Genomic DNA, 57,671 nt, shown 5'->3' with positions numbered 1-57,671 from the left:
AAAGTGCACGATGAAATTTTATGGGATGAAGAAAAAGGATACACGAGAAATACGAATAATGCCGGCGGTTTAGAAGGCGGTATGACAACAGGTATGCCAATTGTCGTAAGAGGCGTAATGAAGCCAATTCCTACATTATATAAACCGTTAGCAAGCGTAGATATTGATACGAAAGAAGCGTTCCAAGCGAGTATTGAAAGATCTGATAGCTGTGCAGTACCAGCAGCAGGTGTTGTAGCTGAAGCTGTCGTTGCATGGGAACTTGCCGGTGCACTAGTCGAGCAATTCGGAAAAGATCGCATGGAATTACTAAAACAAAATATTTCGCAACATAACAAATACGCAAAAGAATTTTAATGAAAAGGTGGATTTAACATGCGAGTAAAAGATCAACTATCATCATTACAACCGTATAAACCAGGTAAATCACCAGAGCAAATGAAAGAAGTATACGGGAATCATTCATTTGTTAAGTTAGCATCAAATGAAAATCCATTTGGCTGTTCACCTCGTGTTTTAGGAGAATTACAAAAATCGTGGGAGGAACATGCTTTATATCCTGACGGAGGTGCTGAAGTACTCCGTCAAACTATCGCAGAGAAATTACAAGTTCAAATGGAACAAGTGCTTTGTGGTAGTGGTCTTGATGAAGTAATTCAAATTATCAGCCGTGCAGTACTATGTAAAGGAGATAATATTGTTACGGCTGGTGCAACATTCCCACAGTACCGTCATCATGCAATTATTGAAGGCTGTGAAGTGAAAGAAATTGCTTTAAAGAACGGTGTATATGATCTAGATGAAATTTCTTCAGCAGTTGATGAACATACAAAAATCGTATGGATTTGTAATCCGAACAACCCGACAGGCACATATGTGAATGAGCGAAAATTGACTCAATTCATTGAAAGCATTAGTGAAAATACGTTAATTGTCATTGATGAAGCGTACTATGAATACGTAACAGCAAAAGATTTCCCTGAGACATTACCGCTTTTAGAAAAACATAACAACATTCTTGTACTTAGAACGTTTTCTAAAGCGTACGGATTAGCTTCTTTCCGCGTTGGTTATGCGATTGGACAGGAAGAGTTAATCGAGAAATTAAATGTCGTACGTTTGCCATTTAACGTATCTTCATTAGCGCAAAAAGCAGCGACGATTGCTTTTAACGATGCAGCATTTATTGAAGAAATTGTACGTGTTAATACAGAGGGATTACAACAATACGAGAGTTTTTGTACGGAAAATGAAATTCCATTTTATCCGTCGCAAACAAACTTCATCTTCTTACCAGTAGATAATGGGGGAGAGATTTATGAAGCTTGTGCACACTCAGGATTTATTATTCGTCCGTTCCCAAATGGTGTCCGTATTACAATCGGAACTAGGGAACAAAATGAAGGAGTGATTTCAGTGTTAAAACAACACTTTGAAAATAAAAAAGGTAAGTCTCGAGATGAGGCAAATGTGTAAAAAGGTATTATTAATCGGTACTGGATTAATAGGAGGCTCTCTTGCATTAGCGATTAAAAAAGAGCACGATGTAACGATTATCGGTTATGACATATTTAAAGAGCAAGTAGAGCACGCAAAAGAATTACATGTAGTTGATGAAGTAGCAGTAGATTTGCAGCGTGCATGTGAGGAGGCAAATTTAATTGTATTTGCCTCTCCAGTTGAAGAAACGAAAAAGTTGTTACACAAACTTGCATCATTTCATTTACGAGAAGATGTTATAGTGACCGATGTTGGTAGTACAAAAGGAACGATTATGAACGAAGCGGAAGCTTTATTTTCAAAGGAAGTTTCTTTTATTGGTGGACATCCAATGGCAGGTTCTCATAAAACTGGAGTTGAAAGTGCAAAAGCACACCTTTTTGAAAACGCATTTTACATTTTAACGCCAATGAATCACGTACAGGCGGATCAAGTAGACGAGCTAAAAGAATGGTTAAAAGGAACAGGCTCTCATTTTCTTGTATTAAATACAAAAGAACATGATTATATAACAGGAATAGTTAGTCATTTTCCGCACCTAATTGCAGCAGGATTAGTAAAACAAGTTGAGAAACATGCTGGTGATAATCCGCTTATTCATCAACTAGCGGCAGGCGGATTTAAAGATATAACACGTATTGCATCAAGTAGTCCGAAAATGTGGAGTGATATCGTAAAGCAAAATCGCGGGCATTTATTGGAACTATTAGAAGAATGGATTTCAGAAATGGAAGAGCTATATAAGACGGTTTCTAAAGGAGATGCAGGAGAAATACAAAGTTATTTTGCAGATGCGAAAGAATATCGTGACTCTTTACCAGTTCGAAAAAGAGGGGCGATTCCTGCCTATCACGACTTATACGTCGACGTTTTAGATAAAGTAGGGGCATTAGCCCATATCACGAGCATTCTAGCAGAAGAAGAAATTAGTATTACGAACTTGCAAATATTAGAAGCGCGAGAAGGATTGCTCGGAGTTTTACGAATTAGTTTCCAAAGAGAAGAGGATCGAACGCAGGCAAAAATTGCGCTCGGAAAAGAAGAATACCAAACGTATGAAACAATTTAATGAGGAGGGTGACAACGTGAAAGAAAAAAGAGTACAAACTGTAAATAACGGATTGAATGGCACAATTACAATCCCTGGAGATAAATCAATTTCCCATCGCGCTGTCATGTTTGGCGCAATCGCGGAAGGTAAAACAACAATTAAAGGATTTCTTCCTGGTGCGGATTGTTTAAGTACTATTTCTTGTTTTAAAGAAATGGGAGTAGAGATAATGCAAAATGGAGAAGAAGTTACGGTAATTGGAAAAGGATTAGAAGGTTTGCAAGAGCCAAAAGCTGTATTAGATGTTGGTAATTCTGGTACAACGATCCGATTAATGTCAGGGATTTTGGCTAACACACCATTTTTCTCTTGCGTACAAGGTGATGCGTCTATCGCAAAAAGACCGATGAAACGTGTTACAAATCCATTAAAACAAATGGGCGCAAAAATTGATGGCCGAAAAGAAGGAACATTTACGCCGCTCACAATACGTGGCGGAGATTTAAAAGCAATTGAGTACACTTCACCTGTAGCAAGCGCACAGGTAAAGTCAGCTATTTTACTTGCAGGACTTCGTGCAGAAGGTGTAACAACTGTTACAGAACCACATATTTCCCGCGACCATACGGAAAGAATGCTTGAAGCGTTCGGTGTAAAGGTAACTCGCGTGGGGAAAACTGTAAAACTAGCGGGTGGACAGAAGTTAACAGCAACAGACGTTCATGTGCCAGGTGACGTATCATCAGCGGCATTTTTCTTAGTAGCGGGTGCAATTATCCCAAATAGTAAACTACTATTACAAAATGTGGGAATGAATCCGACTCGTACAGGTATTATTGATGTTCTTGAGAAAATGGGCGCTACGTTTACTGTAGAGCAGATTAACGAAGGAGCATCAGAACCTGCTGCAAATATTACAATTGAAACATCCCCGCTGAAAGGAATCGAAATCGGTGGTGATATCATTCCACGACTGATTGATGAAATCCCAATTATCGCTTTAGCAGCAACACAAGCAGATGGAATTACAGTCATTAAAGATGCACACGAATTAAAAGTAAAAGAAACGAACCGTATTGATACAGTCGTTGCTGAACTAACGAAACTAGGAGCTCGTATTGAAGCGACCGATGACGGAATGATTATTTACGGTAAATGTAAGCTAAAAGGAACTACAGTACATAGTCATGGTGATCACCGCATTGGAATGATGCTTGCGATTGCCGGCTGTATTGCTGAGGGAGAAACAACAATTGAAGATGCAGAAGCAGTAGGTGTATCATATCCTACATTTTTTGAAGAACTACAAACGTTAGCTAAATAAAGTGATGAGAAGCAGATATGCAATGTATCTGCTTTTTTATGTTGGCTTTTTTCGTAAATAATGTTGCTTTATTGTGTAAGAATTTTATCTTTATTGATTTTATGAGATTTTTACGCATAATTGTAACTAAGGGAGAGGATTCCAAGTTGAGTAAACAGAATATCAGCACAACAGTTTCAGGGGATTTAATTGTTACCCATCTAATTGGCAAGATTAATACAGCTGATGTTTATGAATGGTTTAATGGCTTCGAGCAGGTTTGTCAGCAATTCATTTCCGAGGGTCGGAAATACAAATTGTTGGTGGATAGAAAAGGATACACGCCAGATCATTTTTCTGTTCAAAAAGCATGGAAAGATAAGTTCTTCAATGAAAACATTTTGAATCACAGTAAGGCAATTGCGTTTCTCCTTGAAGAAGGGGAGATAATGAATTATTTACAACAATCCAATACAAAAAAATCCGTAAAATTTTTCGATGATTATGAACAAGCGTTAATTTGGTTGAATGAATATCCAATATAAAACCTTTATTGAACCAGTTTCTCTCAATCAACTGGTTTTTTTTATGCCCGTAATGTTGCCGTTGTCATAAGTTTCATCACTTTCAATGGTACCTCTTAGCTTCGCAAACCCAAGAGAACGCAAGGTGTTTAATATTCTTATGCCGCCAATAGAAAGCAGTTGAAAAGAGCTTTTATGTTAGAGTGTTTCTAAATCGATACCTTTTGTTGAAACATCCTCGTAATTTCACTTACCGAACTATAATAGTTTGAATTATGATATAATTCAAACGAGGAATGGAGGAGAAATATATGAACGTTATACAATTAAAAGAAGATAAGTTTAGAGAAGCATTACGTTTATCAGAATATGCTTTTCAATATAAAGCAGATGAAGAACGAGTAGAGCAGCAAATTACACGAATGAAGGAAAGCCATCAAATATACGGTATTATGGAAGGAGAAGAGTTAGCTGCAAAGTTGCACTTAATTCCTTTTCATATTTACATAGGAAAAGAAAAGTTTAAAATGGGCGGCGTTGCGGGGGTAGCGACGTATCCGGAATATAGAAGAAGTGGATATGTAAAAGAGTTACTTCAGCATTCACTACAAACTATGAAAAGAGATGGATATAGTGTATCGATGTTACATCCATTTGCCGTTTCATTTTATCGTAAATATGGCTGGGAACTTTGTGCGAATCGAATCGTATGTCAGATGACAAAGAGCGATTTAATAATAAAAAAACAAGTGAATGGTACAGTGAAACGTTTTAGTAAAGATAATCATCCAGAAGAAGTAGAGAATCTATATGAAACATTTGCAGAACGATTTTCTGGTATGTTAGTTCGCGGACGTAAATGGTGGCTACAAGCGGTGTATCATGATTTAACATTGGCAGTTTACTATGATGAAAATAAAACGGCGGCTGGTTACATTTTATACAAAATAGAGAATTCTAAAATGAAAGTAGAAGAATTTGTCCCATTACATAATGAAGCAAGAATTGGTCTTTGGAACTTCATCTGCCAACATGATTCTATGATTAAAAATCTAGAAATGATACTAAGTGAGACAGAACCACTTCTTTACACATTACAAGAACCACGAGTAAAAGCAGAAGTAACTCCATATTTCATGGGAAGAATTGTAGATGTAGAACAGTTTTTCAAACAATATGAATGGAACTGGAACAACGAAGAGCAAGAAGTAATTTTACATATTACAGATTCATTTGCACCGTGGAATAACGTAACGGTTCAACTTAAAAATAATGAAATAACAATCGTTAAAGAAGAAACAGCAAAAGAAAATGGAATTCAAATCGATATTAATGCGTTATCTACTATTATGTTTGGTTACAAGCGACCGCTAGAATTAAATGAAATAGACTTAATAAGCGGTAGCGAAGAGGAGATACGTGCATTTGAGAATGTAGTGCCGGTGCGTAAGCCGTTTATTTATGATTTCTTTTAATTAATGTCATGTGCTATGTATGAGTAACAAAGTACTATAATGATAAACTTTTTATTATAGTACTTTTCTATTTAATAGAGTGAAATCATTGTTTTAGGAGGAAAAGTAAAATGATTAGGCAAGCCGTAGGTGCGGTCGTATTCCAACACAGTGAATTTTTATTGGTACATAAGGTGAAAATTAGCGACATAGATGGAGAATATGCTATGTCAAAGGGGGAATGGGATTTTCCTAAAGGTGGAGTGAAACATACAGATAATGATTTAGAGAGTGCTATTTTGAGAGAGCTGGAAGAAGAAACTGGATCTACAAAGTTTAAAGTTATAAAACAATTTGAAGATAAAATTTGCTTTGGCTTTCCTGAAGAGCTCAAAATGAAAATTGGATATGAAGAGCAAGAAACTACTATGTTTTATGTAGAATATATAGGTGACAGAATAGATTTACATCCAAAAGATAATGAAATAAGTCAAGTTCAATTTTTTAAGATACAAGATGTATTGAGGGTTTTAAGTCATGATGATACAAAGAAATTTTTTGATGGGATAACGCAAAAAATGTATTAATATCTTAATTGAGTGTGTTATTTGATAAATGCTTCAATAGCGTATTTACACACTTGACTTTTAATCCTTGTAATTTATAATTATAAACGGAATGAATTTTCATTCCTGAAAATTGAGGTGAGAAAAATGGCTAAAAATAAGCAAGAGGATATTTTTGATGCTGCTATAAAACTTTTCGCAGAGCGTGGTTACGATGGTACGACAATTCCGATGATCGCTGAAAAAGCAAATGTCGGCGCGGGTACTATTTATCGCTATTTTGAAAATAAAGAGGCACTCGTTAACTCATTATTTTCAAAAAGCATGCTACAGCTATCTGAAACAATAAAAACTGATTTTCCTGTTGAAGCAAATATTCGAGAACAGTTTAGTCATACGTATAACCGTTTATTTGAATTTGCGAGAAACAATGTGGATGCTTTTCTTTTTACAAATTCTCACTGTGATAGTTATTTTCTTGATGAACAGAGTAAGAAAATATTTGACGATTTTATAGGCTTCTTTATGAATATTATTGAAGATGGAATCGAAAAAGGTTTTCTTCGTCCATTGCCTATAATTGCTTTAATTATTATTGTATATCAACCGCTTGAAAAATTAATAAAAGTAATGGCGACAGGGCAATTAGAATACTCAAAAGAATTAGTAAAAGAATTGGAAGAGAGCTCTTGGAATGCTATTAGAATCATTTGATTCTATAGCTTTATAAGGACAGGAATGAACATTCATTCCTAAATAAATATAAAAAACGATTACAGGAGATGATATATCTGTACAATTAAAGGAATGAATATTCATTCCGCAGGGAGTGATTCAATAGAATTGAAAAATAATTTAATAGGATAATAGGAATGAACGTTCATTCCTAAGTGATATTTTCAAAAATAGGGAATGAATATTCATTCCCTATGCACCATGAAACTCTAATAACAGGAGATGATTCAAATGAGCAAGCTAAAAAGTTGGAGAAGTTTATCTTTTCTATTATGGATAGTTATTACTATTGCAATGGTCGTAACGATGCCTAATATGGATCAGTTAGTGAAGGAAAAAGGGCAAATCACGATTCCAAAAACAGAACAAAGCAGTATTGCTGACAAGATGATAAAAGAAATGGATAAAGAAGGGGCTGAAAAGTATGAAATTATAGCCGTCTTTAATAGTGGAGATAAAAACGCATTAACGAATGAACAGAAAGAGGAAATAACAAAAACGATCAACGCGCTGCAAAATGAAAAAGAGCAATTAGGAATTAAGGAAGTCGTTTCACATTTAGATAATAAAGAACTGGAGAAACAATTAGTTTCTAAAGATAATACGACTATTTTAACGCAAATATCGGTAGATAAAAAACATGGTAAAATATCAAAAATTGCAAATAATCTTCATAAAAAAGTACAAACGAAAGGAGTTACAACGTACTTAACAGGAAGTGATTTAATAGCGGGTGATTTTCTTACATCCTCTCAAGAGGGCGTGAAAAAGACAGAAGTTATTTCGATCATTTTCATTCTTGTAGTATTAATCATTGTATTCCGTTCACCAGTTGTTCCGATTATTTCTCTTCTTACAGTTGGTGTTTCGTATTTAATTTCAATGGGGATTATTGCCCATCTTGTAGATCAATTTAATTTTCCGTTTTCAAACTTTACGCAAGTGTTTGTAGTAGTCGTCCTGTTTGGAGTGGGAACAGACTATAACATTTTATTATATACAAGATTTAAAGAAGAATTAAGTAAACAAGAAAATGCATTTTTGGCTACGAAAGAAACGTTTAAATCGGCAGGTAAAACCGTTTTATATAGCGGGATAGCAGTACTAATTGGCTTTGCATCTCTTGCTTTAGCGAGTTTTAAATTATATCAATCTACTTCAGCAGTAGCAATTGGTGTTGCAGTATTACTACTCGTATTAACTACTTTAAATCCATTTTTCATGGTGCTATTAGGAAAAGGTATGTTTTATCCAGTTAAAACATTTAAAGGACATGAGGATAGTCGTTTATGGGGATTCTTTGCGAAAAATTCAGTAGCAAGACCATTTATCGCTTTAATTATCGTATTCGTGATATCGATTCCATTCGTATTAAAATATTCTAACACGCTTAATTACAATGATTTATTTGAAGTGGATAATAAATATGAATCAAAAATGGGGATTAACGTAATAGAAGAGCATTTTCCGCCCGGTTTTTCTTCACCAAGTACGTTAGTTATTCAATCGGATAAAAAGTTAGATGAGGCGACTTCTTTACAAACTTTAGATGAACTTACTGATAAAATCTCGAAAGTTAAAGGAGTCTCAGAAGTATATTCACCGACGCGTCCAACTGGAGATAAGATTAAAGAATTATATATAAATAAACAAGCCGGAGAATTGAATACAGGCTTAGGAGATGCAAATGGTGGCATAAAAGAAATTAATGAAGGATTAACTGATGCGAAAGATAAAATGGGTAGTAATGACTCAAATAGTCTTGCAAATGTTCAAAAGTTAATTGATGGAACAAATGAAGCGAAAAATGGTGTATCAGCATTAGGGACAGCTTTAAATCAATTATCGAATGGAATAAACAATGGAGCACAAGGAGCGAAGCAAATAGAGGATGAGCTAGCATCATTAAACGGAAATATCAATGCCCTGTCAAATGCAACTTCACAGCTTCATGCTGGTTATGAACAGTTAGAAAAAGGTTTAAGTTCTTACGATCAATATTTCGGAAGCATTTCTCAAGCAATTGATGGTGCGAAAAAAGGATATGAACAAATTGAAGTGTTAATGAACAATTTCATTCAAACGAAACCAGAATTAGCAAATGACCCTAACGTGCAGCAAACATTAGGAATTGCTAAAGAAGCTCAAAAACAATTAACTGGACTTTCAAAAGAATTAAATCAATTGGCGGTGCAGCATAAAGCAGCGATGAATTCGTTTAAAGAAGCGAATCAATCGTTACTGAAAGTAGATAACGGTTTAAAAGAAATGAACAATGGAGTTACCAAGTTACAAAAAGGAGCTGCTGAGCTGAACAAAGGATTGAGCGAAGGGGCTACAGGTTCAAAACAAATTGCGAATAAATCAACTGAGTTACAATCCGGATTAACGAAAATAAACGATGGGCAAGGGAAACTTTTAACAGGGCTTAAAGATTTGCAAGAAAAGATGGGGCAATTGCAATCAGGTTTATCTAAAAGTACAGAGGGTTTAGGAAAAGTAAGTAACGGTCTAGGTGACGCTCAAAAATATTTAGGAGAGCTAAATGAGTCGAAAAGCTCTGAGAAATTTTATATTCCGAAAGAAGTTTTAGAAGGAGAAGATTTCCAAAAAGCATTGAATACGTACATGTCACATGATAGAAAGACTGCTAAAATGACAATTATTTTAGACGTAAACCCGTATTCAAAAGAAGCGATGCCTATCATTCAAGAAATTAATAAAACGATAGATGGTACGTTAAAGGGAACAGAACTAAATGATGCGAAAAAAGCAATTGGCGGGACAACAGCTAGAAACGTTGATTTAAAAGAAGTAACCGGGCAAGATTTCTTACGTACTGCTACGATTATGTTATTAGGGATTTCGCTTGTATTAATCGTGATTACACGCTCATTCTTAAATTCAATCTTTATTATTGGATCATTAATATTAGCTTACTTTGCTTCACTTGGTATAAGTGAACAAATTAGTTCACACTTATTAAACGTAGAGTCATTAAGCTGGAATGTTCCATTCTTTAGCTTTATAATGATTGTCGCTCTAGGTGTGGATTATAGCATTTTCGTAATGATGCGATACAATGAGCTAGAAGGGGATTCAGTAACGAAAATTGTAAATGCATCTCGTCACATAGGGGGAGTTGTATTATCAGCGGCACTTATTTTAGGCGGAACATTTGCTGCATTAATCCCTTCAGGAGTATTGACGCTAATACAAGTGGCATTAGTTGTTGGCATTGCCCTTATACTATTAGCTTTAATTGTAATGCCGATATTGTTACCAGCTTTAATAGGATTGGCGAGTAAATTGAAGAGTTATAAAGAGAAAATAATAAATACGAAATAAGAAAAACCTGTAGGGAATGTTTTCTCTACAGGTTTTTTGTATATAAAATATGAAATGAAAAAATGATCTAATGTATTACAGAATGAGAAGCGGATGGGGATATTAGAAAGAGGTCGATGATATACAAAAAATAACTAGGGGAATGGATAAAAACTATTCGATTTCATTGTAGAAAGCTAATCAACCGTTGCTATTCATCCAGCTTCTACTATATAATAGCTATAGTCTACAATAATTGAGTCGTAATATGCGATTTTTTAAGACAATCGGTGAGAAAACGCTGAAATAAGCGGTATTAGTAGGAGGACACAAATGATTACAGTAAGTAACGTTAGTTTGCGTTTCGCAGATCGCAAATTATTTGAAGATGTTAACATAAAATTCACGCCAGGTAATTGCTATGGTTTAATTGGAGCAAACGGTGCTGGTAAATCAACATTTCTAAAGATTTTATCTGGAGAAATTGACCAATCAACAGGTGACATACATATTACGCCAGGTGAGCGTCTAGCAGTATTAAAACAGAATCACTTCGAATATGAAGAGTTCCCTGCACTAGAAACAGTAATGATGGGTCACACACGTCTTTATAAAGTAATGCAAGAGAAAAATGCAATTTACATGAAAGAAGACTTTAGTGATGAAGATGGCATGCGTGCTGCAGAACTTGAAGGTGAGTTCGCTGAGCTAAACGGTTGGGAAGCTGAGTCAGAAGCTGCAATCCTTCTAAAAGGATTAGGCATCGGCGAAGATATTCATGATAAAAAGATGTCTGAATTAACAGGGGCAGAGAAAGTAAAAGTATTACTTGCTCAAGCTTTATTCGGTCAACCTGACATTCTATTACTAGATGAGCCTACCAACCATTTGGACTTAAAAGCGATTCAATGGTTAGAAAACTTCTTAATGAACTTTGATAATACAGTTATCGTTGTATCCCATGACCGTCACTTCTTAAATAAAGTATGTACGCACATGGCTGATCTTGATTTCGGTAAAATTCAATTATACGTTGGTAACTATGACTTCTGGTATGAGTCAAGCCAATTAGCATTAAAACTAACGCAAGATTCTAACAAGAAAAAAGAAGAGAAAGTAAAAGAGTTACAAAACTTTATTGCGCGCTTTAGCTCAAACGCATCTAAAGCGAAGCAAGCAACTTCTCGTAAAAAATTATTAGATAAAATTACATTAGATGATATTAGACCGTCATCACGTCGTTATCCGTTCGTTGGTTTCACACCAGAGCGTGAAGTAGGAAATGACTTATTAACGGTTGAAGGTATTTCTAAAACAATCGACGGAGAAAAAGTATTAGATAATGTGAACTTCACTTTAAATAAAGGTGATAAAGTTGCATTTATCGGCCGTAACGATATTGCAATGACAACATTATTTAAAATTCTTATGGGTGAAATGGAGCCAGATAGCGGTTCATTCAAATGGGGTGTAACAACATCTCAAGCTCATTTCCCAAGAGATAACTCTGAGTACTTCGAGAACAGTGATTACACTTTAATTGATTGGTTACGTCAGTTCTCTCCACAAGATGAATCAGAAAGTTTCTTACGTGGTTTCTTAGGCCGTATGCTATTCTCTGGTGAAGAAGTAAAGAAAAACGTTTCTGTTTTATCTGGAGGAGAAAAAGTTCGTTGTATGTTATCTAAAATGATGTTAAGCGGTGCAAACGTATTAACATTAGATGATCCAACGAACCATTTAGACCTTGAGTCTATTACAGCATTAAACAACGGTTTAATCACATTTAAAGGAACATTACTATTCACTTCTCATGACCATCAGTTCGTACAAACAATTGCAAACCGTATTATCGAAGTAACGCCAAACGGTGTAGTTGATAAGGTAGCGACGTATGATGAGTTCTTAGAAAATGAAGAACTTCAAAAACAAGTTGATGCAATGTACAAAGGTCAATAATGAATGATTAAAACCCCCGCTCTCTTTTATGAGAGCGGGGGTTTTTTAAGTAAACAAATATTCGTTTTAATATAAAGTGGGGGAAGGATTAAAATGAATAATTATTCAAAAATAACATTAGCGAAGGTAAGAAATTTTTGAAGCGTGGATAAACCCTGAAATGATCAAGAAATGGTTTTTTACATTGGAAGGGACGGATAAAGTAACGGGAAATACTCCTGAAGTAGGAGGGAGTTGGGAAATTATTGATCATCGTGGCGGAAAAGATTATCGAGCAATTGGGGAATATATCGAAATGAATCGTCCTAAAAAAAATTAGTATTTATATTAAAAACGCCGCAGTTTAGTGAATTATTAGATAAAAACACAGTTGAAATAAAAGAGAAACAACAAGGATTTAAAATGATATTTTCACAAAATATAATCGTTGCTCATGAAGAAGATTGGACAAAATATGATGTTGAAAAAGCTTTAAAGGGGTGTCATGATGGCTCTGAACATGGTTGGAATGTAATGTTCATGGGACTTAAAGAGTTGTTTAAAAGAAGAGGGAATAGCTACAAAGGATGATAAACGGTAGTCGAAAAAGTGTAGTTTGAGCAAATTGCCCAAACTACACTTTTTATTTTATGAAATTGGGTAGTTTACATGAATGTACCAAAATTGGAGATAGATTAGTTTGCAAATGAGGAAATAAAGGATTATAGTTTGTGGAGTCATAATTAGTGGATGAGCCCCTGGGAGAAAACAGGAAATGTTACAAATGTATTTTGTAAAATAGAAACCAAAGTCAAAATGTTTAAAAAGAAATAGTTGAATAAATAAAAGCTACAAATTATAATTACTAATATTCTTCATATAGTTAAACAAATAAAATCTATTTGAAGAAGAAAAATTAAATAGAGAGACAGACTTATATAAAATAAGCCTTGGATGATCAAAAGAGGTGGAGAGATGCAACAATTTTTATTAAAGAGTAAACGAGTATTAAGTAATCATTTTGGATTTTTCGTATTTGCCGTTATTTTACTTTGGTTAAAAACATATGCAGCATATGTGACAGAATTTAATTTAGGGATATCGAACACAATCCAAAAGTTCTTACTGTTTTTCAACCCGTTAAGCTCAGCAGTTCTATTTTTAGGGCTCGCACTATTCGCGAAAGGGAAACGAGCTTACATTTGGTTAATTATTATTAATTTGCTAATGTCTATACTTTTATATGCCAACGTAGTATATTATCGCTTTTTCAGCGACTTTATTACGTTCCCGACATTAACACAAACGAATAACTTTGGAGATTTAGGTGGTAGTATTTTTGCATTGCTACACTTATATGACCCACTATATTTCTTAGATACAATCATTTTAATTGTTTTAGTCGCAACGAAATTTGTAAATCCTAAACCAATCCGTGTTGCGAAGCATAAATTATCGCTAGTATTTGTAGCAGGTATTTTATTCTTTAGCGTTAACTTAGGTCTGGCAGAATCTGACCGTCCTGAATTGTTAACAAGAACATTTGACCGCAATTATATCGTGAAATATTTAGGGGCGTACAACTTTACGATTTATGATGGTATTCAAAGTGCGAAAGCATCAACAGAACGAGCATTAGCGGATGGAGATAATATGACAGAAGTTAGAAACTATCTTACATCAACTTATGCAAGTCCAAATCCTGAGTATTTCGGTAAAGGAAAAGGAATGAACGTAATTTATATTCATTTAGAGTCATTCCAAAACTTTTTACTAAACTACAAGCTAAATGGTCAAGAGGTTACACCATTCTTAAACTCATTTACAAAAGATGCGAATACGTTATACTTTGATAACTTCTTCCATCAAACAGGACAAGGTAAAACATCTGATGCGGAGTTCATGTTAGAGAACTCAATGTTTGGATTACCGCAAGGATCTGTTTTTACAAATAAAGCTAATAACACGTATCAATCAGCACCAGCTATTTTAGGTCAACAAGGATACACATCAGCAGTGTTCCACGGTAACTACAAAACGTTCTGGAACCGTGATGAAATTTATAAATCGTTTGGTTTTAATAAATTCTTTGATGCGTCATACTATGATATGAACGAAAAAGATGTAGTAAACTATGGGTTAAAAGATAAACCGTTCTTTAATGAATCCATTCCATTATTACAAACGTTAAAACAACCGTTCTATTCAAAATTTATTACGTTATCGAACCATTTCCCTTATCCAATTGATAAAGCGGAAGCGACAATTGAACCAGCGAAAACAGGTGATTCATCTGTAGATACGTATTTCCAAACAGCACGTTATTTAGATGAATCTGTAAAAGGCTTCATGGATTACTTGAAACAATCTGGTTTATACGATAACTCAATTATCGTTATGTACGGTGACCATTACGGTATTTCAGATAATCATGGCGCAGCAATGTCTCAAATAATGGGTAAAGAAATGAACTCATTTGAAAATGCTCAATTACAACGTGTACCATTAATCATTCGCGTACCAGGAATGAAAGGCGGCATACAACATCAATATGGCGGAGAAATTGACGTTCTTCCAACTTTATTACACTTACTAGGTACAGATACAAAGAATTATGTCCAATTCGGATCAGATTTATTATCGCCAGATCATAAACAAGTCGTTCCTTTCCGTAACGGTAACTATGTAAGTCCAACAGTGACTGCACTGAACGGCAAATACTATGATACAGCGACTGGAAATCCAGTAGAATTTACAGACGAAATAAAACAAAATGAACAAATGGTTCAAAAATCACTAAAATACTCTGACCAAGTTGTTAACGGCGACTTATTACGATTCTACACACCAGAAGGCTTCACTCCAGTAGAGCGTTCTAAGTACAACTATAACCATCGTGATAAAAATAAAACGAAGGTGAAGACGACTGAAGACGGGGAAACAAAATAAATAATAAAAAATCCTACTCGTATAGAAAACGAGTAGGATTTTTTGTTTTAAGATTTACTTTCGGATTTTTGGAGTGCTACTTTTTTAGGCATGAAACATGCGATAATCAAAGCTACAAAAGATAAGACTAACATAAATACGTAGGCATCACTTGAGCTGAAGATAGAAGATAATTTCTTTACTTGCATAACTGAAATGTTTCCATTTTCACTAGATAACTGCGAAGCATGTGAAGTTGATTGAATTGTGTATACCGTGATAATAACTGCTGTTCCAATAGCACCTGCTAATTGACGTACGGTATTATTCACTGCAGAACCATGTGAACCCAGTTCTCTTGGTAAAGCGTTTAAACCTGCTGTATTTAAAGGCATCGAAATGAAACTTAGTCCAATGCGTAGAATAATGGTACGAACCATTAAATACATATAAGTGGTGGATTCGGTCAAATCAATTACACCCCACATAGATATAATGATACATATTAAACCTGTAATAAAGAGTGGTTTCGCCCCATATTTATCAAACATTTTACCTGTGATAGGTGATAAGAAGGCATTAATCACAGCTCCAGGTAATAGAAGTAAGCCTGATTCAAAAGCAGTAAAACCTCGTCCATTTTGCAAGTAAATCGGTAAAAGAATTAAATCAGCATACATAATCATCGTAATGAGTACGTTAATGACTGATGTAAGAGTGAAAATTTTATATTTAAATACGGATAAATTTAATAGTGGATCGCTAGACTTTATTTGACGTAAACAGAATAGGGTTGTAACAATTATTCCGATGATAATTGTAGTAATAACAACTGGATGATCCCATCCTTTACTTCCTGCACTACTAAATCCGAATATAATACAACCAAAGCCAATCGTTGATAAAATGACACTTACGATATCTAATTTTGCTTTTGTTGTCTCAGCAACATTCATTAAATATTTTAGCGCGAGAATAATAACGATTAATACAAATGGAGCTAATCCAATAAATAACCATCTCCATGATACATATTCAATAATAAAGCCAGATAATGTTGGAGCGATGGCTGGCGCGAAAATTATGGCGAAACCGATGGTTCCCATAATACTTCCACGCTTTTCACTAGGGTATAAATATAAAATAACTGTCATCATTAGTGGCATAATAATTCCTGCCCCAACTGCTTGAATCATTCTTCCTGTTAACAAAATGCCAAAATTCATGGCGCATGCGCAGAGAACAGTCCCAATAAACAAAGAGAGCATCGAGCTAATAAATAGCTGCCTTGTTGTAAATCGCTTCATTAAAAATGCCGTAATTGGCACGAGAACACCATTTATGAGCATAAAGCCTGTTGATAGCCATTGAACTGTAGCGGCCGTAACATCAAATACTTCCATTAAATTACTCATCGCTACATTTAATAGCGTCTGATTTAATGTTGATAAAAAACAACCGGAAATGAGCACAATTAATATAATTTTTTTATTTCTTTCTGATATTTCCTTTTGCATTGGTAAACTCCTTCATTGTTGTCTTGATTTATCGACATTGTGTCGATAAAATTAATGGTAACAAAATAAATTTTCTTTGACCATGAACAGTTTTGTTGAAAATGTTCACTACTCGACATAGAAGGTATGCACTGTCGAGTAAGTAAAGAGAAAATCTATAAAGGAGTTTCAAAATGTCTACACCTAAAAAAGAAGATCCTCGTACAGTTCGTTCAAGAGAAATGTTTAAAAATGCTGTTTTTTCTCTCCTATGTGAGAATCCTAGTATTTCAAGCTTAACGGTTCAGAAAGTCGCAACAAAAGCAGGATTAAACCGAACAACCTTTTACTTACATTATCAAGATATTCAAGATTTACTAGACCAAATCACGAATGAGATTTCAAATGAACTTTCAAATAAAATAACCGATTTAATACATGCAAAAGATTTATCAGAAAAACAAAAGCTAACACAATTACTTGATTATTTATATATCCACCGAAATTATTTATTTATATTATTTAAAATGAATCAATTTGAGGAGCAACTATTTTTATTTTTAAAAGAGTTAATAGAAACGAGAAGAGAGAATACGAAAAAGGATCTGCCTGATGATTATGTTGCGGTTGATATTAAAACAGCCTCTTTGGTAGGTATCATCATGTGGTGGATAAGGAATGGACTTCACTTTAGTTCAGATTATATTGCAAATCAAATTTATTTTATGTACAAAGGATAATAAATTTAAACAATTCATCAGTATTAAAAAACGATTAGAATAACCTAGTATAATTTAAAGTATCGGGATTAATAAAAATTAATAAAACAAAAGCTTCAGAGATAGAAGGGGATATGCATGAATTTTCAAAATGAAAAAATATCATTACATTTAGAGGTTGTAAATTACCAATATAAAGATGCAAAAGACGAGTGTGATAGAAATTGGTTAAGAGTAAAAGCGAAACTATCAGAAGAAAATAAAGTTTTTGAAACGATGGATCCTTTTTTACAAACATACGATTTACAGTACATGATAAAATGGTTTGAATCTTTACCAAACCCTACATATAACGAACTAGATTTCATAGAACCAAATTTAGCGTTTGAATTTATGGGAGAAAAAGAAGAGGAGTTTCACCTTGTTATTCGCTTATCGCTGGAACTTAAACCCGAATGGTGTAAGGAAGAGGAGTACGAATTTTCTATCAGTATAACTCAAGAGGATAGAGAGAATATGATTCGTTCTATTGAAGAGCAACAAAGGAAATTCCCAAAACGATAAAAAAAGACTTGATAACCTACAAGAGGAAATCAAGTCTTTTTATTACATACGATTATCATGCCAGAAGTTTAATGGGAAGTGTTCGTTCTCATTATAGGCTTCTAATTCATATCCTCTTTCTTTCAGCCCTTTAATAATTCCAGGTACTGCTTTAACTGATTGTGGATGAATATCGTGCATTAGAATAACTTCTGTTGGGTTTGTAGCACCATGTAGAACGTTTTCTACGATTTTAGCAGATGCAGCGTCTACTGGCATTTTGTTGTATTTCCAGTCTAATGAATCAATTGTCCAGTCCCAAACTTTTAAACCATTTTCTACAACTTTGTTGCGAAGGGCTTCATTTAATCCTGGCATTGAGCCGTAAGCTGGACGAGTTAATACTGGTGATTTTCCTAGAACGCCAGCGATTAAGCCTTGGTCTTCTTTCATTTCATCAACGTAATGACCTTCTGTGTAAAGCTTCTTGTAGTTATGAGTCATACTGTGCATCCCAACGTAGTGGCCTTCAGTATTTTCACGTTTTACAAGATCAGGGAAAGCTTTCACGTTTGAACCAATTAGGAAAAATGTTGCTTTTGCATTTTCACTTTTTAACATATCTAAAAGCTCAGCTGTGTATTTTCCAGGACCATCGTCAAATGTTAAGTAAGCGACTTTTCTAACTTGCCCGTTATAGTGCTTTGGAGCTTCTTTCGGAGCAAGGGACGTTTGAATTTCACTTACAAGTTGAACAGATTTCGCTTCATCCTCTGTACTTGCTAGAGCGATATGTGTTGATCCGTAAGCAGCTTCGTATGTAAATAATACCCCAGCGCAAATCAACAGAGCCCTTTTCACTAAAGTTGTCATCCGAATTCCATTGTGCATAATTTTCCTACTCTCTATAAAAGTTCTACTCTACTATATTAGCAATTTTAGAGGGGGAAATGCAAAAAAACTTTTTTACAAGCGCAAAAAAGTTTGTTAAAAAGTATGTAAGATTTCACTGTTTTGCAGGTTTGAAAAAATGAAACAAGAATTAAGTGAATGGAACTGCATGTAAAATGGTTCATTCACGTTTTTTGTTTTAGAAAGGGTGGATAAGTATGAAAAAATTAGCTTGTTTACATGCTCATCATTCAAATATTGAATACATTGACCGAGCATTGCAATCTTTTGGAATCGAAATACTCCATTTTGTAGATCCAATCTTATCACACAGACTAAAAATAGAACGAGAACAAGCACGAAATAATTTAAAAGATATTATAAAGTATATAGCTGAAAGTGATGTGGATACACTTTTAATAACTTGTACAGATTATATCACGTTATTAGATGAGAATTTCAAAATAGACATACCTATATTGAAAATTGATGAGCCATTCTTTGAAATGATTTGTCATGTTGAAGAGCCACAGACAATACTTTTTACAAATAATCGTACGGTTTCAGGAACGATGGAACGTTTAAAACAATACGCTCGGCAGAATAATAAATCCATACAAGTAAAAGTAGAAGTGATAGAAGGGATATTTGAGTTAATTATGCAAGGTCGTAAAGAAGAGCATGATGTTAAATTAGAAAAGTATTTATATGAAATTATGAAAGATAGAAACGAAATGCTTTCAGTTGCACAATTATCGATGGTAGACGCTGCTACAAGGGTAGAAAATATAATAGGAGGAACATAATAAATCCGTTGAATGCGCTTGTGGAGTATTGTATACAGAGTGTGAATGAACAACCGTGTGAAAAATAAGGAAGAGGATGTTTTTTGTTTTAAAGAACATCAATAAAATTTCACATACCGTATTTAAAAAATAAATATAGGAAAACCAAAAAATAATGTAGAATATATCGTACATACATATGTGAAGGCAACAAAATATATAAAAGAGGTGGACCTATGTTACTTGAAGAAGTAATGCAGCAACTAGAAGAATATGGAACAGAACAAAACCGTAAAATCTTTAAAAATCATGGGGCAAAAGAACCGTTATTTGGAGTTAGTTTTGCAAATTTAAAATTGTTGAAAAAGAAGATAAAAAAGGATCATGATTTAGCAATCTCATTATGGGAAACGAAAAATATGGATGCAATGACTTTAGCAACGATGATTTTAGATCCGAAGAAACTAACGTCAGAACAACTAAATAGATGGGTTCAGGATGTTGATTATTATTGTTTAATGGACGTTCTGATGACAGCTATATGTACGTCGCCAATCGTGATAGAAAGAATGGAAGAATGGACGAAGTCTGATGATGAATGGATTGGAAGAGCTGGTTGGTCATTATTAGCGAATATCGCAATAAAAAATAAAACGTTAGACGATGACTTTTTCTTACCGTATTTAGAAGAGATTAAAGTTCATATACATAATGAAAAAAATCGTAAAAGAGAAGCGATGAATAGAGCTTTAATTGCGGTAGGGGTTCGAAATGAAAGTTTGGAACAACAAGCAATTAAAATCTCACGTGAAATTGGAAAAGTAGAAGTTGATCACGGTGAAACGTCATGCAAAACACCAAATGCAGAATCCTATATTAAAAAGACACGAGAAAGAGCTGAAAAGAAGAAAGTAAAATAAGAAGGGATAAGATTATGAAACCAATTGAAGCGGCACAAAGTATTATTACATCACAATTTTCGAATTGTGATGTTGCTTTACTAGGGGGAAGTGTTGCTAGAGGAGAGGCTACAAAAACATCTGACCTTGATATTGTAATATTCGACCAAAGTTTGTCATCTTGTTATAGAGAATCTTTCTATAGTAATGGCTGGCCTGTTGAAGTATTCGTACATAATTTTGAAACGTATAAAACCTTTTTTAAAAGTGATTGTGAGCGCGGGAGACCTTCATTACCTCAATTAGTTTCAGAAGGGATTGTGCTAAAAGGAAAAGATGAAATTGTAGAGATACTTAAAAGAGAAGCGAATGATTTATTAAATAAAGGACCAAAAAAATGGACAGAAGAAACGATGAAGCAGAAGCGTTATTTTATTACGGATACTTTGGATGACTTCATTGGTGCAACAAAGAGAGAAGAAGAATTGTTCATCGCCAATTTATTAGCTGATTTAGTACATGAATATGTTTTAAGAGTAAATGGTCAATGGCTTGGAAATTCAAAATGGTTTATTAGGGTGTTAAGAAGGTATGACGAGCAATATGCAGAACATTTTGTAGCGGCTTTTGATCATTTTTATAAAACAGAGGAGAAAAATGAATTAATTACTTTTGTAGAAAACACGCTAAATCAATACGGAGGAAGAATGTTCGAAGGATTTTCTATAGGGAAATGAGAAGGGGTTCAAAAAATGGATGTACCAACTATTCAATTAAGAGAACTAACACTCGATGATGTAGAAGATCGGCACAGGTGGTCATTAGATACAGAAGTAACAAAGTATTTAGTTGTACCAGATCAATATCCACCGTTCACTCATGAAGATACGAGAAGATGGATTGAAGCATGCATAAGTCGAAAGAATGGTTATGAACAACGAGCTATCGTTACAAAGGAAGGTATACACATTGGATGGATAGACCTAAAAAACTTTGATCAAACAAATAAAAATGCTGAACTAGGGATTGCCATTGGAAATAAAGAATATTGGGGTAAAGGATATGGAATGGCAGCACTATACAGTATGTTACAAAGTGGCTTTTCTGTATTCGAATTAGAAAAAATTTGGCTACGAGTAGACGAAGATAATTTACAAGCTAGAAAGAGTTATGAAAAAGCAGGATTTGTTTGTGAAGGAATAATGAGAAATGATCGGTTACGTAAAGGGAAGTTCATTCATTGTTATCGCTATAGTATGTTAAGAGAAGAATACCAATCTTTAAATAGTAGCTTATAAAAATATTATGTTAACTTAAAGGGGCAGGATAAATATGATTCGATTACTTACGAAAGAAGATGCGGAAAAATATTGGGACTTACGTTTACAAGCTTTACAAGTAAATCCAGAGGCATTTGTAACAACTTATGAAGAGGCGATTCGCCAGGAAAATCCTATTAAGCGAGTGGAAAGTAATTTAACAGCTACTACTAGTTGTACATTTGGTGCATTTAATGAAGAAAATCATTTAGTTGGAGTTGTCACTTTACTAACAGAAGAGAGAGCGGCGTATAAACATAAAGGTCATATCGTTGCGATGTATGTAGATGCACAAAACAGGCGGAACGGATTGGCGCGTGAGTTAATTACAAATGCAATTCAAAGAGCGAGGGAAATAAAACTTGAGCAGTTGAACTTAGGTGTTGTATCTACAAACGAACCAGCAAAAAAATTATATGAATCAATGGGTTTTAAAACGTATGGAATTGAAAAGAGAGCTACAAAGATGAATGGTGTATATAGTGATTTCGAATATATGGTGTTGTTTCTTTAAAGGAAGGATATTATCATGAAAGATCTCCATTTAGAAAAAGATATGAACCCCAACGTGGCAATTTTGTATGCGACTGTTCGGGATACATTTGAAAGATTGCAAAGGTTAGTCGAAGGTATTGAAAAGAACGAACTATCCTATAAAGGGTCTGAAAATAATGAAAATAACATTTGACAGCTAATTCAGCATTTAGCAGTAGTCGATTTACACTGGGTGTACCGTTTAAAAGGAGAGGGAGTTCCGCCTGAACTTGAAAATAAATATGGACCAATGTTGAATGAAATGGGAGAATTGCCTAGTTTAAGAAAGTACAAATTACAAGAATTAATGCTAGATTATGAAGCTGTGCAACATATGTTTTATGAGGAATGTATGAAACTAGCAGAAAATGATTTAACACGAGAAGTTTTTTATGAAAAGGGAGAAAATGCGACTATAAGGTGGGGAATATGGCATATAGCCGATCATAATCGGTACCATCAAGCTCATATTAGTCGATTACGAAAGTTATATAGAAGTAGACCGCATGTATGATTAAATTTTTGAATATTAATTATATTCATTTTGTTATATAGTAGAAAAAGAAACTATATAAGGGGTTTTATAATGAAAGCTATTGCAGTAGGGATATTGGCATCGTTTTTCTTTGCCTTTACCTTTGTGTTAAACCGGTCGATGGACTTAGGGGGCGGGAGTTGGATTTGGAGTGCATCACTACGGTATTACTTTATGGTTCCAATGCTTTTACTTATTGTCATGTATAGAGGGAATTTAAAACAACTCTTGCAATATATGAAAAACAATCCGAAAGAGTGGTTGTTATGGAGTATCGTTGGATTTGGTCTCTTTTATGCACCACTTAGTTTCGCGGGTGCGTTTGGACCGGGGTGGCTTGTCGCTTCAACTTGGCAAATTACAATAGTTGCAGGGATTTTGTTAACACCATTTTTTGCGGTAGACCCATTACATAAAAAACTTCCAATGAAGGAATTAGTAATGTCATGTATTATTTTATTCGGTGTTGTTCTTATGCAAGTAGAACACGCGTCTTCTTTAGGGATTCGTGAAACCATTTTATGTGTGGTTCCTGTACTCATTGCTGCGCTTGCATATCCACTTGGAAATAGAAAAATGATGCAAGTATGTAAGGGCGAATTAGATGTCTTCCAACGAGTTCTCGGTATGACATTAGCAAGTTTACCATTTTGGTTTTTACTATCTGGTTATGAAGTATCAACAGGCGGACTACCGTCAAGTAGTCAAGTTTTCCAATGTTTTATTGTAGCAGTTAGTTCAGGGTTAATCGCAACGGTATTATTCTTCTTTGCGACAGATCTTGTAAAAGATGATCCGCAAAAATTAGCAACAGTCGAGGCGACACAGTCTGGTGAAGTTTTATTTGCATTAGTAGGAGAGCTGATCTGGTTATCGGCTCCAATTCCGTCTTCTTTATCGTGGGTTGGAATGAGTCTTGTAATTGTCGGAATGATACTTCATAGTTATGTAGCTGTAGTTGTGAAAAAAGAAGAGAAAATAACGGCGTAATGAGATTAGCTCTTTTTCAATAAAGAGCTAATCTTTTTTCATGAGAAAGGATGGAGATAGGATGTTACAACGTGTTGAGTATTTAGAAATAGATCCCATTAAAAAAGTATTAAAGCATGCGACCGGTCCGAGTGAAGCAAGCTTATTTAAAGCAGTTTCAATGTATAAAAATGATCAGGCAGTGCTATATAAATATGGGAATAAGGGTTGCATAGGTATAGCGCTAATTCATACAAATAGAGCGAGAATGTGTCACATAGCTGTTGATGAAAAATATCGCAATCAAGGAATTGCACTTCAAATGATTAAAGAAATAATTAGGGAATATGAGTTAACATATATTGAGGCTGAGACAGATACAGAGGCAATCGGATTTTACAAGAAAAGTAACTTTAAGATTGAAAGTCTAGGAGAAAAACATCCAGGGGTGGAAAGATTTCATTGCTATCTCGAGAATGAACAGTTTAAAAGTATGTGAAATATGTAATTTTACATATTTAGTTTAGTTTGAAAAAAATGATATTTACAGTATATAATAAAGATAATTGGAAAAATATAGATAAATAGAAATTAGGTGTATAACCCATGAGAATGGATAAAAGTAAATTTGTGAAAATTGCAGCTTCAATAGGAGTGTCATCTTTTTTATTAACAGGATGTGCTGATAATGATGAAGAGAGTGCACAAAAAGAAAGTAGTGCGGTAAAAACAGATGGTACGAAGCAAGAAAGCGAACAAGAAAAATTAAATTGTGATGATAAAGCGCCAACGACGGGAAATATAGAAAAAGAAGAATTATGTAGAGATAATAATTCACCCGCTTCATTTAATAATGAGAGTTCCCATTTGCCAATACTTCCGTTCGTTGCTGGATATTTATTAGCAAGTAAGACGTCGAATATGTATAATACTGCGAAACCAAATCTTACAAAGGGACCATATGCAAATAATATTATCCCATACCGTGAAAAGGATGAGCGAAGAAGTGGTGGCAGCGGTGGTGGTGGGTATTACGGTGGCACTAGTAGTAATAATGATTCTTCAAAGAAAGTGGATTTGAATAAGCAACAGCCGAACAGTTCAACTAAAGTGACGCCAGATTCAAATACGTCAAAATCATCTACTACACAAACGCCAAAAGTGAATTCTGGTTCAAATGGAATTGGAAACGCAAAAGCACCAGCTGGATCCTAATTTGAAAGGATAATGGAGAAATGTATACAGAAAAAGAACAGGAAGAGTATATGAAAATCTGGTTTTCTCTTGCGGAAGAGGCTGGTAGAAATGGATTTACATGGCCGAGTTTGTTAGAGAGTGAAGAATGGAATCAATATATGGCAACTAGTATGTATCGTATGCCAGTACGTACATATACTGCAATTTCTAAAGCGACAGAAGAAATTATGTATGTGTTATATAAAACATATCAATACATTACAAATACACCAGCACAATTTCAAAAACTTGGTTTTCCACCAGAGACGTGGGAAATTGCAAGAATGAAACATACTGGTTTATTTTCATATTTTACAAGGCTTGATTTCATCGTAAATCATGATGATATTAAATTAATTGAAGTAAATTGCGATACTCCGACAGGTTATTTAGAACCATCTGTCGCTAATGAAGTATTGTGTCGATATCACGATGTGAATCATCCGAATCATATTGAAGAACACGTCGTTCAAGCTTGGGAACAAATTAAACATGATTACAAAATAAGTCCTAACGAAACGATTTATTTTACAAGCTACGATTGGCATGATGAAGATCATCAAACCGTTCAGTTTTTAAGAAGTTATTGTTTACAGCAACAAACCGATTATGTAGGAATACAAGATATCGTTGTTGCAGATGATGGAATATACACCCCGGCAGGCGATAAAATTAAATACTTATATCGTTTATATCCAATTGAATATTTAGTTTCAGATACTGATAAAAATGGTAAAAGAATCGGTCTGCAATTTTTAAATCATATCGCACAAGGAAAGGTGCAAATTATTAACCCGCCGGCTGCTTTTGTTATGCAAAATAAAGGTATGCTCGCATTAATTTGGCAACTTTATGAAGATGAAGTTTTCTTTGAAAAAGAAGAGCGAGAGATCATTAAGAAATACTTCCTTCCAACGTATTTCACAAATAAACGATTCTTAGAAAGAAAAGAATCATATGTTTCAAAACCGTTATTTGGTCGCGAAGGCGGCGGAGTATCTATTTATGACAATGATGAACTATTAGCTGAAGATCAAACAGAGTATTATTTTGAACAACGAAAAATATATCAGCAATATGTAGACATGCCTGACTATACAATTGATACGTGGGATGGACCGTATACTGGTAAACTACTTATCGGTTCTCATTGTATTAGCGGAAGAGCCGCTGGACTGTTTTTACGAGTAGGTGAAAGAATAACAGGGAATTTATCGATGTTTACTGGAGTTACGATTGAAGGGTAGCAACATTTGAATTAAAAGGTAATTAACAAAGAGCGCATCATTTGTGATGGGCTCTTTCATATGAGTATAAAGCTTGAATTAAGAGTGCTAGAGTGATCATTGCTTTGATATAACGCTTTCATTTTGTTCCATTTCTAAAATTTTCATACCATCTTCATCTACAATGTTAATAGAATCTCTAAGTTTAGGCACACCGATATACATAACAGGGTTTTTTATCTTTTCCTTTGTTTTTTTCAATACGTAAGACGATAACTGATGTATCTTTTTCGTCTGTAACTTCTTTTACTGTAATTTTATCGTTTTTATACTTTTCTCCAAATGCTAAATATACCATCCTTTTTCCTTCACTAATGCTATCGTTTGAGTAATGAATCATAGTTGGATCTTCCTGTGCCTTTTCATATAAGTTTGAAGGGCCATATCCACCTTCGTTATATCTAGATTTTTCTAACACCCAAAAATCTTCATATTCATTATTAGAAAAAGTACAGCCACTTAAGCTAATAATCCATAATATGAAAAGGGGTAATATAATTTTCTTCATTGTGTGCACCTTCCTTTATTAATTTTAAATAAATACACCATAATTTAACTGTTTCCGATATGATAAAAACGACAGAGGTATAGTAATTGAAATGATTAAGTTAAAAATTAAGAAAAATATGATAATATATGTATGTATTAGTTTAAAGCAAAATGGGGGAACAATCGTGAAAATGAATGACATAGTGGCGAATACACAATTTCCAAATACAATCGAAACAATTACAAATGATTTAAAAGCATTAGGGATAGAAAAGGGAATGACAGTTATTGTACATTCTTCATTAAGTTCAATCGGTTGGATATCAGGCGGTGCAGTTGCTGTAGTAGAAGCGTTAATGAAAGTTGTTACAGAAGAAGGAACGATAATTATGCCGACGCAATCTTCGGATTTATCCGATCCAAAACATTGGTCAAGACCACCTGTACCAGAAGAATGGTGGCAAATTATTCGGGATAACGTCCCAGCATTTGATCCACGTATAACACCAACAAGGGCAATGGGAGAAGTAGTTGAATGTTTTCGTACATATCCGAATGTATTGCGCAGTAATCATCCACTCAGTAGTTTTGCAGCATGGGGGCAACACGCAGAAGAAATTACAGCGAATCATTCACTTTCCATAAGTTTTGGTGAAGAATCGCCATTACGAAAAATATACGATTTAGATGGATACATATTATTACTTGGTGTCGGTTATGACTCTAATACGTCTATACATTTATCTGAGGTACGTACAGGTGCACGCGAGTTAATAAAGGTAGGAGCACCTATTATAGAAGAAGGTGTAAGAGTATGGAAAGAATTCGTTGAAATGGATTACGATTCTGATACGTTTGTAGAAATCGGAGTTGAATATGAGCTTAAAGGAACAGTTACGCGTGGGAAGATAGGGAATGCGACGTGCCGTTTTATGAGGCAGCGTGATGCAGTTGACTTTGGAACAGAGTGGTTTCGTGCGAAAAATCAGTAAGGGATGGTTATTATGCAGGGGAAAAAAGTATTAATTACGAGCGGCGGTTGTCTAGAAAAATGGGATCAAGTACGTGGACATACAAATTTAGCAAAAGGTACGATTGGAAGAATTATTGCAGAAGAGCTAATGAAAAAAGGAGCAAATGTTATATATTTGCATGGCTATTTTGCTGAGAAGCCAATGGATGTAAATAACCAATTAGAATTGCACCCATTTGAGGGAATTATTGATTTACAAGATAAGATGAAAAGTATTATTACACATGAAAAAGTAGATGCAGTTATTATGGCTGCTGCTGGATCAGATTGGGTTGTCGAAAAGATTTGTGATCAAGATGGAAATGTTCTTAATATGAACGGAAAGATTTCAAGTGACATCGCTCCAATTATTCATTTTCAAAAAGCGCCAAAAGTATTAAAACAAATAAAGAGTTGGGATCCAGAAACGATACTCGTTGGCTTTAAGCTTGAAAGTGACGTAAATGAAGCAGAACTTATTGAAAGAGCAAGTAAAAGAATGGAAGATGCCAAAGCAAGTGTAATGGTAGCAAACTCACCGCATTCTTTATATTCTCGCGGCGCTGTGCATCACGTTATTGGACAAGACGGTAATGTGAAGTTATGTAATGGGAAAGATGAAACTGCAAAAGAAATTGTCAATATGTTAGAGCATTTATGTAATCGTATCACTACTATGCAAATTTAAGCTTTTAGAAAGAGATGCAGTCGCATAGTATATAATGGAGTTAATATTAAATTAGTGGGGGAACGTATCCCTCACTAATTATTAAATTGAATCAAATCAATGAAATAGGCCATTAGCTGCTCGTAAATGTGTAATACATGTTATATGCATAATGAACATTTTGTGAGGAGTGGATTGTATGGAACATTTATTGAAGCAAGCTATTAAACTTAGAAATGAAAAGAAATATGCACAGTCTAGAGAGATACTTATAGGATTAACAAATTTTACGAGGGATGCAGAAGTACTATATCAATGCGCTTGGATACATGATGTAATGGGTCTTGAAACGGAGGCGGTTCCGTATTATGAACAGGCAATTGCGAACGGACTTGATGGTGAATCTCTTTGCGGTGCGTATATCGGTCTTGGCAGTACGTATCGTTGTATAGGGGAATATGATAAAGCGATTACTGTATTAGAAGCAGGGATAAAGAAGTTCCCGGAAAATGACGTGATGAAAGTATTTTTATCATTAGCAAAATATAACGTAAACGAACATGAAGAAGCGATGAAATTACTGTTAGAGACAGTCGTGAAAGCAGATGAGGTAAAAGAATTTGAACGTGCTATTTCATTTTATAAAGACCATTTAAATGAGGTTTTTGAATAGAGGAGAGAAGGAATGAATCCATCAATTTCACGAAGGAAAAAAGGCATTTGGATTGGACTCATATCTTTAATTATGTTATCAAACTATTTATTGTATGCCCTTCCAATAGTGCCAGATGCCCCGAAAGAAGTAGTCCTCGGTTCATTATTAGATTTTATGTTTGTAATTCCAGTCATCACATATTTCTTTATTATACGGAAAAGATATTCTTTAACGTATATGTTTCCTATAGTTATAGCTGGATATGTATTCGCAAGATTTATAATTCCTAGTGATTATTTACAAGCTTTTTCATTTGTTTCGTATGTAATAGTTGCTGGAGAAATTGTGTTCGTATGTTTTGAACTGTTTCTTATATATAAAATTATAAGAGTACTTCCTAAAATAATAAAACGATATAAAGAATATAGAAGTGAGTATTCTTCATTTTCTTATGCGATTGATGCAGCGTTTGATGCTAATATGAAGAGAAGTAAGACAGTAAATATCATTCTAACAGAGTGTAAATTACTATATTATGCTTTTTTATCGTGGCGTGAAAAAGTATTAGAAAGTGAATCCACATACTCATATCATAAAAAGACCGGTGCAATAGGTGTTTATATCATGATTATTCATGCAACATTAATTGAAAGTATCGGTTTTCATTATTTACTTCATCAATGGAATCCAGTAATAGCTTGGGTTTTACTCATCTTAAACATATATGTGATGTTTTATTTTTTAGCTGAAATACAAGCGATGCGTAAAAATCCAATTATCGTTGCGGAAGAAAAAGTAATTATTCAAATTGGATTAGGAAAGAAAATCGTTATACCATTTACACAAATTCATAACATTGCGTTTTATAAAGGTGGACCTTTAAAGAAAGAAGAAGAGAAAGAGGTTCTTGACGCAACTGTTATGGAATTTATAAAGGAACCTCCAACTTTTGAAATAACGTTAAAAGAGCCAATTAAAGCGCAGTTGCTATATGGATTTTCTAAAACAGTAAGTCGTGTTCACTTGAATGTAGATGATGAACGGAATTTTTATGATGTAGTTAAGACAAAGTTAAAACATGAGTAAAGCTCCTAAATATCATCGTGCGTTTGGTGTATACGGCATTTGTATCGAAAATAATAGCATATTAGTAATCGATAAAATTAAAGGGCCATACAAAAACCGATATGATTTACCTGGTGGTAGTTTAGAAGATGGGGAATCATTATTATCCGGACTTCATAGAGAAATTGAAGAAGAGACTGGGCTGAAAGTGAAAGTAGTAAAACAAATAGGTACAATTGACTTTCAATTTCCATCAAAATTTAAGGAGTACACACATGTACATCATATCGCAGTTTTATACGGCGTTGAAAAATGCGATGGTGAATTCATTGTACCTAAACAATTTGAAGGACAGGATTCATTAGGAGCGAGTTGGGTTCCTATAGTAAATATTTCAGAAGAAAACTCATCTCCACTTGTGTGTAGAGCTGTGGAGTGGTTAAAAACGAATGAGCTTCCGTTAGAAGTTAAAAAATATGAATCATGGTTAGTGAAAAGCTCCTTCTAGATAAGAAGGAGCTTTTTTATGAATGGAAATTATATTGTTGTTTTGACAAACTTAACAAAATAAGCAACATAATAATTTTTAATTACTTATAATAAGGGGATGCAATTAAAAGTAGAACTGAATCATACAAGGGGAAACAGAGAACATGAATAGATTACGAACATTAGGAATTTAGATTATAGAAAAGGAAATCTGATATGCTTCTACAACAGTTGCTCACACTTGTTCATTACTAGAAAAGCAAGCGCGAAATATAGTTTTATTTCATAAAGTACAGTATCCTTTTACAATGACTGTGAACGATGTAAAACTAACAATCTTTAGAGGAAGTTATACAGTTGCGTGTTATAGGGAAGATCGTCCGTATAATTTCTAAAATGCATAAAATATATAAAATTTCATAGAAATAATTTAAGAATAATTGAATTTATCCGCAGAATCTAATTTTATGTGTTCCACACTGACCTTTGACCACATTCATACTTTTGTAATGTTTGTCGTTGGCCTCACCAAGCCCCTATTCACGGTCATTACATCTGTCAACGCTATTTTTATCAACATGCTCAGAGTGGGATATAAAAAACTTTCTTTGAACTAAAGTATAAGGGAGCAGACATTGACGGAATCATCATACATTTAACGAGAAGCTAAAACTATGATTAGCTTTCGTTCCTTAGACCCACTAACTATGATTCTTACACTGTTTTAAATTGAGAAGATAGCTTGCATGCACCTTCCTGGATTTTGTAGTTTATCTTCTCCAAAAGTAAATTATACAACTATTTAGGTGGCCCGGTAGTTTTCTTTCATTTCTATTTGTGCTGGCAAGGCTGGAATGGAGGTTTATATGAAAGTAGTAATTCTCGCGGGGGGTTTTGGTACTCGCATAAGTGAAGAATCGCATTTACGACCTAAGCCGATGATAGAGATTGGCGATGCACCGATTTTATGGCATATTATGAAGATTTACTCTCATTATGGCTTCAATGAATTCATAATTTGTTGCGGTTACAAGGGACATATGATTAAAGAATACTTTGCCAACTATTACATACACCACAGCGATATGACATTTGACTTTACAGCCGAGAACAAGATGATTGTACATGCAAACGTTGCGGAGCCGTGGAAAGTTACCGTTGTTGATACGGGGTTACACACACAGACTGGTGGACGTATTAAGCGCATCGCGCCCTATATCGGCAATGAGCGATTTATGATGACTTACGGCGACGGAGTCAGTGACATTAATTTGACAAAACTCGTGCAGACGCACGAAAATTCAGGAAAGATTGTCACATTATCCGCGATTCAACCAAGTGGACGGTTTGGCATTCTTAACATCAACGACCGTGACGGGACAATAACTGGGTTTCATGAAAAGGCGCAAGAAGACGGTGTTTGGATAAACGCAGGGTTCATGGTGATGGAACCTGAAGTCTTTGATTATATAGATGGAGATTCAACGATTTTTGAGCGTAGCCCACTTGAGCGCTTGAGCGCGGATGGCAAGCTTGGTGTATATAAGCATAACAAATTCTGGTCCTGCATGGATACGGCTCGGGATAAAGGGGTACTTGAAGCGGATTGGGCGAGTGGCAAGGCAAAGTGGAAAGTGTGGGTGGATTAAAGCATCAATCTTTTCGGTGATAGTGCGGAGATAGTATAAAGTACCGTATATGTAATTATGAACTGGTGGCTGTCCGTCCCCAAAAAATGTCACACTGGTGCCAAAGGGACTGCGGAATCGTCACTTATATACAGCGTAACTAGTATAGAGGAATATAGCGTTTCAATATTTCACTTGACTATTATTTTGAAGACAAGGAATACCGAGAATTGCTGAAGACAATGCTCGGTATTCAGAATGATTATATATTTGTGTGCTGTGAACATGGGAATAGCTATTATGACACCATATTGTATGTGGGATAGGAGGAGGAGAAAATGCGTATTGCCGTATTTGGACTTGGATTTGTCGGGCTGACCACTGCGCTGGGTTTTGCAGACAAAGGTTTTTCTGTGTACGGATATGACATTGACAAAGAGCACTGTGCAGAGATATCCCGCGGAAAAATCCCGTTTTTCGAGCCGGGATTGGATTCCGCGCTCGCGCGGAATCTTGGAAAAACATTCAACTTAGTGAACAGTGCAATAGATGCAGTGTATAAGAGCGACATCTGTTTTTTCTGCGTTGGAACGCCGAGTCTAGCTGACGGTAGTGCGGATTTGGAACATTTGCTCTTTGCAATTGACAGAGTTCTTGAAACAGTTTCCCAAGCCTGTGTGCTTGTCGTAAAATCCACGATTCCACCGGGAACGCTTAGCGAACGAGTTACGCCGTATGTCCGTGCGAAGGGGGCAAACAATCCAGTTGTGGTAAACCCGGAGTTTTTGCGTGAGGGTAGGTGTTGGGATGATTTTATGAACGCTGACAGAATTGTCTGTGGTGTGACAGACGATATGGCAAAGAATGTGCTCACAGAGCTCTATATGCCGTTTGGCGCACCGCTTCATTTTGTAGAGCCTAACACGGCAGAGTTTATTAAATATTTATCAAACTCCTTACTTGCAACGCTAATCAGTTACTCGAATGAGATGGCTCTACTCGCAGATGCAGTTGGCGGTATCGAAACGGCAAGGGCGTTTCGCATTCTGTATGAGGACAGCCGGTTTGCTGGTGCAGAAATCAGTACCTACATATATCCAGGCTGTGGTTACGGTGGGTATTGCCTTCCAAAAGACACAGCTGCCCTTGACGCTGTAGCATTAAGCCGGGGATTCACGCCGCGAATACTGGAAGGTGTAATTTCTCTTAATAATGAAATGCCGAACTTGACTGCTCGGAAAATTGCCCGTACGGCAGGCAAGAAAACTGAGAAAATCGGTATACTCGGTCTGTCGTTTAAACCAGGAACTGATGACGTTCGTGATAGCCCAGCGGTGAAGATCATCAGAGCGTTGATACGCGACGGTTATGTTAATATCTATACCTATGATCCACTTGCCATGCGGGAATTTCAAAACACGTACAGACTTTCCATTACTTATTGCAAGTCGGCGCACGAGGTGTGCCAATCTTGCGGCACGGTCGCGCTTGTAACTGCTTGGGAAGAATTTAAAGGAATTGATAAGACCTTTTCGGATACACGCTTCGTCGATTGCAGATATTTCTTAGAAAATTGAGTGTTAATTGGACTGGAGTGGCAAAACATTTGGTATAGATAAGGAATGGTGAACAATATGCCGGATAACAGAATTCTACTAGATGATTTACGGCGTATCATGGATGGATTAACAGAGTACGAGCGCAGCGCTTTGAAAGGAAGGAAAATATTAATAACAGGCTTTGCTGGCTCTCTTGGATTTATGCTGGTACAGTTTTTTGCCCAATATGGGCAAAGCCTTGGTGTGAAACGCATATACGTGCTTGATAATTATATTTTCAGAAAGCCCAATTGGATTCATGCAATAGAAAGCTACCCCCTGTTTACGGTGCACGAGGGCGACGTCACTCGAGAGGATTTTTCGTTTGCCGGCGACGCGGACCTTATTTTTCATATGGCGTCGCTGGCATCTCCCGTATACTACAGATTGCATCCAATCGAAACGATGGATGCCGATGTTGTCGGGCTTCGGCGCCTGCTTGACTTTTATAGTGGCAGAGGCATTTTCAATTTATTGTTTTACTCCACTAGCGAGATTTATGGCGATCCTGAACCTAAAATGGTGCCAACGCCAGAAAGCTATTGGGGCAACGTTAACAGCTCCGGCCCGCGCTCCTGCTATGATGAATCAAAGCGGTACGCCGAAACGCTCTGTTATAATTTTCATTATCAGAAAGGCTTCCCAGTGACGGTGTTACGCCCGTTCAATAGCTTCGGCCCCGGACTGCGTACAAATGATAAACGTGCCCCAGCGGATTTTGCGATGAATATTTTGCAAAATAAACCGATTGTCTTGTACAGCGACGGTAAAGCGACTCGTACCTTCTGTTATGCTTCGGATACCACACTCGCGTCACTGAAATGTGCGTTGTATGCGCGATACGATATCTTCAATATCGGTAACGACACGGAAGAAATGACAATTCTGGAATTAGCGGAGATATATCGTTCCGTTGGGAATTGTATCTTTGGATATAACGGGAGAATCATATTTAGTGAGCATACAGACAAACATTACAATACCGACAGCCCACAGCGCCGCTGTCCGGATTTGAGCAAAATAAAAACAGTACTGGATTACACGCCATCAGTGGATACCCGTACGGGGGTAGAACGGTATTTGAGGTATTTAGAGATGAACGGAAATAATGAAAAAGGTATCATAAAAGAGGTGTAAATATGCGGATATCTGGGCAGAGGCCGCTTGTAAGTTTTATCGTAAGTGTATACAATTTAGAGCGTTATATTGGCGCGTGTTTGGACAGCATCATTATTCAGCCCTTTGATGATTATGAAATCGTTTTGGTCAATAACAACTCTACTGACAGGAGCGATGCTATTTGCAGAGAGTACGCAGTACATAATAAACAGATACGATATTACGCGCTAACTGGTGAGCCGCTTTTTGGCAAGGCGGTTATATACGGAACAAAGAAAGCACGGGGGCAATACATACATTATGTAGATGGCGACGATATGTTGGCCCCGGGCGCATATGAGGAAATCGTAAAAATTTTACGAAACAGTGCTCCAGATGTGCTTTTCGGACGATTCAGTACGGTTTTAGAGGATAATGTCATCAATTTTACTGATACAATTTATCAAACTAATCGTATTAACGGTCAAAGTAAAGATCAAGTTCTTAAATACTTAACTGAAGCTCAGCCGTTTAATGTAGCAACGTGGCGACTGATTTTTTCACGAAAATTACGGGAGCATTATAATGTGCCCATAAAACGTTTAAAGACGCCATCAAATATTTATCATGATGTCTATATATCTGTCCGTACTTTGCTATCGGCACAATCGGTACACTACGTTGACACGTTGGTTTACTTGTACCGTGTGCATTCATCATCAATTACAAGGATAACTCCATCCAAGGCTATTTCGGAGTGCTTCAAGCTTTTGCTCTCCTTGTCGTTGTTGATGCGCCGTGTGGCAAAAACGGAACAAGAGCGCGGTTTTGTCCACGTCTATATGGAACAATTTCGCTACCAACTCATTGCTGCGTTATGCACCATGAGTAATGAACAAATAAGCGAAAGCGCTGCCGAGATAGATAAATACTTGAACCGAAAAGATTTGAAAGATACGATCACACCCTCAGAAAGGAACGGTTGTTCTGAAATTAGTACTCTGTTATCAGAGGAGGCTACGGTGGGTCTTGCCCGTTTGCAGGTACAATACCGTAGCATAATCGAGCAAATAGCCAGGAAAGTTTTAGCTAAGGGGGGCAATATATATATTGCTCCAACCGGCCATATTGGTTTATATTTAAAAACTGCTTTTGAGGCAAGTGGCCTTTCTTTTTCTGGTTTTTTTGATAACGATGTACAAAAAAATGGAATGTTAGCTGATGGAGTTCCTGTTTGCCTCCCTACCGCTGTAACGAAGATAGTTGACGATAAGCCAATAACAATCTTGATTGTATCTGGATACCAAAATGTGAGGGAAGAACTTCGGAGACAGTTTATAGGGCTTGGTATTGACGAAAGCGATTTGCTTTTCGTTGAATTTTAACATCTGGAGAGGTGTCTATGCCATTTATTAGCGTTATATTGCTTACATACAACCGTGAGCAGTATCTGCCAGTCATGCTGGAATCCTTGCAGAATCAGACATTCAGTGATTATGAGCTGATTCTAGTCAACAATGGTTCAACCGATGGTACAGCGGAACTCTGTACTGGTTACGCGGAAGTGGATGCGCGGGTGAAATTATTAACAATTTCGAAAAACATCGGAGCATCGTATGGACGTAACAGCGTTCTTGCTGCCGCTACGGGCGAATATGTTGTATTTGTGGATGACGACGACCGATGCGAGCCATCGATGCTCTCGTTTCTCGCCGACCTTGTACGTGAAGAAAATGCCGATATTGCGATGTGCGGTAGCTATAATGATTTCGGGGATAGGCTAGAGCCATACTTTGTTTGCAATGGGAGGTTCGTTTTTGACCGATTGCAGGGATTACGAGAGCTATTAAAACGTCAGCTTTACAACGCCGCGCCGCCGACCAAGATTTTTCGGCGCGGTTTGTGGATGGGACTTTCATTTCCGGATAATGTACTGGTGGATGACATTCACGTTATCTACAAAGTATTTGAGCGGGCGGGGCGAATAGCTGTATGGAATATCGCGATGTATTATTTCAGGAAGCACTCGTCCAACATGACGGCGTTTATACACAACAAGCAGATGACTCCAGAGTTACTCGATGAGTATTTGGTGATGTATCAAACGAGGGCTAAATACCTATCAAAACGCGCACCGGAAATTGCTGAAGATATTGAAAAATCTTTGTTCGCTTTTATGCAAAGTATGTGTGAGAACATCACATCAAACCGCTTTAAGGGCTTTGAAAGGCAACTAGAATATATGACGAATTACCTAGCTCATAAGAGGCAGTAATATAATGAGGTCGCCAGAAGATATGCGAATCATCCGAATTAATATAGCCAGCGCCTGCACGCTGGCCGCTTTAAATTGCACACGCTTTTTCGGGAACTACAAGAAGTCCTTCTTTATGGACAAAGAAACATTCTGTATAAATGCACATAATCTATAATAACTGGGAAAAACCCCCATGAATTCATGAAAAATATTTTTATATGATTAGGGGATGATGTTGCTTGAAAAAATGTATTTTCTACACATATGCATATAATGCGGAAAAAACGATGGCGCGTGCGATTGAAAGTGTTATTGCCCAAACTGAGCAGAATTGGGTGTGGTATTTATTGGATAATGCTGCGACAGATGGAACAGGAGAAATCATAAAACAATATGCTTCCAAAGATTCGCGTATTATTGCGCTTAGAAACAAGCAGAATCATGTTCATGAAAGAGAGCACAGCTGGACAGAAATTATTGAGAATTACGATGGAAGTGATTATTTCTGTTTTCTCGATGCAGACGATGAATATAAACCGAACTTCTTGAAGAGCATGGTGCAATTTATATCGAATTACGATCTCGATGTTGCCGCTTGTGGACATGATTTTATCGATGAAACAAGCAAGGATCTAATTGCTATTCGCAGATTGGGTCAAAACCTCATATTAGATACACCAGAAATGTTTAACACATATTTTTCGGATTATCATCAGTTTATGAGGACAGTATGGTGCAAACTTTACAAAGTATCGGTTTTACGAAAATTTGATTTTTCACGTATGCCAGATATGCACTACGGTGCAGATACACTGTTTGCAATTGAAAACTTTCGTAATGCCAGACGTGTAGGTATCCTAGCAGACTCGTTACATAAATACTATATGAATCTACAATCTTCTTCGCATCAGTTGGATGCTACTCGTATTACTTGCGACCGTATACTTGACGATACAGCACGTGCATTTCTGATTGATAAGTGCGGATTCATCAGCCCACAGAACAACCAATTTATTCATGCTGTCTACTATAACGGAATAAACGACACGATAACCGTTATACTTCAAGAAACCTTGACGAGCTATGCAAAACTACAAAGTCTGTATGATGTATTAACCCACAAAAAAACGAAAGAATTATTCCAACAAATCGATATTTCTGATGAAGAGCTGGATTTAAAGCTGCGTACGCCAGTTATAAACTGGCTTCTTGCACAAAAAAAATATCGAGCCTACAAAAGCGCTGAAATGACTGTTGAAATACTTGTGACCATATATCCACACTTATCTCAATTTATTAAAAAAGAAACGCTGAAGTATTTACTATTGAAAATTCCTGATATAATCCCATATGTTCTACGAAAAGATTACAATAGCATTATTGAGCGTTTTCAGTCTTGGTATAAAACTTGTAATGTAGACGATCCTTCGTTAACTGAAATGGAAATTATTGCTTATCAAGCCGTAAATAAGCCGGATGACCAGCTACTTTTGCTTTTTTTAGATATCAAAAAGAAGCGACCTTTGTCGTTAAAAAAATTGAATATTAACTCGCAAATTGCTAATCTACTCACAAAGTATCCGTTGCTCCAAAATATCAATGCCGACTTAGTAGCTATTTTTCCGCATACGGTTCGTTGGATAATGAAGGGAGATCTTACCCGTGCGTTTGATGAGTATATTTCTACTTCACAGAGCACTGAAATACATGACGCTGACGCCGAAGCTTATATTTTGCTAGGTCAAAACTTGTCAGCTGCTGTAGAAAATGTCTGAGGCATTTGTATTTCAAAAAACATAGATATCCTATTTTCCAAAGAAATAGCAGTGAATCAAAATACAAATGAGTAGGGGTACCGAAATAGTACCTCTTTTGTTGTTTCAAAAGTTCCTTTAATATGATGTTATGTCAATCTTAGATGTATTCGATAAAATAAAAGGAGTTTCATTCTTTGAATGAGGATCTAATACATATAAGGGGATAAATGAATTAATTATGGTGTTTTTTGGTTTTTCTCTTATTGTACATGCATTCTTTTACCCTTGATTATTATTATGTAGAGAGATGTAAAAACATGTAATACGAGGTGAGTATTTTGAAGCGATTTGACAAACACAAATGTCATTTCCCATGTGCTTTTCCGCCTCTTGTTGTAGGTCCAACCGGTCCAACCGGCCCATGTTGCACAGGCCCAACCGGCCCAGCTGGACCAACGGGGCCAACTGGGCCAACAGGAGATCCTGGACCAACGGGACCGACAGGACCAACGGGATCAACCGGACCGACAGGACCAACAGGAGCGACGGGACCAACGGGACCAACGGGACCAACGGGACCAACAGGATCGACGGGGCCAACGGGATCAACCGGACCGACAGGACCAACGGGATCAACCGGACCGACAGGACCAACAGGACCAACCGGACCAACGGGATCAACCGGACCGACAGGCCCAACAGGAACGACCGGACCAACCGGACCGACAGGACCAACGGGACCAACAGGATCGACGGGGCCAACGGGACCAACCGCACCAGCCGGATCAACCGGCCCAACCGGCCCAACGGGACCAACCGGAGTAGTTGCAGCTATTTTACAACCATTCGCAAATAGTAGTATTAATACGCAAACAATTGCTAGTGGGGGTCTTGTAGTACTTCCTACGGCCCCTGGGCCAAATATACAGGTTGTCGGAATAACTTATAATAACGTAGATACCTTTACAATAGTTACACCTGGTCTTTATTATCTTAGTGCCCAATTAAACTTTAATGTAGGCACAGCACCAAATTCTAATTTTGCAATTGCAATTAATGGTGTTCCTATTGTACCAGCTTCAAATGCAAATGGTGCAGGTATGATTACAATATCACAGGTAGCTAATTATGCTGCTGGCACTACAATAAGCATTTTTAATAATTCACCAACTTCAGTAACTATAGAAAATGGTGTAAATACAACTGGAGCAATACAAACTTTTAGTGCAGGTAGTTTCGCTCTGTTTAGATTTGCTGACGGACCAATATAATGAATGAAACGAAAGAATTCGCTTTCCTCAAGGGAGTGGAGATCCGTGAATATGAAGCGTTAGAAATTAATACGTTTGTTTTATTAGGATATCCGCATTTAGAAGAAGCGTATGAAGTAGCAGAATTATTATTTCCATTATTGAAAGACGAAAAGGAACAAGAAAATAAAATTGTTGGTGAAATGATTGCGGATGCATATGCATTAAAAAAATAGTGAGAAATAAAGTGAAATTTTAATCCTTTGGGTGAATTGTCCCAAAGGATTATTGGTTGAACCAATCGGGCATTTACAGGCAGTTTCACCAATGTTTTGCTTCATTTTGTTTACTGCCTGTTAATACGGGATAAAAAACCCGCAAGTATTTCACTTGCGGGTTTTCATCGTAAACTATTAGAAAATATGGTAAAATTAAATAGTAACTTAAGGTACGGTTGGTTGTTCAATTATCACTTCTCCGAGTAGGAGGGGGGTGATAATAAGTGAGTGAAATTTCGTTGTTATTGCAAGGTGGACTGTTTCTCATTGCATTGTTAACGTTTATTGTCGTCTTAATTGACAAGCTCAAAAAATAACAACCCACCTATGCCTATAGAATGTGGGTTGTTGTGTTTGTACGAAACAAATAGGATAAATGAACAATCCAATCTGCTAAGTTACGTGGACTAGTGTGTAGCCGCACACTAGTCTTTTTTATTTATATACAGGTTTCAATTGTTTTATGTGATTGTATTGTTCTTTTCATACTCATTATAACACAGTGTCTTTTCATGAAGAAAGGAGACCGTATGTTCTGGTTTCAATTAAATAGAACGTGTAGTTTCTTTAAATAGCCCATCCATATACTGTTTTAAACTTTCCACAAAAAATCCTTTTTTGTCTACATTATTTACGCCGACAATTGGTGATGGAAGATTGTATCTTTTTTCTGATAAATGAACAACAACATCAAAAATATCAAATAGGCGAATGAAGCAGAATAGACCGTCTTTATCACTAAGTAAAATAAAGTAATGGTTTTCGCTCGTTGTATTTAATGTATTCCATAAAGAGCTTTTGCTTAAGTCACGAACGATACTCTTTTCCTTTAATTCCATGAAATCGGCATTTAATAGAATGGTAGAAATATCAATCGCATCTGGATCGTCAAAGTAGCCATCAATTGTTTGTACAGCAAAAGTATAAGCCATTTTTAATACACTCATTTTATATTTACGGTTATCTAAAAGCAATTCACGTTGAATAGAACTAGCTACTTTTGTTACGCGCTCTTCTTTCCAAATTTCATTATGTAATGAAATATCGTGCTTTTTACATAGTTTCATAATTAATGCATTGGAATAAAGTATCTCATCACTTACTTCGACTACATCTGTCTCAGCGGCTGCTAGCTCCTCACCATGCTCATTCGTATAGAGAGGGGAATCGATTTGTTTTTTCATTTGCTCAATCTTATATTGACTTAATTTATGTCTAATTAAAGGACGATCAATATTTGTTGTCATATGTTCATGACATGAATCACAAATTGAGTTTATGAAATAATATCCACATAATATCTCTGGAATGACATATTGTTCACTAAGTTCTTTCGTATCTTTTCTGCAAATGATGCATTGTGTCATATTTATCACCTTTACCTGCAAATTTGTCTGTAATCTCATTGTAGTGTATTTAATGGGATTTTGGAATATTGTAAAGGAAAATATTATGTGAAATCTAAGTTTAATTTGGTACAATGAAGAGAAGTGCTAGTTTAAAGGAGGACGTTTTTTTGAAATCGAAAGTGCACTTTTGGACATTAGAAGTGCTGATGGTTGTAGGAATTATATTTATTTGCACAAAAATATCGTTTCTATTTCAACCGATTGGTATCTTCATATCAACATTATTTTTCCCAATTTTAATCGCGCTATTTTTATACTTCATATTTAACCCTGTGTTAGTCTTTTTGGAGAATAAAAAAGTACCTAGAGGTTTAGCAATCTTACTACTGTACCTTTTTATCATTACATTAACTGGAGTTGCTATTGGAGTAGTCGTTCCAACCATCTCACAACAGTTAATGGATTTAGTAAAAAATATGCCGACTTACATAAAAGAGGGAAAAGTATACATACAAGATCTATCCCATCATAGATTATTTGAATGGCTATCTACACAAAACTACGTTTCCATTGAGACAATTGAGAAAAATGCAATTGAATACTTAAAGGAAATACCAAACACACTTACGTCGAGTGCAACGGCTTTATTTGGTATTATCACGAACGTGGCGTTAGTTATCTTTACAGTACCGTTCATTTTATTTTATATGTTTAAAGATGGACATGCATTTCCAGGAAAAGCTGTTAGTGTATTACCAGAGTCTTACCGTGAAGAAGGACTTCGTATCATAAAGGAAACGAACGAAACATTATCTGCATATATTCAAGGTCAAGCGCTAGTTTGTATGTTTATTGGTGCCTTTACATTTACTGGTTATTTAATCATCGGTTTACCGTATGCTTTCGTTTTAGGAATTATCGCAGCATTTACAAATATAATTCCGAACTTAGGTCCATTTATCGGAGCAGCACCAGCTGTCATTATAGGTCTGTTCGTATCTCCGATGCAAGCTCTGTACGTAATTATTATAGTAACAATCGTACAACAGTTTGAAAGTAACATCATTTCACCGCGTATTATGAGTTCAAAATTAAACATCCATCCGTTGACAATTATCATCCTTATTTTAGGGGTAGGTAATTTCGCGGGAATTATCGGAATGATTTTAGCAGTACCAGCTTATGCGGTAACAAAAACAGTTGTTTCGAACTTAGTGAGATTGTTTAAGACGAAACGAAGTAAACGGAAATAGAATATGTTGAGAAAGATACACCGCTTAATAAAAAGGGGTGTATCTTTTATTTTTTAGTGTATGAAATACTTATTATTGTATATTTTTTACACATCAAATCAGGCGGTGAATTTTTGTTAAATGAACTATGTGGAATCCCTCTGAACTATCCAAATCATTTCTTTACACCGCGTTATTAACATCATAATCGACTCCTTTCATTTCTAATATAAGTTCAAACAATTATAGGTGAGTGTAGTACTTGCTTCTACGATCACGAATTTCATCTATAATCTTTTTATACTGTTCCTCTTGTTTTACTTCATTTGCAGATATAGTTTCTTTTTGAATCGTAATGGTTAAAAAGAAAAGGTGAAACTTCATACATGAATTCCTCCTTTCGAATAGGAATTACAGGTGACTACAATAATGACTTTGTCGTTCTTTTACGTTGTACATAGCCTGCTCAATTTGTCGGTCATGAAGCATATCAGACTCAGACAGTTTATTTTTTTGAATGGTAATTGTTAAAAATAATACTCTGAATTTCATTGGATATTACCCCTTTATAATGTATTTAGTAAAGACGATTGTAATAAGAGGACTGACGCTCTTTCACATCATCCATAATATTTTTAATTTGTTGTTCACGAGAAATTTCATCTTTTGAAAGTTTGCGTTTTTGAATGGTAATCGTTAAAAAGAAAGCCTTAAATTTCATTAGGATATTACCCCTTTATAATTTATTTAGTAAAGGCGATTGTAATAAGAGGACTGACGCTCTTTTACTTCGTCCATAATAATTTTAATTTGTTGTTCACGTAAGATTTCAGCTTTTGAAGATTTACGTTTTTGAATGGTGATAGTTAAAAAGAAAGCTTTGAATTTCATTAGGATATTGCCCCTTTTAAAAATATTTTTAGTACATTTGTGTATAATACGAACTTTTAATGTCCGTTATTTTATCCATAGTTTGTTTTAATTGTTGTTTACGAAAGATTTCAGCTTCAGATAACGTTTTTTTCTGAAGTGCTGTCGTAAAAAAGAAAATATGAAAAGTCATAGACGAATTCCTCCTTTCGAAAAGGAATTACAGGTGATCGCAATAAAGCACTTGGCGCTCCTTAACATCATTCATAGCTTTTGTAATTTGCTCATTATGAAGAATTTCAGCTTTGGAAAGTTTATTTCTTTGAATCGTAATACTTAAAAACAATACGCTAATAGTCATCGAATGTTGCTCCTTTCTTTAAAAAATAATGTATGAGACTAAAAAATCGCACGAAAAAGCCACAGGAAGATATCGTTCTCCTATGGCTGGGCGTGAAAAAGCCACAGGAAAGTATACGACCTCCTGTGGCGAATTTATGAATTAATAGAAATAAAGTACGATTTTCAATTCTCCGTTAGGGTGGTCGAATTCATATTTAATTGTCCGAAAAACACAGGTGCAGTTAACGCTAAAGTTAAAGCATGTAATTGTAATTTCATCATTTCCTTCGACCTCCTTTTAGAATATTTTTCTTACGTTAGTAATTATATACAATTAATGGATAATTGTAAACATAAAAAGTGAAAATTTTTAATTTTGATTAAAATGCGTATATTTTAAAGGGTTTTGAGAAGAAGTATTGTAATGAACGAAATATCGATAAAAATGGGGGATGCTAAATGAAATATATGCATCGTAATGTGGTTGTTATGCTAACAATTTTTTTATTTATTACTGCTTGTTCTAGCGGAGAAAGAATAAAAGAAATATCTGATATTGAACCTGGTGCTTTTAAGAAATATGCTGGGACATATGTTGGTAATAACTCAGATGTGGTTGCAATTGTTAATCATTTACCCGGTGGTGAAACATTTCAAAGTATAAGTTTAGAGAATGAAAGTATAAAGGTGAACTATGGTGCACGAGGGAATGGAGCCCTTACAGAAGATATGGTTGAGACGTATTGGTTTGATGGTAAGGATACGATGAAGAAGAATTTTCTCTTTAACGTTATTTATCTAGCGATTTTAGTACCAAATGCAAAAGGTTACGAGTTTCAAGTAGAAAATAAAAAATTTACGATGAAAAGAGAAGAAATACTATCAATCTTGTATGAAAAATTTGATGATTTTCCAAAAGAAGATGATATATGGGATAAAATGAAAGTAGTAAAGTTCCTTAACGATAATAACAAAAAAATTACAATGCTTATGAATGATAAAGAGTTTCGGAAATTTTTATTTGCTAAATATCCAGTGCAGTAGTTGAAATAATGGGAGGAGAAAAGGTGGAGTTAGTATACAAAATTATCTATCATAGAATGCAGGAACATTATTTACCTAAGCTAGTACAGGCAATAAGGCTCATTAGTGAAGAAGATTTGTGGAAACAAAGGGACTCTATTAATTCAATTGGTGGAATCGTACTGCATATTTGTGAACATATACAGAGAAATATTAGTCGTTATAAGAATCCAAATATAGTTTTTGAAAAGGGAATTGAGGAGTATTTTCCGGTAAAACGACTAAGCTCTGAAGTTTTGCTAAAAAACGTTGAAGAAATATTTGATGAATGGAGAAAAGCATATATGCAAGTATGGAAAGAAAAAAAGTATATTGATCTTCATAACTTACTACATTTAGTGGAGCATACAAGTTATCATCTAGAACAAATAGTAGATCGGACGAAATCTATAAAAGGACAACAGTTTAACTTTTGTCAAAATGGTATAAATGAAAAGAATTTGAGAACAAGAGTTGAAACTTCAAAATTTTAGAAAGAGAGTCATTCTTAAACGAATGACTCTCTTTTTTGTAAAAGAAATTTATGGAAATAAATATTTTCATGTGCTATGGTTAATTACATAAGTAATGAACCTATGAACCTAAGGTGGTGAAGTTGTGAAACCTACTCTAGAACAAAATAAGTTAATATACATACAAATTGCAGAAACAATTGAATCTGATATTTTAAGAGACATATTGCTGGAAGAAGAACAAGTTCCATCTACGAATCAATTTGCGAAGATGTTACAAATTAATCCGGCTACAGCTGCAAAAGGAGTAAATCTACTAGTGGATGAGGGGATTTTATATAAAAAGAGAGGGATCGGGATGTTTGTTACAAAGGGAGCAAAAGAAGTCGTACTAAAAAAAAGACAAAATACTTTTATGACAGAGTATTTACCTAAAGTGTGGGAAGAAGCAAAAGTACTAGAAATATCAAAAGACGAATTGATGGACATGATACACAAAATTACGAAGGAGGGGAAAGAGGGATGATTGCACTTGAAACGAAAAACTTGTCTAAAAAATATAAAAAGAAATTAGCTGTTAACGAAGTAACTATTTCATTGGAAGAGCATAAAATATATGGTTTGCTTGGAAGAAACGGAGCGGGGAAAACAACTTTATTAAACATACTCGCAGGTCAGATTATTTCAAGTAGTGGAAGCGTATCTGTATTTGGTGAAAATGTATTTGAAAATAGTAAAGCGATGCGAAATATTTGTTTCGTAAAGGTGAAAGAAAACATTAATTTAAGTAGTAAGGTAAAAGATGTTTTTTATTTGTGTAACATGTTTTATGAAAATTGGGATCAAGAATATGCTGAGGAACTTATTAAAAAATTTCAATTGAATGCAAAAGAAAAATATTATGATTTATCCCATGGTATGCAAACAATTGTTGGTATTATTAAAGGTTTAGCTAGTAGAGCACCAATTACTATTTTTGATGAGCCGACTACCGGTTTAGATGCAGCACATCGAGAGTTGTTTTACGAATTATTATTGGAAGATTATAGTAAATATCCACGAACAATCATCTTATCAACACATTTAGTTGAGGAAGTGTCCCATGTTATAGAAAATGTAATCATATTAAAAGAAGGATCGTTAGCTGTTCAATCCTCTGTGGAAGATTTTTTAGAAAAAGGACACATAATATCAGGACATAAAGATAAAGTGACAAATTTTTTAATGGGGAAAAATGTTGTAAAACAAGAGTTGTATGGGAATAAAGAGATTTCTGCGATATGGGGAGATCTTTCTGCTAGAGATTATGAGCTAATAGAAACTGAAGGGTTAGAAATAGGCAGAGTAACACTGCAAAAACTATTTATTTATCTAACAGATAATGAGGTGAAATGAAAATGCTTTTAAAACAATTAAAGTTACATATGAAATTTCATTATAAGGCTATTCTTATCTTTTGGTGTGTGGCATTATTTATAAAATGGACAACAACTGCAACTGATATAAAGGGACTAAAGGTAGCATTTTTACATGATATCTTCAATAATTCATCTATTGCAATTGCAATATTTATTGTGGCAAGTGTTTTTCTTGTTCAAGATGACATATTTCGTACAGTTGTCTCATTTGGCGTTACTAGATTACAATTCTTTATTGGTTCAGTATGTTTTATCATATTACAATCAGTAATTTTTTCATTTCTACAAGTTTTGCTTTTACAAGGTACATTTTATGAAACGAAACATATAAATTTAGGAGCACATACAATTGAACAATTCTTTGCACAGTTCGTGTTCTATCTATTATTAGCTAGCTTATTTCAATTAACAACTATTTTTCAGAAAAGATTTAATTGGATAGGCTTTGCTTTTAGTGTGATTTTTTTCTTGGGGTTGACGAGTACAATTTATGGTAAGGTAGGTTTGAAAGAATTGGTATTTATTGATAGTAAATCGTTACTTGATATACCCAATTTTATATCAATTTCGATAGTGCTTATTTTAATATACTTTATAATTAGCGCTCTATTTATTCGTAAAGTTTCTTTTGAGGATACGATTTAAGCACAAATACTTTAAGAGAGAAGGAAGACTGTATGGGAGATACTTCTTCACTAATAACCGTCTTTTTATGCGTGGCACTGCTAATTTTTTGGCGACGATATCGTTCTATGTATAAGCCGATAAAGGGAACGGGAAAACGTATTTTGTGGCCATTACTATTTTTAACACCGGGTATTTTATTGTTTTTTGGTCCAGTACATCCAGCTATATTACAAGTGACTATAGCGGCATCCATTGGGGTGATTTTCGCAATCCCACTTATAATTCTGACAAACTATGAGCGAAGAGAAGACGGAAACATTTATACGAAAAAAAGTGCTGCCTTTTTAATTACTTTTATCGGAATTGTTATTTTAAGATATAGTTCAAGACAATATATTGTTGGCTTAGATCCGCAAACAATAGGTTTATTATTTTACGTTATTGCAATATCATATATTATTCCGTGGAGGATTGCTTGTTATATAAAGTTTAGGAAAGTTTGGCGGGAAAATAATAATCATGCTATATGAAAACTTCTCATTTGAGAAGTTTTTTATTTTTATATGTAAGTGAAATAACTTGTTGAAGTGCAAGCTACCATGCAATATGATAAATATAAAAAATTGAGGAGAGTGGGGGATATAAAAATGCGTACAATTTTACTTTTTCTAAATAACATGTCAACTGATGAGATAGAAAGTATTAGAGAAATACACGATCCTTTATTTGGTTTAATTCCTCCCCACATAACAATTGTATTTCCTTTTGAAGGTAATATTTCAAATGATGAATTGAAATCACATATTTCGAATCTGGCAAAAGGGATAGGTACAATTGAGATTAAGTTTGCAAGTGGTGTAACTAGTATAGGAGGCTATTTATTGTTAGAAATTGAGCAAGGAAAAGAACAAATAGAAAAACTACATGATAAATTGTATACAGGCCCCTTATTACGATTTTTGAAAAGAGACATTCCATACATACCACATGTAACAGTTGGGAGAAAAGATAGCGCGGAGTTAGCGGCTGAAATAGCGAAGGATATTCCTAGTTTTCATGAGAAGTTAAATTGTGTAATTGATAGAATTAGTGTGGAACGAATTGGTGAGAATGGAGAATCAATTATTGAATTTGAAGTACCATTGCAAAAAAGCTGACGAAAGTCAGCTTTTTTATTTCGTACCATGAAGTAAAACACCAATCGCACCACTATAACCGCCGTCTTGTAAAAAGACTGGTATTTTATTTTGATATTCTGTATAGCTACTTATAATACTTTGAAGATGTACGTTATTACATAGAGTAGAACCGATGTAAAAGATATGGTCAATATTTCTCGCTTCGGCGAATTGAAGGCTTAATGCAGTGACGACTTCACCGACAAGTCCTTGAACGGTAGCGAGTATATCTGAACTACTATAATTTGAGTCTGTAATGGTCGCTTTTCCGAAATTGCTAGCAGTTAAGTTATTATCAAGAGGGGAGAGAATCCCGCCATAAATATCTCCAACTGTAATATCTAGACTGTTTCTTGAACCAATTTTCGTAAGCGGAATCACGTCTTCAAAATGATCTATATTTGTTAATAGTTTTGAAAGACCCATAATAGTACCACCGCCAACTCCAGTTCCACCAGCGCGAACATATTGCTTGTCGTGAACATAGTGAATGGAAGTACCTGTACCGATATTTGTTAATACAAAGTTGTTTATAGCACGTTTTTCTTCTTTTAGTATGTATCGTACTCCTGCTAAAGTAGCTTCAAACTCGTTTAATTCTACTATTTTATATGAACTTGAAAGGAGTTGTTCTAACTGTGTAGCTTTACCACCTGTAATGCATAATTGTGTAATTGAATTATTATTATGAAGCCATTCTTTAATTTTTTCTTGTTCATATGAATAAAATTTTTTAAAAACTAATTTGTTCATTTCGTTAAAGTAAGCAATTTTTGTTAATGTTCCCCCAGCATCAATACCAACAACATTCCGCATTTTCCTACCCCTTACTATGTGATCTGTTTAATCAGCTTGATATATTAATAGCTTTTCAATGGTAACGATTGATTGACCGTTTACAGAGGCAATTCCTTTCCCAAGAACAAAACCTCGTCTGTTACGTGTTAATTCATAATGTAAGTCAAGTTTATCACCGGGATACGCATTTTCATGAAATTCCACCCCATCTAAAGAGGAGAGGAAACCAAGTCCTTCAGATTCACCTGTACTTACAAAAGCACTAAGTTGAGCGAGTGCTTCTACAATTAACATATGAGGCATATAGTTTTGCTTGTTATTAATAAACCACTCATTATTTGTGATCAGTTTGTATCCTGTAGCTGATTGAGATTCTTTAACGTTTGTAATTTTATCAATCAGTAAAAATGGATAGCGATGGGGAAGAGTATCTTTAATATTCATATCGTACCTCCAGGAATAATAATACCCCTGCTAAAGTTAAGCAGGGGAGTTATTATTAATTTTCAACTAATTCCGCTACTTTTTCAACATTAAAAATACCGCTATTTTTAATGTTTTCAACTGCTTCTTGTAATACTACTTTATCTTGAACAAGTGCAATACGTACAAAACCTTCGCCATGAGGACCAAATGCATGGCCTGGTGTGACAACGACATTTGCACGATCCATAAGTGCATAAGCGAACTCTAGCGAAGTCCATCCTTTCGGAATTTCAGCCCAAACGAACATACTTCCAGCTGGTTTATCGACATTCCAACCGAATTTGCGGAATCCGTCCACTAAAGTATCTCTACGTTCTTGGTAAATTCCACGGTTTTTCTCACAAAACGAAGCGCCGTGTCGCAATGCAGCGGATGCAGCTTTTTGAATTGGTAAAAACACGCCGTAATCTGTATTAGACTTAAATTGCGTAAGCGCACCGACGATTTCTTCGTTACCAATCATATAACCAATACGGCTACCAGCTAAACTATAACTTTTAGATAAAGAATTAATTTCAACGCCAACTTCTTTTGCGCCAGGTACAGATAAGAAGCTAATTGGCTTTTGGCCATCAAAATAAAATTCAGCATAAGCAAAATCATGGACAACGATAATATTATGTTTTTTCGCGAATGCGATTACCTCTTTAAAGAAATCTTCATGAGCCATTGCTGGAACTGGATTCCCTGGGAAGTTCAAAATCATCATCTTCGCTTTATTGGCAATTTCTTCAGGGATAACTTCTAAGTTAGGTAAGAAATCATTTTCTTTCTTTAATGGCATGTAGTAAGATGTTGCGCCGGCCATTTGAATTCCTGTTTCATAAGCCGTATATCCTGGATCAGGAACTAATATAATATCTCCCGGATTTGCAAAAACCATCGGTAAATGAACGAGTCCGTCTTGTGAACCCATTAATAATAAAACTTCTTTATCGGCATTTAAAATAACGTTATGAGTGTTGTTGTAATATTCAGTTACAGCTTCGTGAAATTCTTGAATACCAGATAATGTATATCCGTAACTTTCTTTTGCACTTGCTGTATGTACCATTTCTTCTCTCACAAAATCAGCAGGAGGCATATCAGGATTCCCGATACTTAAATCGATCATTTTATGACCTGCTGTAATTTTCTCTTTTTTATAGGCGCCTAATTCACTAAATATAGAAGATTGGAATGCTTTCATTCTAGTTGCTAAAGTGTAAGTCATCAAAACCCCTCCTAAAAACAGTGTTTTCTTTCTGTATTTTTAATTATTCTGAAAACACATGTTTACATTTTATCATTTTTTTATGAAAATTAAAATGATTGACAAATTTAGAGGGAGGATAATAAGGGGAAATATAAAAATAACGTAGAAAATATTTTCTACGTTATAAATGAAGATTAATTGTTTGTTTTTTTATATGTACATGTTTTTTCAGTTGTAAAAAAGTATACATTTAATTCATTATCGACAACTTTTAAAGATTGATCTGATGTAAACGAGTTACCATAATCAATACGATACACGTTAGAATTTTTAACAAACGATCCTTTAAATAAATCCTCTTTTTTAGTTGTTGTTTGCATTTCCACTAAATTGTGAACAACCTTTTCTTTCTTTTCTTCTTTTACAACTGTTTCAAATTTATAATACACAGGGCATTCACCTTTTTTATTATCAATGACTTCCCAAGAACCGTATATGTCATTATTGCTACATCCACTAAGTAGAACGATTAATATAGGGAAAATAAATAGAAGCTTTTTCATTGTGTACTCCTTTCTTATTAGTTTTTATAAACGTGCGAATACGATAGGAATATTGTAATGAATAAAGTTTAAATTTTTATAAAGAATTAATAAATTTCACATAAAAATTTGGAGAAGGGTGGGATTTCAAAATAAAAAGGCATGAATCTAGTGTAATGCCAGATTCATGCCTAATGGTCTATCTTATGTTATGTCTTTTGAGGATAAATGAAGCGGAAAGAAGAATGACAATTCCATTTACAACATACATATTTACAATAATAAAGGCTAGGTTAGCTGCGCCAAATCCACCTTTATCGAATATAGAGGTGAATGCTGTAGTAGTCAAAAAGATAATGGGAGTTAACAGTAAAAATAAGAAACCTGCAACAATTCTTCTTTTAAAGTTATTTTGGGATAGGGAAATGGCTAAAAAATTAAGGGCGCCAAACATAATGAATGAAAACAGAAGGGTAATTAATAATTGGATGCCATCAGACATTTCCACAGCTCCTTTTTGAAAAATCTATAATTTATTTTATTCGAAAGTAGTAGGGGATAATCCTTTAAATATTTGAACTACATAAAGAGAATAGATTTTAATCCTTGAAATTCAAAAAGAATGGACCCAGTAAAATACGGGATCCATTCTTAAGAAGTATTAGTTTTATAAATTCGCAGATTGCGACGTTTGTTTTTCAAATCGTTTCTGTTTAGATAGGGAAATAAATATAATTAACAATGAAATGACTCCGAAAATTAGAACCATATACTGTAATCCAATCGTATCTAAGAAGAAGCCGGTGCCGAGTAAGACAATTTGGAACATAATTCTTTCAAACATATTACGGAATGAGAAGAGACGTCCGTGATAGCTTTTTTCGACTTTCGTTTGGAAAATTGTCGACATAATAGGGAAGAAGCAGCCAACACTAAATCCAAACAAACCAAATGAGGCAAGTGCCATCCATTTAATATCACTAAAGAACAACGAAAGGTGTGCAAAAGCGGTACAAAATGCGAAGAAATATAGTAACTTTTCAGGTTTGAAATGATCAGATAAACGTTTAATAACGAATGCACCTAACATAAACGCTACACCTTCAATTGTATATATGAATCCTTTAATTGTTGGGTCATGTTGCATTTCGCTAATGTTAATAACCATTAAATTGAATCCAGCTATAAATAAAAGAGGGATAATACTTAATATAAGTGCTTTAAAAGCAATAGGGATTCCTTTTAAAATACGAAATACTTCCATAAAACTATTATCTTTAGCTGATTGTTTACTTGATGTAGCGGATTTTTTATCTTCAAATTGTAGGAAGAAAGTTGAGAGGAATAATAAAGCGTATGCTGCCATTGAGAAGGCATACATATACTGTAAACTCATTACAACTAAAAGAATGCCACCTAGTGAAGTACCTGCAATACGAGCGATTGTACCGATATTCATATGTACACCGTTCATTTGTAATAGCTCATGTTCATTAACGATGAGTGGAATTACAGATTGTAATGCAGGGAAATAAAATGCCGCGGAAATTTGAAGTGCAATCATAAATGCAATCATGAAAGCGATACTTTCATATTGAATAGCGAAAAACATGAAAATAACACTAATAACACGACCAAATCCAGCGTAAAGAAGAACTTTCTTTTTTTCATATTGATCAATGACACGCCCAGCCATTGGACCGACTAGAACACCAGCTAACAGTCCGATAAATAATATAACGGATTTCATAAAATCAGAAGGGACGTATTTTTGCATAAATTCAAGATTACCAAGAATACCAAGCCATAACCCTAGACCAGCAATAAACTCCCCAATTAACACAATCCAAACATTTTTATTACGCCACATAATGTAAAACCTCTCTGTCTTTTAAAATGAAAAACTCGTATATAAAACCTCCTTATTTTATGTATTATTTTTAACGAAATTTTTTAGAGTCAGAGTCTATATTACGTGTTTCATTAATGGATTTCAATCTTTTTGATTTGTAAAAAAATGATGAATTAAGTGATACAATGGGTAACTAAAAATACAAAAAATTCACAAGTAAATTCAAAGGGAAGGTAAGTGTGGGGAAAATAAAAAAAGTAAGAACGCAGATAATACGTCTTACTTTTCTCAAAAAACCAAAATAGATTAAATTAGCAACACTTATGATCTTGTCCAATAGCTAAGCCGCTAAAAGACAGAGGACCAACAATGTCTGCACTTGCACCACTAGTAAGGTTTTCTACAGTTAATGAATACTCGTGAGTCCCGCAGCTAACATTTTGATCTATAGCTTGAAATGTTTGCGCGTAAAATTGCTCAGAATCTGTAGATTCAATCCCTACTTGAGCGTTGAAGATTTCTGTATTGTCACGGAAAATTCGGAATAAAACTTGTGAAATCTCAGTTATACCTTCAACCCCAACTGTAGCAATTAATTCTACTCGATTATTACGTGAATCTCTTCTTGAAATTTTTAATTTAATACTTGCTAGAATTGCTTTTTCTGGGGAATGGGGAATTACAAAAGTTGTTTCACCTGTTTTATTTAAAGGTTGAGTAGCTTGATAATCAATGATATGAGTCATATTCGTCACCTCCTCATATACTAAAATATGAAGGTAACGATGAATTAGCTTGGACATATATTATAAGATTTTAAGAGAATTGAGGAGTAATGTTGAATAAAGGGAGATAATATAAAAGCATCAAGAAAAAATCCCAATTATGAGAGTCATTTTTTGATGCTTTTCATACTTTAGGCGGAATATTCTTCTTTACGTACTTCGAAGAATTCATTCCGGCGTAAGTAATTAAAAATTTTTTCCGAAACCTCTTCTTCATGAGACACTAAGAATCGTTGATCAAAAGCATAGAAAGATTGACCTTTAATTAATTTTACGTAGTATATTTTACACGCCTCCTTTAAATTAGGATTCTTAAATACTTTATATTATGATGACCTATCTGGTTGTTAATAATACTTAAAGTTTCAAAGGGGAGAAGTATAAATTCAAAAAAACATTGAAATAGCTTACAAATCTGTAATGTTTTTGTCACCTTTGCCGATAGTTAAAATTAACCAGTATCTTCTATACTACAAATAGGTTCCATAAAACAAGGGGGTAGAAAGATGGAGGAAGTAATTGGAGAAGTTGTAGCAGGGATTTGTGAATTTGTAGTTGAAGTTACGGTGGATGTTTTAGGAGATTTAGTTTCCGGAAATGATGAAGAGAAAGAAACATTATAAAATTTGTAAAAAGTTTAAAGATAAACAATGTGTAAAAGCTGATTTCTAAAGGGAAGTCAGCTTTTATATTTTTTACATTATATTAATAATATCTAAATATTAACCTGTTATGATATTAATGAAATCAATAAAGGAGCTGACCGATATGAATATGCCGAATTCTAGATGTGATGTACCTGATTCTAGTACGATTGTAGCGAATATAAATGAAAAAGAATATCAATTTATTGTTCGTATACATCCACTTGCAGGAAAGATGATAGCGCTATTTGAAAATGGGAAAGAATATGGCTTGCTTGATAAGGAAATCGCTAGTAGGGATAAATTTATTAGGTCAGAGCTTACTAAGTTGAAGCATTTCAACATAGATATTCTTTATGATAGTCCTGGGTGGATATGGATTGGCATGGACCAATATGGATTGCATGCAAGAGAGGCTACTAATAGCGAAGTAGAAGTTATTGTGAAGTTACAGGGGGATTAAGTTATTTAGACGTGTAAGAAGATCCTCAAATATAAGAGATACTTTGTAGGGTTGTGGGATAATTACCCATAACTTTTTTTGTTTTGTGCTTAAAAATAAAAGAGTTAAATTTTTTTGATAGAAGGTCTCTAATACAAGAGACGAGACTAAGCTAAAAGAGGATTTGAAATTATATAAAGAGAACTTATAAATTAAATATAATACTTTATAGAAAGAAGATGATAAAAGTGAGTAAAGAAGAACTTGTGAAACAACAATTTGGTAGTAATGCAGAGAAGTATGTGAAAAGTAAAATTCATGCAAAAGGACTGGATTTACAATATGTAGTTCAGCAAGTTGAAACTCGTCATAATAATCGTCTTCTTGATATTGCTACTGGTGGCGGACATGTTGCTAATTTGTTAGCCCCAATGTTCAAAGAGGTAGTCGCTCTTGATTTAACAGAAAAAATGTTAGAAAAAGCAAAAGGTTTTATAGAAGGGAACGGACATGAAAATGTATCATTTGTAGCAGGACATGCAGAAAGGTTACCATTTGCTGATGAATCCTTTGATACAATTACATGCCGAATTGCAGCACATCATTTTGTTGATCCTTTGCAATTTATTTTTGAAGTAAATCGAACGTTAGAAGATAATGGGTTATTTATATTAATTGATAACGTTTCACCAGAAAATAATGAGTTTGATACATTTTATAACTTTATCGAAAAGAAGAGAGATCCAAGCCATGAACGAGCTTTGAAAAAAACAGAATGGATTACTTTATTAGAAAAACATGGTTTGCAAATGCAGTCATGTCATACTTTTGACAAGAAGTTCGATTTTGATTGGTGGTGCGATATGATGGATGTTCCTATGCAAAAACGTGTAAAGTTAACAGAGTGTATGATGAAAACATCAAATGAAATGCAAGAATTTTTCAAAATTCAATTTGGAAATAATAAAATAGAATCATTTTATACTGAAATGGCACTGTTCGTATGTAAAAAAAGTTCAACATTAAAAAGATAAATTTCTTGCAGTCTTTCTGATGTACGATATACTTAGTACAGAGAAAATGAGAATTGAGGAATAGTAATAATGATTCGTGTACGTATTGAGGGAACTGAGGAAGAGATGCTTGAATTTTTAGAGAAAATGCCTGACATTCCTGGGTTTGAAAAAACACATATGAGAGAACCGAGAAAAGGGAATAATCCGAAATATGATTCAAGCAAAAGTGTACTAGCATATTTATCTTATAAAAAGATTGAAGTCGCCAATAAATAGGCGGCTTTTTTAATTGTCTCTGTTTCACCGCCTTGTCTTTTTCGCATAATAATGATAGTAGATTATGCTGAAGAGGGGTGAGGAAAGTTAATAAAAAAATAATCTTTTTCGGAGATTTTGGTATTGATGATGCAGTAACGTTAATTTATGCGAATAAAACATGCAAATTAGATATTATCGGTATCGTTGCAGAGTACGGAAATGTATCAAGAGAAATTGTTACGGAAAATGTTTATTTTTTAGAAAGATACTATGCTACAAAAGTGAAGATTATTGAAGGTGCCAGTAGACCAATGACAGCTG

The 57,671-nt window shown here is 34.9% G+C and carries 65 protein-coding genes and 4 pseudogenes (2 of these 69 running past the window's edge); 51 read left to right on the top strand and 18 right to left on the bottom strand.

The window, feature by feature from the left end; all coding sequences use genetic code 11:
- From aroC to ltaS, 13 genes are all read left to right on the top strand, one after another.
- A protein-coding gene (gene aroC, locus MR155_RS10040) for a chorismate synthase (RefSeq protein ID WP_002013434.1) crosses the window boundary here: on the top strand, window positions 1-357 show its end. 816 nt of this gene lie to the left of the window's left edge; 357 of the gene's 1,173 nt are visible here — the last part of the coding sequence; its start codon lies off the left edge, out of view; its stop codon occupies window positions 355-357.
- A gap of 18 nt (window positions 358-375) precedes the next feature.
- Entirely contained in the window at window positions 376-1,476 is a 1,101-nt protein-coding gene (hisC, locus tag MR155_RS10035; RefSeq protein ID WP_002136935.1) for a histidinol-phosphate transaminase, read from the top strand.
- On the top strand, window positions 1,469-2,569 hold the full coding sequence (tyrA, locus tag MR155_RS10030) for a prephenate dehydrogenase (protein ID WP_219302785.1): 1,101 nt from the start codon (window positions 1,469-1,471) through the stop codon (window positions 2,567-2,569). The genes hisC and tyrA overlap by 8 nt, the downstream gene beginning before the upstream one ends.
- Window positions 2,570-2,585: 16 nt before the next feature.
- Window positions 2,586-3,875 (top strand): 3-phosphoshikimate 1-carboxyvinyltransferase, encoded by a 1,290-nt coding sequence (gene aroA / locus MR155_RS10025; RefSeq protein WP_242309516.1) that lies wholly within the window; start codon window positions 2,586-2,588, stop codon window positions 3,873-3,875.
- Window positions 3,876-3,892: 17 nt separating this feature from the next.
- Window positions 3,893-4,399, top strand: coding sequence for an STAS/SEC14 domain-containing protein (locus tag MR155_RS10020; protein ID WP_242309514.1), 507 nt, complete (start codon window positions 3,893-3,895; stop codon window positions 4,397-4,399).
- Between the two features lie 290 nt (window positions 4,400-4,689).
- Window positions 4,690-5,853, top strand: a complete 1,164-nt coding sequence (locus MR155_RS10015) for a GNAT family N-acetyltransferase (protein ID WP_002084902.1) — start codon at window positions 4,690-4,692, stop codon at window positions 5,851-5,853.
- 110 nt (window positions 5,854-5,963) lie between these two features.
- A complete protein-coding gene (locus tag MR155_RS10010; RefSeq protein WP_002127860.1) occupies window positions 5,964-6,419 on the top strand; it encodes an NUDIX domain-containing protein in 456 nt (151 codons plus the stop codon).
- Window positions 6,420-6,545: 126 nt separating this feature from the next.
- Window positions 6,546-7,112 (top strand): TetR/AcrR family transcriptional regulator, encoded by a 567-nt coding sequence (locus tag MR155_RS10005; protein WP_002013443.1) that lies wholly within the window; start codon window positions 6,546-6,548, stop codon window positions 7,110-7,112.
- 252 nt (window positions 7,113-7,364) lie between these two features.
- On the top strand, window positions 7,365-10,481 hold the full coding sequence (locus MR155_RS10000; RefSeq protein ID WP_242309512.1) for an MMPL family transporter: 3,117 nt from the start codon (window positions 7,365-7,367) through the stop codon (window positions 10,479-10,481).
- Between the two features lie 312 nt (window positions 10,482-10,793).
- Window positions 10,794-12,419 carry an ABC-F family ATP-binding cassette domain-containing protein gene (locus MR155_RS09995; protein ID WP_002013447.1) on the top strand — a complete coding sequence of 542 codons (1,626 nt, stop codon included), beginning with the start codon at window positions 10,794-10,796 and terminating at the stop codon, window positions 12,417-12,419.
- Window positions 12,420-12,579: 160 nt separating this feature from the next.
- Window positions 12,580-12,738 carry an SRPBCC family protein gene (locus MR155_RS09990; RefSeq protein ID WP_235661806.1) on the top strand — a complete coding sequence of 53 codons (159 nt, stop codon included), beginning with the start codon at window positions 12,580-12,582 and terminating at the stop codon, window positions 12,736-12,738.
- Between the two features lie 83 nt (window positions 12,739-12,821).
- The gene (locus MR155_RS09985; protein WP_242309510.1) at window positions 12,822-12,989 is read left to right on the top strand and encodes an ATPase; all 168 of its coding nucleotides are present in this window, start codon (window positions 12,822-12,824) and stop codon (window positions 12,987-12,989) included.
- Between the two features lie 384 nt (window positions 12,990-13,373).
- A complete protein-coding gene (gene ltaS, locus MR155_RS09980; protein ID WP_113937537.1) occupies window positions 13,374-15,347 on the top strand; it encodes a lipoteichoic acid synthase in 1,974 nt (657 codons plus the stop codon).
- 47 nt (window positions 15,348-15,394) lie between these two features.
- On the opposite strand, the gene MR155_RS09975 is transcribed toward ltaS, so the two are convergent.
- Entirely contained in the window at window positions 15,395-16,843 is a 1,449-nt protein-coding gene (locus tag MR155_RS09975) for a DHA2 family efflux MFS transporter permease subunit (RefSeq protein ID WP_113937536.1), read from the bottom strand.
- Window positions 16,844-17,016: 173 nt separating this feature from the next.
- Here MR155_RS09975 and MR155_RS09970 point away from each other — a divergent pair, with 173 nt between their 5' ends.
- Together MR155_RS09970 and MR155_RS09965 are read left to right on the top strand one after the other, a co-directional pair.
- Window positions 17,017-17,562 carry a TetR/AcrR family transcriptional regulator gene (locus MR155_RS09970; protein WP_242309508.1) on the top strand — a complete coding sequence of 182 codons (546 nt, stop codon included), beginning with the start codon at window positions 17,017-17,019 and terminating at the stop codon, window positions 17,560-17,562.
- A 117-nt stretch (window positions 17,563-17,679) separates the two neighbouring features.
- Window positions 17,680-18,105, top strand: coding sequence for a WapI family immunity protein (locus MR155_RS09965; RefSeq protein WP_002084914.1), 426 nt, complete (start codon window positions 17,680-17,682; stop codon window positions 18,103-18,105).
- A gap of 42 nt (window positions 18,106-18,147) precedes the next feature.
- On the opposite strand, the gene MR155_RS09960 is transcribed toward MR155_RS09965, so the two are convergent.
- Window positions 18,148-18,975 carry a peptidoglycan-N-acetylglucosamine deacetylase gene (locus MR155_RS09960; protein WP_002084916.1) on the bottom strand — a complete coding sequence of 276 codons (828 nt, stop codon included), beginning with the start codon at window positions 18,973-18,975 and terminating at the stop codon, window positions 18,148-18,150.
- Window positions 18,976-19,193: 218 nt separating this feature from the next.
- Between MR155_RS09960 and MR155_RS09955 the strand changes: the two are divergent.
- From MR155_RS09955 to MR155_RS09910, 10 genes and pseudogenes are all read left to right on the top strand, one after another.
- A pseudogene (locus MR155_RS09955) lies at window positions 19,194-19,849 on the top strand (hypothetical protein).
- Between the two features lie 147 nt (window positions 19,850-19,996).
- Window positions 19,997-20,680 carry a DNA alkylation repair protein gene (locus MR155_RS09950; RefSeq protein WP_242309507.1) on the top strand — a complete coding sequence of 228 codons (684 nt, stop codon included), beginning with the start codon at window positions 19,997-19,999 and terminating at the stop codon, window positions 20,678-20,680.
- A gap of 14 nt (window positions 20,681-20,694) precedes the next feature.
- On the top strand, window positions 20,695-21,396 hold the full coding sequence (locus MR155_RS09945; RefSeq protein ID WP_242309505.1) for a nucleotidyltransferase domain-containing protein: 702 nt from the start codon (window positions 20,695-20,697) through the stop codon (window positions 21,394-21,396).
- Between the two features lie 15 nt (window positions 21,397-21,411).
- Window positions 21,412-21,957, top strand: coding sequence for a GNAT family N-acetyltransferase (locus MR155_RS09940; protein WP_242309503.1), 546 nt, complete (start codon window positions 21,412-21,414; stop codon window positions 21,955-21,957).
- 34 nt (window positions 21,958-21,991) lie between these two features.
- Window positions 21,992-22,492: a GNAT family N-acetyltransferase gene (locus tag MR155_RS09935; RefSeq protein WP_219302760.1), complete on the top strand. Its 501-nt coding sequence runs from the start codon at window positions 21,992-21,994 to the stop codon at window positions 22,490-22,492.
- Window positions 22,493-22,507: 15 nt separating this feature from the next.
- Window positions 22,508-23,026, top strand: a pseudogene (locus MR155_RS09930) (DinB family protein).
- Window positions 23,027-23,098: 72 nt separating this feature from the next.
- The gene (locus MR155_RS09925; protein WP_219302756.1) at window positions 23,099-24,037 is read left to right on the top strand and encodes a DMT family transporter; all 939 of its coding nucleotides are present in this window, start codon (window positions 23,099-23,101) and stop codon (window positions 24,035-24,037) included.
- Window positions 24,038-24,098: 61 nt separating this feature from the next.
- Window positions 24,099-24,515, top strand: a complete 417-nt coding sequence (locus MR155_RS09920) for a GNAT family N-acetyltransferase (RefSeq protein ID WP_219302755.1) — start codon at window positions 24,099-24,101, stop codon at window positions 24,513-24,515.
- Window positions 24,516-24,622: 107 nt separating this feature from the next.
- On the top strand, window positions 24,623-25,231 hold the full coding sequence (locus MR155_RS09915) for a hypothetical protein (protein ID WP_219302753.1): 609 nt from the start codon (window positions 24,623-24,625) through the stop codon (window positions 25,229-25,231).
- 20 nt (window positions 25,232-25,251) lie between these two features.
- Window positions 25,252-26,499 (top strand): glutathionylspermidine synthase family protein, encoded by a 1,248-nt coding sequence (locus MR155_RS09910; RefSeq protein ID WP_242309501.1) that lies wholly within the window; start codon window positions 25,252-25,254, stop codon window positions 26,497-26,499.
- 96 nt (window positions 26,500-26,595) lie between these two features.
- Here MR155_RS09910 and MR155_RS09905 read toward each other — a convergent pair.
- Window positions 26,596-27,046: pseudogene (locus tag MR155_RS09905) on the bottom strand (hypothetical protein).
- 172 nt (window positions 27,047-27,218) lie between these two features.
- On the opposite strand from MR155_RS09905, the gene MR155_RS09900 reads away from it, so the two are divergent.
- The 14 genes and pseudogenes from MR155_RS09900 (at window position 27,219) to MR155_RS09830 (ending at window position 41,098) form a co-directional block, all read left to right on the top strand.
- Window positions 27,219-28,019, top strand: a complete 801-nt coding sequence (locus MR155_RS09900; protein ID WP_125930143.1) for an AAC(3) family N-acetyltransferase — start codon at window positions 27,219-27,221, stop codon at window positions 28,017-28,019.
- 12 nt (window positions 28,020-28,031) lie between these two features.
- Window positions 28,032-28,727: a phosphopantothenoylcysteine decarboxylase domain-containing protein gene (locus MR155_RS09895; protein WP_242309499.1), complete on the top strand. Its 696-nt coding sequence runs from the start codon at window positions 28,032-28,034 to the stop codon at window positions 28,725-28,727.
- Between the two features lie 178 nt (window positions 28,728-28,905).
- A complete protein-coding gene (locus tag MR155_RS09890; protein WP_242309497.1) occupies window positions 28,906-29,379 on the top strand; it encodes a tetratricopeptide repeat protein in 474 nt (157 codons plus the stop codon).
- A gap of 12 nt (window positions 29,380-29,391) precedes the next feature.
- Entirely contained in the window at window positions 29,392-30,447 is a 1,056-nt protein-coding gene (locus MR155_RS09885) for a hypothetical protein (RefSeq protein ID WP_242309495.1), read from the top strand.
- A complete protein-coding gene (locus MR155_RS09880; protein WP_242309493.1) occupies window positions 30,440-30,934 on the top strand; it encodes an NUDIX hydrolase in 495 nt (164 codons plus the stop codon). The genes MR155_RS09885 and MR155_RS09880 overlap by 8 nt, the downstream gene beginning before the upstream one ends.
- An 847-nt stretch (window positions 30,935-31,781) precedes the next feature.
- Window positions 31,782-32,564: a glucose-1-phosphate cytidylyltransferase gene (rfbF, locus tag MR155_RS09870; RefSeq protein WP_219302745.1), complete on the top strand. Its 783-nt coding sequence runs from the start codon at window positions 31,782-31,784 to the stop codon at window positions 32,562-32,564.
- A gap of 317 nt (window positions 32,565-32,881) precedes the next feature.
- A complete protein-coding gene (locus MR155_RS09865; protein WP_242309492.1) occupies window positions 32,882-34,120 on the top strand; it encodes a UDP-glucose dehydrogenase family protein in 1,239 nt (412 codons plus the stop codon).
- Window positions 34,121-34,219: 99 nt separating this feature from the next.
- Entirely contained in the window at window positions 34,220-35,278 is a 1,059-nt protein-coding gene (locus tag MR155_RS09860; RefSeq protein WP_242309490.1) for an NAD-dependent epimerase/dehydratase family protein, read from the top strand.
- A 2-nt stretch (window positions 35,279-35,280) separates the two neighbouring features.
- A complete protein-coding gene (locus tag MR155_RS09855; RefSeq protein ID WP_242309487.1) occupies window positions 35,281-36,624 on the top strand; it encodes a glycosyltransferase family 2 protein in 1,344 nt (447 codons plus the stop codon).
- A gap of 17 nt (window positions 36,625-36,641) precedes the next feature.
- Window positions 36,642-37,514, top strand: a complete 873-nt coding sequence (locus MR155_RS09850) for a glycosyltransferase family 2 protein (RefSeq protein ID WP_242309486.1) — start codon at window positions 36,642-36,644, stop codon at window positions 37,512-37,514.
- A gap of 221 nt (window positions 37,515-37,735) precedes the next feature.
- Window positions 37,736-39,271, top strand: a complete 1,536-nt coding sequence (locus tag MR155_RS09845) for a glycosyltransferase family 2 protein (RefSeq protein ID WP_242309483.1) — start codon at window positions 37,736-37,738, stop codon at window positions 39,269-39,271.
- A gap of 320 nt (window positions 39,272-39,591) precedes the next feature.
- Complete coding sequence (locus tag MR155_RS09840; RefSeq protein ID WP_242309481.1) at window positions 39,592-40,524, top strand: collagen-like protein; 933 nt, start codon at window positions 39,592-39,594, stop codon at window positions 40,522-40,524.
- Window positions 40,525-40,565: 41 nt separating this feature from the next.
- Window positions 40,566-40,739 (top strand): annotated as a pseudogene (locus MR155_RS09835) (alkanesulfonate monooxygenase); the annotation flags it as partial.
- Window positions 40,740-41,005: 266 nt separating this feature from the next.
- Entirely contained in the window at window positions 41,006-41,098 is a 93-nt protein-coding gene (locus MR155_RS09830; protein ID WP_087942988.1) for a putative holin-like toxin, read from the top strand.
- 228 nt (window positions 41,099-41,326) lie between these two features.
- Here the strand turns inward: MR155_RS09830 and MR155_RS09825 are convergent, their stop codons facing one another.
- Complete coding sequence (locus MR155_RS09825; protein ID WP_000189680.1) at window positions 41,327-42,148, bottom strand: HNH endonuclease; 822 nt, start codon at window positions 42,146-42,148, stop codon at window positions 41,327-41,329.
- A 149-nt stretch (window positions 42,149-42,297) separates the two neighbouring features.
- Here MR155_RS09825 and MR155_RS09820 point away from each other — a divergent pair, with 149 nt between their 5' ends.
- The gene (locus tag MR155_RS09820; protein WP_002136851.1) at window positions 42,298-43,383 is read left to right on the top strand and encodes an AI-2E family transporter; all 1,086 of its coding nucleotides are present in this window, start codon (window positions 42,298-42,300) and stop codon (window positions 43,381-43,383) included.
- A gap of 222 nt (window positions 43,384-43,605) precedes the next feature.
- Here the strand turns inward: MR155_RS09820 and MR155_RS09815 are convergent, their stop codons facing one another.
- Genes MR155_RS09815 through MR155_RS09790 form a run of 6 tightly spaced genes read right to left on the bottom strand, consistent with a single transcriptional unit; the run spans window position 43,606 to window position 44,593 of the window.
- Complete coding sequence (locus tag MR155_RS09815; RefSeq protein ID WP_002065956.1) at window positions 43,606-43,746, bottom strand: YrzI family small protein; 141 nt, start codon at window positions 43,744-43,746, stop codon at window positions 43,606-43,608.
- A gap of 27 nt (window positions 43,747-43,773) precedes the next feature.
- Window positions 43,774-43,914, bottom strand: coding sequence for a YrzI family small protein (locus tag MR155_RS09810; RefSeq protein ID WP_000672237.1), 141 nt, complete (start codon window positions 43,912-43,914; stop codon window positions 43,774-43,776).
- 25 nt (window positions 43,915-43,939) lie between these two features.
- Window positions 43,940-44,083 (bottom strand): YrzI family small protein, encoded by a 144-nt coding sequence (locus tag MR155_RS09805; RefSeq protein WP_002013394.1) that lies wholly within the window; start codon window positions 44,081-44,083, stop codon window positions 43,940-43,942.
- 26 nt (window positions 44,084-44,109) lie between these two features.
- Complete coding sequence (locus MR155_RS09800) at window positions 44,110-44,253, bottom strand: YrzI family small protein (RefSeq protein WP_000668987.1); 144 nt, start codon at window positions 44,251-44,253, stop codon at window positions 44,110-44,112.
- A gap of 28 nt (window positions 44,254-44,281) precedes the next feature.
- On the bottom strand, window positions 44,282-44,425 hold the full coding sequence (locus MR155_RS09795; protein ID WP_000142704.1) for a YrzI family small protein: 144 nt from the start codon (window positions 44,423-44,425) through the stop codon (window positions 44,282-44,284).
- Between the two features lie 27 nt (window positions 44,426-44,452).
- Entirely contained in the window at window positions 44,453-44,593 is a 141-nt protein-coding gene (locus MR155_RS09790) for a YrzI family small protein (RefSeq protein WP_002065958.1), read from the bottom strand.
- Window positions 44,594-45,033: 440 nt separating this feature from the next.
- Here MR155_RS09790 and MR155_RS09785 point away from each other — a divergent pair, with 440 nt between their 5' ends.
- The 7 genes from MR155_RS09785 to MR155_RS09755 all read left to right on the top strand — a co-directional run bounded on the left by MR155_RS09785 (window position 45,034) and on the right by MR155_RS09755 (window position 49,311).
- Window positions 45,034-45,618: a DUF4825 domain-containing protein gene (locus tag MR155_RS09785; RefSeq protein WP_242309479.1), complete on the top strand. Its 585-nt coding sequence runs from the start codon at window positions 45,034-45,036 to the stop codon at window positions 45,616-45,618.
- A gap of 23 nt (window positions 45,619-45,641) precedes the next feature.
- Window positions 45,642-46,130, top strand: a complete 489-nt coding sequence (locus MR155_RS09780; RefSeq protein ID WP_242309477.1) for a hypothetical protein — start codon at window positions 45,642-45,644, stop codon at window positions 46,128-46,130.
- Window positions 46,131-46,254: 124 nt separating this feature from the next.
- Window positions 46,255-46,635 (top strand): GntR family transcriptional regulator, encoded by a 381-nt coding sequence (locus MR155_RS09775; protein WP_242309475.1) that lies wholly within the window; start codon window positions 46,255-46,257, stop codon window positions 46,633-46,635.
- The gene (locus MR155_RS09770; protein ID WP_242309473.1) at window positions 46,632-47,504 is read left to right on the top strand and encodes an ATP-binding cassette domain-containing protein; all 873 of its coding nucleotides are present in this window, start codon (window positions 46,632-46,634) and stop codon (window positions 47,502-47,504) included. Before MR155_RS09775 ends, MR155_RS09770 begins: the two co-directional genes overlap by 4 nt.
- Window positions 47,501-48,172 (top strand): DUF4052 family protein, encoded by a 672-nt coding sequence (locus tag MR155_RS09765; protein WP_040963093.1) that lies wholly within the window; start codon window positions 47,501-47,503, stop codon window positions 48,170-48,172. Before MR155_RS09770 ends, MR155_RS09765 begins: the two co-directional genes overlap by 4 nt.
- A gap of 32 nt (window positions 48,173-48,204) precedes the next feature.
- On the top strand, window positions 48,205-48,684 hold the full coding sequence (locus tag MR155_RS09760; RefSeq protein ID WP_061674113.1) for a CcdC family protein: 480 nt from the start codon (window positions 48,205-48,207) through the stop codon (window positions 48,682-48,684).
- A gap of 117 nt (window positions 48,685-48,801) precedes the next feature.
- Window positions 48,802-49,311, top strand: a complete 510-nt coding sequence (locus tag MR155_RS09755) for a 2'-5' RNA ligase family protein (RefSeq protein ID WP_242309471.1) — start codon at window positions 48,802-48,804, stop codon at window positions 49,309-49,311.
- 15 nt (window positions 49,312-49,326) lie between these two features.
- Here MR155_RS09755 and coaW read toward each other — a convergent pair whose 3' ends face one another.
- The 8 genes from coaW to MR155_RS09715 all read right to left on the bottom strand — a co-directional run bounded on the left by coaW (window position 49,327) and on the right by MR155_RS09715 (window position 55,274).
- On the bottom strand, window positions 49,327-50,148 hold the full coding sequence (gene coaW, locus MR155_RS09750; protein ID WP_242309468.1) for a type II pantothenate kinase: 822 nt from the start codon (window positions 50,146-50,148) through the stop codon (window positions 49,327-49,329).
- Between the two features lie 27 nt (window positions 50,149-50,175).
- A complete protein-coding gene (locus MR155_RS09745) occupies window positions 50,176-50,574 on the bottom strand; it encodes a 3-hydroxyacyl-ACP dehydratase FabZ family protein (RefSeq protein ID WP_242309467.1) in 399 nt (132 codons plus the stop codon).
- Window positions 50,575-50,629: 55 nt separating this feature from the next.
- A complete protein-coding gene (locus MR155_RS09740; RefSeq protein WP_242309464.1) occupies window positions 50,630-51,829 on the bottom strand; it encodes an LL-diaminopimelate aminotransferase in 1,200 nt (399 codons plus the stop codon).
- Window positions 51,830-52,005: 176 nt separating this feature from the next.
- Window positions 52,006-52,374 carry a hypothetical protein gene (locus MR155_RS09735; protein WP_113937515.1) on the bottom strand — a complete coding sequence of 123 codons (369 nt, stop codon included), beginning with the start codon at window positions 52,372-52,374 and terminating at the stop codon, window positions 52,006-52,008.
- A 178-nt stretch (window positions 52,375-52,552) separates the two neighbouring features.
- Window positions 52,553-52,855, bottom strand: coding sequence for a hypothetical protein (locus tag MR155_RS09730; RefSeq protein ID WP_113937514.1), 303 nt, complete (start codon window positions 52,853-52,855; stop codon window positions 52,553-52,555).
- A gap of 165 nt (window positions 52,856-53,020) precedes the next feature.
- Window positions 53,021-54,223, bottom strand: a complete 1,203-nt coding sequence (locus tag MR155_RS09725) for an MFS transporter (RefSeq protein WP_219302716.1) — start codon at window positions 54,221-54,223, stop codon at window positions 53,021-53,023.
- Between the two features lie 293 nt (window positions 54,224-54,516).
- The gene (gene exsC, locus MR155_RS09720; RefSeq protein WP_219302714.1) at window positions 54,517-54,951 is read right to left on the bottom strand and encodes an exosporium protein ExsC; all 435 of its coding nucleotides are present in this window, start codon (window positions 54,949-54,951) and stop codon (window positions 54,517-54,519) included.
- Window positions 54,952-55,121: 170 nt separating this feature from the next.
- On the bottom strand, window positions 55,122-55,274 hold the full coding sequence (locus tag MR155_RS09715) for a YqbF domain-containing protein (RefSeq protein WP_078179002.1): 153 nt from the start codon (window positions 55,272-55,274) through the stop codon (window positions 55,122-55,124).
- A 484-nt stretch (window positions 55,275-55,758) separates the two neighbouring features.
- Here MR155_RS09715 and MR155_RS09710 point away from each other — a divergent pair, with 484 nt between their 5' ends.
- The 4 genes from MR155_RS09710 to MR155_RS09695 form a co-directional block, all read left to right on the top strand.
- Window positions 55,759-56,097: a hypothetical protein gene (locus MR155_RS09710; protein ID WP_242309462.1), complete on the top strand. Its 339-nt coding sequence runs from the start codon at window positions 55,759-55,761 to the stop codon at window positions 56,095-56,097.
- Between the two features lie 227 nt (window positions 56,098-56,324).
- Entirely contained in the window at window positions 56,325-57,110 is a 786-nt protein-coding gene (locus tag MR155_RS09705) for a class I SAM-dependent methyltransferase (protein ID WP_242309460.1), read from the top strand.
- A 69-nt stretch (window positions 57,111-57,179) separates the two neighbouring features.
- Window positions 57,180-57,368 (top strand): DUF3970 family protein, encoded by a 189-nt coding sequence (locus tag MR155_RS09700; RefSeq protein WP_002013371.1) that lies wholly within the window; start codon window positions 57,180-57,182, stop codon window positions 57,366-57,368.
- Window positions 57,369-57,445: 77 nt separating this feature from the next.
- On the top strand, window positions 57,446-57,671 hold the beginning of the coding sequence (locus tag MR155_RS09695) for a nucleoside hydrolase (protein ID WP_242309458.1). Its footprint extends 740 nt past the window's final position; only the first 226 of its 966 coding nucleotides appear in the window; it begins with the start codon at window positions 57,446-57,448; its stop codon lies off the right edge, out of view.

Source organism: Bacillus cereus group sp. BfR-BA-01331 (assembly GCF_022663915.1).
GTDB lineage: Bacteria > Bacillota > Bacilli > Bacillales > Bacillaceae_G > Bacillus_A > Bacillus_A mycoides.
Note: the sequence above shows the minus strand (reverse complement) of the source record. Positions and strands in the feature narration are given on the sequence as shown.

What these genes read in the sequence shown, in the direction of transcription:
- hisC (WP_002136935.1), top strand. Translation starts at nt 376, where the DNA reads ATGCGAGTAAAAGATCAACTATCATCATTACAACCGTATAAACCAGGT.
- tyrA (WP_219302785.1), top strand. Translation starts at nt 1,469, where the DNA reads ATGTGTAAAAAGGTATTATTAATCGGTACTGGATTAATAGGAGGCTCT.
- MR155_RS10020 (WP_242309514.1), top strand. Translation starts at nt 3,893, where the DNA reads ATGCAATGTATCTGCTTTTTTATGTTGGCTTTTTTCGTAAATAATGTT.
- MR155_RS10015 (WP_002084902.1), top strand. Translation starts at nt 4,690, where the DNA reads ATGAACGTTATACAATTAAAAGAAGATAAGTTTAGAGAAGCATTACGT.
- MR155_RS10010 (WP_002127860.1), top strand. Translation starts at nt 5,964, where the DNA reads ATGATTAGGCAAGCCGTAGGTGCGGTCGTATTCCAACACAGTGAATTT.
- MR155_RS10005 (WP_002013443.1), top strand. Translation starts at nt 6,546, where the DNA reads ATGGCTAAAAATAAGCAAGAGGATATTTTTGATGCTGCTATAAAACTT.
- MR155_RS10000 (WP_242309512.1), top strand. Translation starts at nt 7,365, where the DNA reads ATGAGCAAGCTAAAAAGTTGGAGAAGTTTATCTTTTCTATTATGGATA.
- MR155_RS09995 (WP_002013447.1), top strand. Translation starts at nt 10,794, where the DNA reads ATGATTACAGTAAGTAACGTTAGTTTGCGTTTCGCAGATCGCAAATTA.
- MR155_RS09990 (WP_235661806.1), top strand. Translation starts at nt 12,580, where the DNA reads ATGATCAAGAAATGGTTTTTTACATTGGAAGGGACGGATAAAGTAACG.
- MR155_RS09985 (WP_242309510.1), top strand. Translation starts at nt 12,822, where the DNA reads ATGATATTTTCACAAAATATAATCGTTGCTCATGAAGAAGATTGGACA.
- ltaS (WP_113937537.1), top strand. Translation starts at nt 13,374, where the DNA reads ATGCAACAATTTTTATTAAAGAGTAAACGAGTATTAAGTAATCATTTT.
- MR155_RS09975 (WP_113937536.1), bottom strand. Translation starts at nt 16,843, where the DNA reads ATGCAAAAGGAAATATCAGAAAGAAATAAAAAAATTATATTAATTGTG.
- MR155_RS09970 (WP_242309508.1), top strand. Translation starts at nt 17,017, where the DNA reads ATGTCTACACCTAAAAAAGAAGATCCTCGTACAGTTCGTTCAAGAGAA.
- MR155_RS09965 (WP_002084914.1), top strand. Translation starts at nt 17,680, where the DNA reads ATGAATTTTCAAAATGAAAAAATATCATTACATTTAGAGGTTGTAAAT.
- MR155_RS09960 (WP_002084916.1), bottom strand. Translation starts at nt 18,975, where the DNA reads ATGCACAATGGAATTCGGATGACAACTTTAGTGAAAAGGGCTCTGTTG.
- MR155_RS09950 (WP_242309507.1), top strand. Translation starts at nt 19,997, where the DNA reads ATGTTACTTGAAGAAGTAATGCAGCAACTAGAAGAATATGGAACAGAA.
- MR155_RS09945 (WP_242309505.1), top strand. Translation starts at nt 20,695, where the DNA reads ATGAAACCAATTGAAGCGGCACAAAGTATTATTACATCACAATTTTCG.
- MR155_RS09940 (WP_242309503.1), top strand. Translation starts at nt 21,412, where the DNA reads ATGGATGTACCAACTATTCAATTAAGAGAACTAACACTCGATGATGTA.
- MR155_RS09935 (WP_219302760.1), top strand. Translation starts at nt 21,992, where the DNA reads ATGATTCGATTACTTACGAAAGAAGATGCGGAAAAATATTGGGACTTA.
- MR155_RS09925 (WP_219302756.1), top strand. Translation starts at nt 23,099, where the DNA reads ATGAAAGCTATTGCAGTAGGGATATTGGCATCGTTTTTCTTTGCCTTT.
- MR155_RS09920 (WP_219302755.1), top strand. Translation starts at nt 24,099, where the DNA reads ATGTTACAACGTGTTGAGTATTTAGAAATAGATCCCATTAAAAAAGTA.
- MR155_RS09915 (WP_219302753.1), top strand. Translation starts at nt 24,623, where the DNA reads ATGAGAATGGATAAAAGTAAATTTGTGAAAATTGCAGCTTCAATAGGA.
- MR155_RS09910 (WP_242309501.1), top strand. Translation starts at nt 25,252, where the DNA reads ATGTATACAGAAAAAGAACAGGAAGAGTATATGAAAATCTGGTTTTCT.
- MR155_RS09900 (WP_125930143.1), top strand. Translation starts at nt 27,219, where the DNA reads ATGAATGACATAGTGGCGAATACACAATTTCCAAATACAATCGAAACA.
- MR155_RS09895 (WP_242309499.1), top strand. Translation starts at nt 28,032, where the DNA reads ATGCAGGGGAAAAAAGTATTAATTACGAGCGGCGGTTGTCTAGAAAAA.
- MR155_RS09890 (WP_242309497.1), top strand. Translation starts at nt 28,906, where the DNA reads ATGGAACATTTATTGAAGCAAGCTATTAAACTTAGAAATGAAAAGAAA.
- MR155_RS09885 (WP_242309495.1), top strand. Translation starts at nt 29,392, where the DNA reads ATGAATCCATCAATTTCACGAAGGAAAAAAGGCATTTGGATTGGACTC.
- MR155_RS09880 (WP_242309493.1), top strand. Translation starts at nt 30,440, where the DNA reads ATGAGTAAAGCTCCTAAATATCATCGTGCGTTTGGTGTATACGGCATT.
- rfbF (WP_219302745.1), top strand. Translation starts at nt 31,782, where the DNA reads ATGAAAGTAGTAATTCTCGCGGGGGGTTTTGGTACTCGCATAAGTGAA.
- MR155_RS09865 (WP_242309492.1), top strand. Translation starts at nt 32,882, where the DNA reads ATGCGTATTGCCGTATTTGGACTTGGATTTGTCGGGCTGACCACTGCG.
- MR155_RS09860 (WP_242309490.1), top strand. Translation starts at nt 34,220, where the DNA reads ATGGATGGATTAACAGAGTACGAGCGCAGCGCTTTGAAAGGAAGGAAA.
- MR155_RS09855 (WP_242309487.1), top strand. Translation starts at nt 35,281, where the DNA reads ATGCGGATATCTGGGCAGAGGCCGCTTGTAAGTTTTATCGTAAGTGTA.
- MR155_RS09850 (WP_242309486.1), top strand. Translation starts at nt 36,642, where the DNA reads ATGCCATTTATTAGCGTTATATTGCTTACATACAACCGTGAGCAGTAT.
- MR155_RS09825 (WP_000189680.1), bottom strand. Translation starts at nt 42,148, where the DNA reads ATGACACAATGCATCATTTGCAGAAAAGATACGAAAGAACTTAGTGAA.
- MR155_RS09815 (WP_002065956.1), bottom strand. Translation starts at nt 43,746, where the DNA reads ATGAAGTTTCACCTTTTCTTTTTAACCATTACGATTCAAAAAGAAACT.
- MR155_RS09810 (WP_000672237.1), bottom strand. Translation starts at nt 43,914, where the DNA reads ATGAAATTCAGAGTATTATTTTTAACAATTACCATTCAAAAAAATAAA.
- MR155_RS09805 (WP_002013394.1), bottom strand. Translation starts at nt 44,083, where the DNA reads ATGAAATTTAAGGCTTTCTTTTTAACGATTACCATTCAAAAACGCAAA.
- MR155_RS09800 (WP_000668987.1), bottom strand. Translation starts at nt 44,253, where the DNA reads ATGAAATTCAAAGCTTTCTTTTTAACTATCACCATTCAAAAACGTAAA.
- MR155_RS09795 (WP_000142704.1), bottom strand. Translation starts at nt 44,425, where the DNA reads ATGACTTTTCATATTTTCTTTTTTACGACAGCACTTCAGAAAAAAACG.
- MR155_RS09790 (WP_002065958.1), bottom strand. Translation starts at nt 44,593, where the DNA reads ATGACTATTAGCGTATTGTTTTTAAGTATTACGATTCAAAGAAATAAA.
- MR155_RS09785 (WP_242309479.1), top strand. Translation starts at nt 45,034, where the DNA reads ATGAAATATATGCATCGTAATGTGGTTGTTATGCTAACAATTTTTTTA.
- MR155_RS09770 (WP_242309473.1), top strand. Translation starts at nt 46,632, where the DNA reads ATGATTGCACTTGAAACGAAAAACTTGTCTAAAAAATATAAAAAGAAA.
- MR155_RS09765 (WP_040963093.1), top strand. Translation starts at nt 47,501, where the DNA reads ATGAAAATGCTTTTAAAACAATTAAAGTTACATATGAAATTTCATTAT.
- MR155_RS09760 (WP_061674113.1), top strand. Translation starts at nt 48,205, where the DNA reads ATGGGAGATACTTCTTCACTAATAACCGTCTTTTTATGCGTGGCACTG.
- MR155_RS09755 (WP_242309471.1), top strand. Translation starts at nt 48,802, where the DNA reads ATGCGTACAATTTTACTTTTTCTAAATAACATGTCAACTGATGAGATA.
- coaW (WP_242309468.1), bottom strand. Translation starts at nt 50,148, where the DNA reads ATGCGGAATGTTGTTGGTATTGATGCTGGGGGAACATTAACAAAAATT.
- MR155_RS09745 (WP_242309467.1), bottom strand. Translation starts at nt 50,574, where the DNA reads ATGAATATTAAAGATACTCTTCCCCATCGCTATCCATTTTTACTGATT.
- MR155_RS09740 (WP_242309464.1), bottom strand. Translation starts at nt 51,829, where the DNA reads ATGACTTACACTTTAGCAACTAGAATGAAAGCATTCCAATCTTCTATA.
- MR155_RS09735 (WP_113937515.1), bottom strand. Translation starts at nt 52,374, where the DNA reads ATGAAAAAGCTTCTATTTATTTTCCCTATATTAATCGTTCTACTTAGT.
- MR155_RS09730 (WP_113937514.1), bottom strand. Translation starts at nt 52,855, where the DNA reads ATGTCTGATGGCATCCAATTATTAATTACCCTTCTGTTTTCATTCATT.
- MR155_RS09725 (WP_219302716.1), bottom strand. Translation starts at nt 54,223, where the DNA reads ATGTGGCGTAATAAAAATGTTTGGATTGTGTTAATTGGGGAGTTTATT.
- exsC (WP_219302714.1), bottom strand. Translation starts at nt 54,951, where the DNA reads ATGACTCATATCATTGATTATCAAGCTACTCAACCTTTAAATAAAACA.
- MR155_RS09710 (WP_242309462.1), top strand. Translation starts at nt 55,759, where the DNA reads ATGAATATGCCGAATTCTAGATGTGATGTACCTGATTCTAGTACGATT.
- MR155_RS09700 (WP_002013371.1), top strand. Translation starts at nt 57,180, where the DNA reads ATGATTCGTGTACGTATTGAGGGAACTGAGGAAGAGATGCTTGAATTT.